Here is a 47,016-nt window from a genome sequence, read left to right on the forward strand (position 1 = left end):
AAATTCTCGCGGACGACTATGAAACCCGCGGAAGAAACCCTTCCCCTAGATTTTGCGGGCAGGACGCTGGCTCATTTCCGCAGGTCAACGAGGGCGGCGGAACCGACAACTACGGCCGCGACATCCGATCCTTCAAATCGTCGTCCATCTGGCTCTTGTGGACGTGATCGGCGAAGTGTTCGCGGGCGTTGATGGCCACGAACATCGCCTTCCCGTACGCGACGGGACGGTCGGGGTCACCGAGGTGCGCGATGCCCTCGGCGTACACCTTGCGGCGCTGACGGCCGAGCAGTGTTGCCTCGACGGTCAGCGTCGACCCCACCGGGATCGGTGCGCGGAAGTTCACCTCGAGGTGCGCGGTCACCGTCGCAGGGTCCACCAGCATCGGCACCTTCACCATCACCTCGTCGAATGCACTGCTCACCAGTCCGCCGTGCATGATGCCGGGACCGCCTTCCATCCACGGCTCGACGTGCATCGACGCCGACGCCGTGAAACCCTCGCCGGCACGGACGTCGAGGTGCAGTCCCCGCGGCGAATCCGGTCCGCAGCCGAAGCACGCGGGGTTGTGGCGGCCGATCGATTCGCCCGGCGAAACGGCCTTCGGGTGGCGCTCGAGGGGTTCCAGGTCGGCAGGCACCACGAATGGAGTGTTCACGTCCCGATACCCTAGTGCGGTAACTCGCATCGACACACGGCGGTTCGCCGACGAGTAGACAGGGACGACGCATGCCGGAGTTCGCCAAATCCGAGCTGGCCCGGGAGACACTGGCCCGGGTGGCGCCGGGCACCGGCCTGCGCGACGGCCTCGAACGCATCCTGCGTGGCGGTACCGGCGCGCTGATCGTGCTCGGCCACGATTCCGACGTCGAGAAGATCTGCGACGGCGGATTCCACCTCGACGTGGAGTTCGCCCCCACCCGGCTGCGCGAGCTCGCGAAAATGGATGGCGCCGTTGTGCTCTCGACCGACGGCAAGCGCATCGTCCGGGCCAACGTGCAGCTGGTCCCCGACCCGTCGATCCCGACCGAGGAGTCCGGAACGCGGCATCGGGCGGCCGAGCGCACCGCGATCCAGACCGGGCATCCGGTGATCTCGGTGAGCGCGTCGATGTCGATCGTGTCGGTGTACGTCGACGGCGCTCGACGCGTGGTGGAGAGCCCGGACCCCATCCTGTCCCGCGCGAATGTCGCACTGGCCACCCTCGAGCGGTACAAGACCCGCCTCGACGAGGTGATCTCGGCGTTGTCGCGCGCGGAGATCGAAGACTACGTGCTGCTGCGCGACGCCATGTCGACCGCCCAGCGCATGGAGATGGTGCGTCGGGTGTCGGTGGAGATCGACGAGTACGTCCTCGAACTGGGCGTCAACGGGCGGCAGGTAAGCCTGCAGCTCGAGGAACTGATCTCCGACAACGACACCATGCGCGAACTGCTGGTCCGCGACTATTACGCGAGCCCCGAGCCGGCGACCACCGAGGAGGTGCGACAGTCCCTGGAGATCGTGGAGAACCTCAGCGACACCGATCTGCTGGACCTCACGCTGCTGGCGGGCGCGTTCGGCTATCCGACCACGATCGACGCGCAGGACACCGCGATGAGCCCGCGCGGCTACCGGATGCTCGCGCGCATCTCGCGACTGCAGTTCGCCCACATCGACCGTCTGGTCCGGAGCTTCGGCACCCTGCAGACGCTACTGGCATCGAGTGCGGCCGACCTGCAGGCGGTGGAAGGCATCGGCAGCATCTGGGCCCGCCACATCCGCGAGGGACTGTCGCGTCTGGCCGAGACCAGCATCGAACGCTACGACTAGATCAGGCGCCGGGAGCGTAGCGAGCGGGCCGGATGAATCAGGGCTGCTGCGCCGGCGCGACCACGTTGAAGGTCTGCGGGAAGGACTCCCGTTCACCGATCTTGCCGACCGCCTTGTACGCGCCGACCGGGATCTGCACCCGGGGCTTGTCACATCCGGGGTTGCTGGTGGTGCCCGACCACACGATGGTGTCGCGGACCTGCTGGCCCGGCTGAAGCAGCTGGTTGTTCACCGTCTGCAGCGGCGAGCAATCGCGAGCGGTCCAGAGCGTGCGCGTGCCGTCGAGTGTCCGGACGACGACGTTCTGCGATGCCTTGCCGACGTCTCGCGTGCATGCCGCCACACCGGCGTTGGTGGTCACCAGCGTGAACACCGGACGCTGCCCGACGGTGTAGGTGGGCTTGTCCATCAGCAGCACCACCGAGATGCTCTCGTCGGGGCACAGGCCACCGACGGGCGCCGGTCCTGCCGGACCGGTGGTGGGCACCGCGGCGGTCGACGAGCCAGGTGTCGGCGGTGTTGTCGTCGTGCCCGCGGGATTCCCGCCGTTCGGAGCCGGGCCGCCCGGCCCACCGGGGTTCTGCGAACTGGGTTCCGAGGGAACGACCGGCGGTGTGGTGGCGGCCGCAGACGACAGCGGCGCGTTTGCGGCGGTGTTCTTCGCCGCGTCGTTGCCGGACGTCATCCAGACGATGAGACCGACCACCACGGCGAGCACCACGAGACCACCACCGGCAGCGACGACACGTCGGCGCCAGTAGATCTCCGGTGGCAGTGGGCCCTGGGGTTCGATCACGAAAACAACGCTAACGGCCGATTCGGACGTTTCGGCCGATCAAGGTCGGCGTGTCGCTCACAGAAAGCGTCACCGATGGCGCAAAGTCTAGAGTTCAGGTCCAGACATGCGTCGGTATCGGCCTTCGATCAGGCCGACTCCACCTGGCGCAGGACACCTACGGTGGTCTCGCCGATGTCGCCGTAGGCGCCGCGCAGTTGCACCTGGCCATCACTCAGCTGATAGGTGAGCCCGACGATCGCCAGCTTGCCCGTCGCAACGCGGTCCGCGATGATCCGGCTGCGCTGCATCAGCAGTTGCCCGGTCTCCACCACGTGCCGCGCTTCGAACTCGTCGACCCGGGTCAGACCTTCGCTGCGACCGGCGAGGATGCTCGGCGTCACTCGCTCGACGACGTCCCGGATGTAGCCGCCGGGAATCTGCAGTTCGTCGAGAGCGTCGAGGGTCGCCTTGACCGCACCGCAGCTGTCGTGGCCGAGGATCACGATGAGCGGCACCTCGAGCACTTCGGCGGCGTATTCGATGGACCCGAGCACGGCCGAGTCCATCACGTGACCGGCGGTACGTACGACGAACATGTCGCCGAGACCCTGGTCGAAGATGATCTCCGCGGCGAGCCGGGAGTCGGCGCAGCCGAACAGCACCGATTTGGGGTGCTGGCCCGCCGCGAGTCGGGCGCGGTCCTCGATACCCTGGCTGGGATGCTGAGAATCCCCCGCCACAAAACGGTCATTACCTTCGCGCAAGATGCGCCACGCCTGTCGCGGTGTAACTCCAGCCATGAGCAATAGTCTGCCATCTGCCGCGGTTCTCGGCTGGTTCGACCTCAACGAACGTGATCTGCCGTGGCGCGACCCCGACTGCACGGCGTGGCACATCCTGATCAGCGAGATCATGCTGCAACAGACCCCGGTGTCGCGGGTGATCGAGCCGTGGCGCGATTGGGTACGCCGCTGGCCGGTCCCGTCGGCCATGGCGGCCGCGCCCGCCGGCGAAGTCCTGCGCGCGTGGGGCAAACTCGGCTACCCACGACGCGCACTGCGCCTCCACGAGTGCTCGAAAGTGCTTGCCCGCGAACACGACGACCGGGTTCCGGCCGACGTCGAGACGATGCTGACGCTGCCCGGGATCGGTGACTACACCGCCCGTGCGGTGGCCTGCTTCGCGTTCGGGCAGGCAGTTCCGGTGGTGGACACCAATGTCCGTCGGGTGATCGCCCGCGCCGAGCACGGCCGTGAGCATCCGGGCAATCCTGCCCGCGCCGATCTCGCCGACGCCGACGCGCTCCTCCCGCGAGCCGACGACGGGTCGTATGCACAGTCGGCGCCGCGCTTCTCGGCCGCGCTGATGGAACTTGGGGCGCTCGTGTGCACGGCGCGCAACCCCCGATGCGATCGGTGCCCGATCCCCGACTGCCTCTGGGTGCGCCGCGGACGCCCCGCCCACACCGGGCCGCCGCGCAAGACGCAGAAGTTCGCCGGGACCGATCGTCAGGTGCGCGGGCTGCTCCTCGACGTCTTGCGCGGCACCGAGGATCCCGTCGAACGTGCGCGACTGGACCTGGCGTGGACGTCGGACACAGCGCAGCGCGATCGCGCGCTCGACTCCCTCCTCGTCGACGGTCTCGTCGAACTCACCGACGACGGGCGCTACTGCCTGGCAGGCGAATCCGGCACCCTCTGACCCCCCGTTCTGTGCCTCGGTACCTACACGACACGCGGGCTTACATGTGTCGTCCGTTTGATACCTCCCGCATCGGCGCAAACGTTGCTAATGTCCCGAGCCATGACGCAGCCGCCTTACCCACCTGAACCCAATCCCGCGTCCGGTGGGCAGCAGCCCGGCCAGACTCCGCCGCCCGACTACGGTCAGACACCGCAGTACGGTCAAACACCGCCACCGCCCCCACCACCCGGACCCCAGTACGGGCAGACACCCCCGCCGCAACCGCAATACGGCCAGGCTCCGCCGCCTCCGCCGCCGCCCGGACCCCAGTACGGTCAGCCGCAGGGTGGTTACCCCGGCGGGCCGCCGCCGGCCGGCCAGTTCGGCACCGACCCCACCAAGGTCGACGTCGGCGAGGCCTTCAGCTGGGCGTGGGGGAAATTCAAGAACAATGTCGGCGCCATGATCCTGCCGGGTGTCATCGCGTTCGCGCTCATCCTGATCGTCACCCTGCTCGCAGTGTTCGCCACGGCGATCTTCGGAACCACCGAGACCCACACATCGGACTACGGCAGCGGCTACACCTACAGCTACGAGACCACCACCATCGGCGGCGGCGGCCTGTTCCTGATGTTCCTGCTGTATCTGGTGCTGCTCGTCGGCATCTTCTACATCCAGATCAGCATCATCTCGGGAGCACTGCGCGTCGCGAACGGTGAACCCGTCACGTCCGCGTCGTTCCTGAAGCCGACGCGCTTCGGGCCGACGATCCTCACCGCGATCCTGGTCGGCATCATCACCTCGATCGGCCTGGTGCTGTGCGTCATCCCGGGCCTGATCGCCATCTTCCTGCTGCAGTTCTCGATCGTCGCGACGATCGACAAGCAGCTCTCGCCGGTCGATGCGATGAAGACGTCGTTCGAACTGGCGAAGACGAAGGTCGGTGACTCGCTGATCGCACTTCTCGTCGCCTACGCGATCAACCTGGTCGGCGCGATCGTCTGCTACATCGGCCTCATCGTCTCGGCTCCGTTGGCACAGTTGTTCTACGTGCACTGCTGGCGTCGACTCAACGGTGCGCCCATCGCGCCCCCAGATCCCGCCTGAGATTCCCTGTCCACTCGAGGCCGGCCCGCATCAGCGGGTCGGCCTCTCTGTTATCTGACCTCTGCTTATCTGCTGAGGTCCAGCCCGGACAGAAACGCCTCCACCGCACCGCGATACACCTCTGGGGCGTCGTCGTGGACCAGGTGACCGGCACCGGGTACCCGCAGATACGACGCCCGGTCGCGGACCGCGCACATCTTGCGCATCTGCCCGGGCGGCGTGACGGTGTGTTCGGCTTCGATCACCAACGCAGGCACCGACGAGGCCGACCACTGCGCCCAGAAGTCGCGGCCGCCCCACTCCTCGGCGATCGCCGCCCACACCGGGATCTGGCCGTGCAGCCGACCGTCGTCGAACGCCTCGTAGAAGTAGCGGCCCGCCACCGGCCCGAACATCTCCTGCGCCGCATCGACGGAAGCGAAACGGTCGGGCCAACTCTCGAACCACGGCGTCCAGCTGGTGGTTGTGCGACCGCGGAAATCGGGTGCCATGTCCTCGACCACCAGCGCCGACACCAGCTCCGGGTAGGCAGCGGCGGCACACCAGGCGTGCAGTGCACCCATCGAGTGCCCGACGAGCACCGCCGGACCGAGGTCGATCCAGGTGAGGATCTCGGCGAGATCGGCGACAAACCGTTCGGTGGCGAGTTCGGCGGGGTCGTCCGGGATTTCGACGTCGGCACCGGTATGGAACGCGGCGTCGAAGGTGAATACCCGCCCGTATCGGCGCAGCCACGGGACCTGCCGGCGCCACGTCCGACCGCGCCCCATCAGGCCGTGCAGCAACACGATCGGCCCGACCCCGGTGTCGATGACGGCGCCGCTCGCGTCGTGGATCGGCAGCGGTCCGCCATGATCTCGCAGGCCGAGGTCGACGAACTCCGACGCCCGACGAATTGTCACGGGCAGAACCCTATTGCAACCGGTCGACATCAGTAAGCTGGACCCATGGCTGTTGTGAAAATCAATGCGATCTCCGTCCCCGAGGGTGCGGGCCCTGAACTCGAGAAGCGTTTCGCCCATCGCGCGCATGCGGTGGACGGCTCCAAGGGCTTCCTGGGCTTTCAGCTGCTCCGTCCGGTCAAGGGCGATGAGCGCTACTTCGTTGTGACGCAATGGGAATCCGAGGAGGACTTCCAGGCGTGGGCGTCGGGCCCGGCCCGTGAAGCGCATGCGGGCGAACGCGCAAAGCCGGTCGCGTCGGGGGCCGACCTCCTCGAGTTCGAGGTCGTGCTCGACGCCCGTCCGAGCTCCTGACAGACCAATCCGATTCGGCGCTCATCGCGCCGATGTTCCCGCTCGGCACCGCATTGTTGCCGGGCGAACCACTGCCGCTGCGCATCTTCGAGCCGCGATACCGAACGATGCTCGGCGACTGCCTGGCGGCCGGCGATCCCGCCCGATTCGGCGTCGTGCTGATTGCGCGGGGGTCGGAGGTCGGCGGCGGTGATGTACGCCACGATGTCGGCACGTTCGCCGAGATCGATTCCGTCGATCGGCTTCCGGACGGCCGGGCGACGCTCGTGGCCTTCGGCGCACGACGCTTTCGGGTACTGGAGTGGCTGTCCGACGACCCCTACCCGCGCGCCCGTGTGGAGGTTCTCCCCGATTTCGTCTTCGACGCGGGGCAGCGGGCGCGTCTCTCCATGCTGGGCATGCGCATCCGTGACCTCGTCGGTGACTTCGCGCGCGCCCGCGGCGTCGATCCGACCCAACTGCAAGACGTGTTCGGGGGGAACGACGCAGACACCGAACCGGTTGCCACCCTTTACCGCTGGGTCGCCAGTCTGCCGACCGGACCGCTCGACCGTCAGCGGCTGCTCGAAGCGCGCGACGTGGACGCCGGTCTCGACATACTCGCCGACGCCGCAGACGGTTTCGAGGCGCGCATGGCGTTCGGGTCCTAGGCCGACCGCCTCACGCACGCTCGGGTGCCATCGACACGCGTCCGACGGGCGACCACGTCGACGTCGCTCGACGCGCTCGGGCCGGCTCCACCGGGATGACAAGACCTGATGCGCTGTCGATGACGACAACATCGACCCCGCTTTGCTTTCCGAGCCGGCGCGCGAGGCGCGACGGGCCGCCGTTTCCACCGAGCACCAGCTGATCTGCGCGCATCTCGTCGCAGACATCACGGAGAACGGTGAAGGGGTCGCCCTCCCGGATCACTTCATGGGTGGATACCGGGCCGTGCGCCTGCGCGGCTTCGCGGGCCTCACGCTGAATCTCCGTGATCTGCCATGCGTCCGCCAGTTGATGGGCGTCGGCGCCCAAGGCGTCGGCCCACGCGTGTTCCTCGCGTCGGGACCAGGCGCTGCGCCGGGTGCGTCGCACAGCGCTGACCAGCATCATCTCACCGCGCACACCGGTGACCATCGAGGCATATGCCACCGCATTCGCCGACGCATCGGTACCGCTGACACCGAGGACGACCCGCGGCACTCGCTCGTTGTTCATGGCCGGAACTCCTATCTGACCGGACGGAAAACCACTGCTCATCCATAGGAACATAAGATTTAGAAGTACTCAAGCATTTTTCTGAAGCAATGTGTTCAGAAATCGATGAATTGGTAGACTCCGAGGCATGACGCGGCGACAGTATGGACAGTTCTGCGGCTTGGCGATGGGCCTGGACGTCGTGGGCGAACGGTGGACCCTCCTGATCGTTCGCGAATTGATGGCCGGACCGAAGCGCTACTCGGACCTGCTCGAGGCCCTCGACGGCATCGGCACCAGCCTGCTGGCGTCGAGGCTCCGCCAACTCGAGGACGCCGAGGTGGTCCTCAAACGCCGACTCCCGAAGCCGTCGGCGTCGCTGGTCTATCAACTGACCGAATCGGGCCGCGAGCTCTCTCGGGCGCTGCTGCCGTTGGCGCTGTGGGGAGTTCGCCACCAGACGCACGCACCCAAGCAGCCTGACGACATGTTTCGGGCCGAATGGCCACTCGTCTTCATCGCGCAACTGATCGACGGGGATGTGACACGGGATGCCCGGTACACCTACCGATTCCACATCGATGGCTCCAGCGCCACGATTCGCCTGCGAGATGGCGAGGTCAGCGTCACCGAGTCCGACGCCGACGACCCGGATGGCGATGTCGACGTCGACATCACCATGGATGCGGCGACCATCGTCGACGTGAGTGCCGGACGACTGTCGCTCACCGAAGCCGTCACCGACGGCCGCATCGTCTTCGACGGCAACGCTTCGGCCGCCGCACTGCTGGTCGAGGCGCTGCCCGAGCGCATCACGATCGACTCCGGACTGATCGATCAGACGTGAGCCACTGGCCCCAGAGTTAGAACGTGTTCTAGTATCGGAGTGTGCGGTGGTTCACACCGCGAGCCGCAACCAGGCCCACCCGACATGATCCGCGACCAAACAGGAGCACTCAACTCATGACCGAAACCGTCGAGTCCCGCGTCGACACTCTCGCCGGTGGCGGCGACCATGCTCAGCTCTACATCGGCGGCACCTGGGCCGACCCACACTCCACCGAGACGCTCGAGGTGTTCTCCCCCGCAACCGGTGAGCGCGTGGGCTCGGTGCCTCTGGCCGACGAGGTCGATGTCGACACCGCGGTCCGCACCGCCCGTGCCGCGTTCGACTCGGGCGTGTGGCGCAGCAAGTCGCCCGCCGAACGGGCCGACATCGTCGCCAAGGTCGCCGACCTGCTCGACGAACGCAACGACGAGGTCGCGGCATTGGTGTCGTCGGAGATGGGTGCGCCGCCGAGTGCGGTCAGCATGCTGCAGCAACTGCCGGGTACCGGGGTGCTGCGCGCCTACGCCGACGCGGCCCGCAACTACGACTGGGTGGAGTATCGCAACGGAGTGTTCGGCACCACCCGCGTGACCCGCGAACCGGTTGGTGTGGTCGGCGCGATCTGCGCGTGGAATGTGCCGCTCTTCCTCACCTGCAACAAGCTCGGCGCCGCTCTCGCCGCAGGCTGCTCTGTGGTGGTCAAGCCCGCACCCGAAACCCCGCTCACCGCAAACTATGTCGCCGCACTCTTCGTGGAAGCCGGTGTGCCCGAAGGGGTCATCTCGGTGGTCCCGGGCGGAACCGAGACCGGGCAGGCCTTGGTGGCGCATCCGCTGGTGGACAAGATCACCTTCACCGGGTCCACCGCGGCCGGCAAGGCGATCGGCGCAGCCTGTGCCGAGTCGCTCAAACGCTGCTCACTGGAGCTCGGTGGCAAGTCGGCGGCCATCGTGCTCGACGACGTCGACCTGGCCGCCAACGCCTTCATGCTGACCTTCCTCGGTCTGTTCAACACCGGCCAGGCCTGTGTCGCCCAGACCCGCGTGCTGGTCCCCCGGAGTCGCCAGGACGAGATCGTCACCGCGATGGTCGAATCGGCCAAGCTGATGAAGGTCGGACTGCCCTCTGATCCGGAAGCCCAACTGGGACCGCTGATCTCCGACCGACAGCGCGCCCGCGTCGAGGGCTACATCGAGGCGGGCAAGAAGGCCGGAGCCACCGCGGCGCTGGAGAGCGAACGTCCGGAAGGTCTTGACGCAGGCTACTTCCTGACGCCGACGATCTTCACCGGCGTCACCAACGACATGACCATCGCCCAGGAAGAGATCTTCGGGCCGGTCCTTTCCGTCATCGCCTACGACGACCTCGACGAGGCCATCGCCATCGCCAACGACTCCGAGTACGGGCTCGCCGGAACCGTCTGGACGAGCGACGTGGAGCGCGGCATCGAGGTCTCGGAGAAGATCCGCACCGGCACATTCGGAATCAACTTCTACGCCATCGATCCCGGGTCACCGTTCGGCGGATTCAAGAACTCCGGCATCGGCCGCGAATGCGGACCCGAAGGACTCGAGGCCTTCCTCGAACACAAGTCGACGATGCTTCCGGCTGGCTACGAACCCAAGTAGTCTCCAGCCGGCTGCGATGTGAGCCTGCTGGCCTCGGCACCTCAGGGAGCGGATAGAACTCTTCGAGGCAGCGACCCACCCGCCGCCTGCGGCGGCGATCGTGGAGGCGGGAAGAGGGCTATGGAGCGCGACGCGGCGACGATGATCCACGAAAAATAGGGGAAGAAACTCGTCCCCTACCCCTGGAGTCCTCCCCGCGAATTTTCTCGCGGACGACTCAACAAGCAGGGGCAGAAAGTAGGGGAAGAACCTTCCCCTACTTTCAGTGGTCCGGTGGCTCGCTGACGTGGCCCGTTCGCCTGCCCTTCGAGGCATCCCTCGGCCGGCGCCTCGGGCACCTCAGAGAGCGGTGGGGTGGTGGACGCTTATGTGCAGGTCAGAGCGCTAGTCACCGAAGTCTTCGGATCAGCCACCCGTCACACACCGACCGCCGCGAGGTCCACGACATCGGCGCCGGTTCCGTCCGGAAGTTGGTGTGTCACAACGACGACGGTCCGGTCGGGGCCGAACAGCCCGTCCGCCGGGTCGAGGATCTGCCGCATCAGCGGATCGGCGTCGTCGGCGTCGAGGTGTTCGGTCGGCTCGTCGAGGAGCACCACCGGCGCCCGCTGCAACAGCGCACGGGCGAGCAGCAACCTGCGGCGCTGACCACCGCTGATCGCGTCGGAACCGCCGGCCAGCACGGTGTCGAGCCCGTCGGGAAGTCCCGTCACCCACGCCCACAGACCGACCCGGTCCAGCGCCGAAGTCATCTCGCCCTCCGACGCGTCGCCCCGCGCCACACGAAGATTCTCCCGGATCGACGTCGAGAAGATGTGCGCATCTTCGGCGAAGTAGGTTGCCGCCGAACGAGGTTCGACAGACTCGGCGCCCGAACCCGAGTACGACACAGAACCCGACTGCGGAGCCAGCAGACCGGCGAGCGTCAACAACAGCGTGGACTTACCCGATCCGCTCGGCCCGACCACGGCCAGGCGCGACCCCGCAGGCAGGGTGCGATCGAGTCCGCTCACCGGGCCAAGCGCCTCGGAACCCGACCAGCCCCAACGCATCCGATCGAGGTCGAGAGCAACCGGGCCGAAATGCACCGACGCGTCACCGCCGGCATCGGGGTCGGTGCCGGCCGCGTCGACGAGTGCCATCACCCGTGCCGCGCTCTGCCGCGAGGTCTCGATCTGAATCCCCGCCTCCGTCAACGGTGCGGTCGATTCGAATGCCGAGAGCGGCAACAAGATCAGCACACCTAGGATCATCGGCGTGAGTCCGTGGCCCGAGGACACATCGGCGAGGGACCCCGACACCTGCGAGGCCAGGTGGATACCGATCATGCAGGCGGCCAGCAACGACGCCCCGAGCGAGAGCGGTGTCGCCGCGGCCGCAGCCGCCTGCCACCTCAGCCCGCGGTCGGCGGCGGCAAGCGCATCACGGTCGGCGTCGGACGCCGCATCCAGCACAACTGGCCGACGACGCGCGACGACGAGTTCCGGTGCGTGCCACAGCGCCGTCGTGGTCGCCTCCGCCGATTGGGTGGTCGCACTCGACGCGTCGGCGATCGAGCGTGACGCCCCACGAGCGGCCAGCCACGGCGCGACGACGCCGCTGACGATCAGTGCGGCACCGAGCACCAACGCCGCCCACACCGATACCAGCGCCATGATGACCACCGCCGCAACCGATGTCGTGAGCCCGACGCCGATCGGGATGATGCCGCGAATCAGCGCGTTGCCGATCTCATCGATGTCGTCGCCGGTGCGGGTCAACAAGTCACCACGGCGCAACGTCACCGAGTAGGCCGGCGAACCCGACGCCAGGGCGATATAGACCCGCTCACGAGCCGACGCCATCGCACCGAGGGCCAAGTCGTGGGTGGCAAGACGCTCGAGATACCGGAACAGTCCGCGCGAGATTCCGAGCGCACGAACGGCGGTGATCGCCACCGACAAGAACAGCACGGGCGGCATCTGCCAGGCCCGGGTGATCAACCACGCCGACAAGGCGGCCAATCCCAACGCCGACAACGCTCCGCCGACACCCAACAGCAACGATCGCACCACCGGCCGGCCCTTCAGACCGAGAAAGCCGAGCGCCCGGATCAGCGGGTCTTGTCGCACGAGATCACCTCCGGATCGTCCCCCGTCGCTTCGCTCGCCCCGACATCCCCCGTCGCTTCGCTCGCCCCGACATCCCCCGTCGCTTCGCTCGCCCCTGGAAAAGTGACCACACAGTCGGCGACATCACGCGCGATGTCACGATGTGCGACGACGAGCACGGTGTCACCGGCCCGGGCCCGCGCCGCAAGTGCGGCAAGCACCGACGCCTCAGCGGCAGCGTCAAGGTGGGCGGTCGGTTCGTCGAGCAACAGCAGTGGCGCCGGCGAGGCGAGCACACGCGTCAAGGCGAGTCGTTGCCGCTGCCCGGCCGACAGGCCGACTCCCCCGGCGCCCAGCCTGGTGTCGGAGCCCTCGGCGAGACCAGCCAGGACATCGTCGAAACCCGTTGCCGCTGTGGCCTTTGCGAGACCGTCGGGATCGAGTGCACCGAACAGCGCGAGATTGTCGGCGACGCTGCCCGGTACGATCACCGGTTGCTGCGGTAGCCAGGCGACCTGCTCATGAAATGCGGCGGGCTCGAGTTCGGCAACCGGAACCGAACCCACGAGGACCGATCCTTCGTCCGGCGCGGCAAGTCCCAGGATCGTGGCCAGCGCGGTCGACTTGCCGGAACCGTTAGGGCCGGTGAACAGCGTGATCACACCGGGGTCGACCACCGCGTCCAATCCATAGGGCGCCCAACCGTCGCGGCCGTGCACGCCCACGTCGAGCAGCGTGATCTTCGCTCCCGCAACGGCGACCGTGCGCGTGGCGGTGCCCGGGCGCGGCACGGCACTCTCCATGAGTTCGAACACCTCGCGCGCGGCGGTCATGCCGTCGGTCGAGTTGTGGAACTGCATGCCCACCCGCCGTAACGGCAGATACGCCTCCGGAGCCAGGATCAGCGCGAAAAGACCGGCGTACAAACTCATCTCGCCGTACACGAGCCGCAGACCGATACCGACGGCCACCAGTGCCACACACAGGGTGGCCAGCAGTTCCAGCACACCGCCGGACAGGAAGGCGACCCGCAGCGACGACATCGTGCTGCGCCGGTGTGCCGCACCGAGTTCGGCGACCTGCTTGGCCGGTGCCTGCGCGCGGCCCAGTGCACGCAGGGTCGGCAAGCCGGTGATCAGATCGAGCAACTGCGCCGAAAGTCGGCTCATGGTCGCCAGTTTGCGTTCGGTCCGGTCTCGCGTCATGAGGCCGACGAGCACCATGAACACCGGGATGAGTGGCAGCGTGACGATGATGATCAGCGCCGACGGGAGGTCGGCGATCGCGATCACCACGATCACGATCGGCGTCACGACCACCGAGATGATCAGTGCGGGAAGGTATCCGGACAGGTACGGCCCGACGGCATCGAGACCGCGGAGCAGCACCGTGCTCGCGTGTTCGCGCTTGCCCAGCAGATCCCGCGGCGTCGTCCGATCCGGATCGGTCAGGGCGTCAAGTGCTCTGCACCGCAACTCGGTGATCGTGCGGGCCGACGCCCGGTGTGCGTACCGATCGTGACCGAAGGTCATCGCGGCCCGGGCCAGCAGTGCGACGGCGAGCACCGTCAGATGGCCGGCCTGCGCCGACAGCGCCCGTGCATCGGGGTCGACGATCAGTTCCGACGCGATCGAGGCGACCATCGCCGCCACCACGATCACGGCGATCACCTCGGCGATCGCGAAAGCCGCGGTCAATGCGACGTAGGTCCGTGCAGTCGGCGAATAGCGCAACAACCGTGGATCCAGCGGCGGTCGCGAGGCGCGTCTGGTCACCCGAGGAACCTCACTCGCCGCCCACACGCAGCGACGGAAGGCCGGTGGGCGACGGGATCTGCTCGACCGAGATGCGCTTGCGGAACACCCAGTAACTCCACGCCTGGTATCCGATCACCACCGGTGTGATGAGCACCGCGGCCCACGTCATCACGGTCAGGGTGTAGTGGCTCGACGAGGTGTTGTCGATGGTGAGGTTCCAGGCCTCGTTGGTGGAGGACGGCAGGACGTTCGGGTACAGGACCGAGAACAGAGTGGCGACCGTGCCGGCGATCGCGATCGACGTGGCCAGGAAGGCGATGCCTTCGCGTCGTACCTGCGTCGCCAGCACCATGACCACTGCGGCGACCGCGGCGATGAGCACCGGAATCCAGGTCCAGCCGTTGCCGTAGGCGAACTGTGTCCAGAGCAGGAAGGCCGCCGCCACCACCAGCGTCGGGATCGCCAGGCGCGACGCGTAGCGCATCGAATCCTCCTGCAGCACACCGCTGGTCTTCAGCGCGAGGAACACGGCTCCGTGGGTCAGGAAGGCCAGCAACGTGGTCGCGCCACCGAGCAGCGCATACGGGTTGAGCAGATTGAAGAAGCCGCCGGTGTACTGGGCGTTCTCGTCGATGGGGATGCCGCGGATCACGTTGGCGAAGGCCACTCCCCAGAGCAGAGCCGGGATCCACGATCCCAGCCCGATCCCGACGTCGGCCCATTTGCGCCAGCGCGGATCGTTGATCTTGCCGCGCCACTCGATGGCGCACACCCGGGTGATGAGGCCCACCAGGATGAGGAACAGCGGCAGGTAGAAGGCGGTGAACATCGTTGCGTACCAACCGCCGAACGCCGCGAACAACGCACCGCCGGCGGTGAGCAGCCACACCTCGTTGCCGTCCCACACCGGCCCGATCGTGTTGAGCAGCGCGCGACGCCGCTTGTCGGGGTCGGCGATGTCCTCCAATGGATCGACCTTGTCGTCGCCACCGGTGTGGCTGCGGCCGAGGAACGGCATCAGCATGCCGACCCCGAAGTCGAAGCCCTCCAGGACGAAATAGCCGATGAACAGTACCGCGATGATCAGAAACCAGAACTCAGGCAGTCCCATCGTGATGCTCCTCAGTACGCGAACGAGAGTTGTTTGGGCTCATCGGAATCCGATGGTTCATCGGGCGGCACCGCGTCGTAGGTGGCCGGCCCCTCGATGATGTATCGGCGCTGGAGCATGAACCACACCACACCGAGTGCGCCATAGAGCAGGGTGAAGCCGATCAGGGTGACCCAGACGGTGGCCGCGACGTGATTGGACACGCCGTCCTGGACGAGCATGTTGATCTGCGTCGGGTCCAGATCGTCGGCCCAGTTGGGTGCGACCACCCAGGGCTGACGGCCCATCTCGGTGAAGATCCAGCCCGATGCGTTGGCCAAGAAGGGCGTCGGCATCATCAGCAGCGCGATGAAGCCGAACTTTCGTGAGGTCACCACTCTCTTGCGTCGGGTCAGCCACAACCCGCCGAGTGCCACCACCACCGAACCCAGCGCCCAGGTGATCATCGCGCGGAAACTCCAGTAGGTGACGAAGAGATTCGGCGCAAAGTTCTGGCCCGGCATGTTCAGCGCCTGCTGATACTGCGCCTGAAGTTCGTTGACGCCCTTGAGGGGGGTGTCGAAATGGTGATCGGCCAGGAACGAGAGCATGCCCGGGATCTCGATGACGTGCTCGATGTTGTCGCAGTTGTTCTGCCGGCCGATGGAGAGCACCGAGAACGGCGCGCCGCCGGTCGTCGAGTCGCACAACGATTCGGCCGCAGCCATTTTCATGGGCTGCTGCTTGAACATGATCTGCGCCTGGATGTCGCCGGTGATGAACAACGCCACACCGGACACGATGGTGATCCACAATGCCAATCTCGCGACCGGACGCCACAATTCGCGTGCGTCGCGTTCCAGGTCCTCGGGCGTCGCGTCGATCTGGCTGGGCGAGGTGGTCTTCGGCATTCCCGAGGTGTCGCCGGTCTCGATGGCCTCACGGAGCTTCTTGGCCCGCCACGAGTTCCGCGCCATCCACCAGATGCCGATCGCGGCGACGAAGGTGCCGGCCGTCAACAGCGCGCCCGCGATGACATGCGGGAACGCCGCAAGGGTCGTGTTGTTGGTGATGACCGCGAAGAAGTCGTTCATCCTGGGCCGGTTGCGGGTCTCGTCCCACACCACACCCACCGGATGCTGCATCCACGAGTTGGCCGCGATGATGAAGTAGGCCGACGCGTTGACGCCGATCGCGGCCAGCCAGATGCACATGAGGTGAATCCGGCGGGGCAGCCGGCCCCAGCCGAAGATCCACAACCCGATGAAGGTGGACTCCAGGAAGAACGCGATGAGCCCTTCGAGCGCGAGCGGCGCACCGAAGACGTCGGCGACGTAGCGGCTGTACTCGCTCCAGTTCATGCCGAACTGGAACTCCTGCACGATGCCGGTGGCGACGCCGAGCGCGAAGTTGATCAGGAACAGCTTCCCGAAGAACTTGGTGGCGCGCAGCCACTGCTCGTTGCCGGTCACGTGCCACACCGTCTGCATCACCGCGATCATCGGCGCAAGACCGATCGTCAGGGGAACCAGGATGAAGTGATAGACCGTTGTGATCCCGAATTGCCAACGGGAGACATCCAGTGCGTCCATTTCGCCTCTAATCGAGTCGCTCCGCACCCGGGCTGGGGCGCGGAGAACCGGCAGGATCATGCGCACCTACTACTTCGAGTAGTAGGTATGCGGGCGACGTTACGCCTGGTCGCAGTGGGCTACAAGCGACAAAGGTCCCATCGCCGTGCGTCGTCCTGTGGGCTCCGTCTCAGCTGCCCGACTTGATTGTCAATCAACACAGATAGCGCGATCTACCAAATCGATGAATTTCTTGTGACCATCGGAAACCGGCATGAGATAGCGATTCAGCGCGGTCACCCGGGCCGCCAGCGTCACACTGCTCACCATCCAGACCGAATCCGCCGCAATCAGGTCCGCGGCGCGCAGTGCGCGGGTCGATGTTCGCCAGCCCTCCTGCTCTGCCAATTCGAAGACCGCGCGAGCCGTGGTGCCGGGCAGGATCCCGATCTCGGTGGGCGGGGTGATCAGCTCGTCGCCCCGGACCGCGACCACCGTCGAACGCGGACCCTCCAGGATCAGGCCCTCGCTGCTGGTGAAGATGACGTCGTCGAACCCCTGGTCGGCCGCGTGCCGCAACGCGGCCATGTTGGTTGCGTAGCTGAGGGTCTTGGCGCCGAGAAGCTGCCACGGCGCTCTCGCACCGAGATCCACCGAGAATCCCCGTTCGAGGGTCAGGACCGAAACCCCTTGATCGCGTGCCTGTTTCACTCGTTCCGGGACCGGCGCGACGGTGAGGTAGGCGGTGGGAGTTCCCGGATCGCTCTCCCGGCCACGGGAATAGACAAGTCGCAGCAGCCCCTCGGCATCATGGGAGTTCGGGTGCCCGTCGTTCCAGAGGCCGACGGCCGTGTCGATCGCTGCACGCCAGGCGTCGAGATCGGGTTCGGGCAATCCGATCGCGGCCGAACTGGTCACCAGCCGGTCCAGGTGCAGCCGGACTCCGCGCGCACGCCCGGCCCGCACCAGCAGCGTCTCGAACACCCCGTCGCCGCGGACCGCCGCGAGATCGTCGGCGGCGAGGAACGGGGCGTCGAAATCGTGCGCGGTGCCGTCCAGGGAAACCAAGACCGATGTCGTCATGGGCTCGAGGCTGCCACGGCGGCACACCGGGTGTCACATGCAGGCTCGTCCGTAGAATCGACGATGTGACTGCATCGCCCATTCTGACCAGGTATTCCGACGCGGTCCCCGGACCCGAGACGGGCGCGGAGGGCAGCTCGCCGGAAACCGCGTGGCATTACGGCGACCCGCTCGGCGAGCAACGAGCCGCCGCCGACGGCGCGATCATCGTCGACCGATCCGATCGTGCGGTGATCGAGATCGCCGGCGACGAGCGCCTGACGTGGCTGCACACGATCTCCAGCCAGCACATCAGCGGCCTGACCGACCGGTCGAGCGCCGAGAATCTGTCCCTCGACGCCAACGGCCGCGTCGAGGAGCATTTCGTCCTCACCGATGTCGACGGGGTTACCTGGCTCGACACCGAGGGCGCACGCGGTGCGGGCCTGCACGGGTTCCTCGCGCGGATGGTCTTCTGGGCCAAGGCCGAGCCCGCCGTGCGAGCGGACATGAAGGTCATCACACTCGTCGGACCGGACGCCCGACGAGGACCGATCGCCGAGTTGCTGGAGATCGATCCCGACGCGGCGGTGTACGCGGCCGGCGACCTGCCCGAGACCCATCACGAGGACGAACCGCTCGGCTTCTGGCGGGTGATGCCCCCGATCGGCGAGAACGCGGCGCTGCCCGTCGTCGACGTCGTGCTCCCGGAGTATCTGCTGGACCGGTGGTGGACCGCGCTGGTCGATGCGGGTGCGCGCATGGCCGGGAGCTGGGCGTTCGACGCCCTGCGAGTGGCAGGGCTACGCCCGCGGCTCGGCGTCGACACCGATGATCGGACGATTCCCCACGAGGTCGGCTGGATCGGCGGCCCGGAGCTCTTCGGCGCGGTGCACCTGGACAAGGGTTGCTATCGCGGGCAAGAGACCGTCGCGCGTGTCCACAACCTCGGGAAATCGCCACGCCGACTGGTGCTCCTCCACCTCGACGGCAGCGCCGACGCTCGTCCGGTGACCGGCGATCCGGTGACCGCAGGGGGCCGCACGGTGGGCCGCGTCGGCACCGTCGTCGACCACTACGAACTCGGTCCGATCGCCCTGGCCCTGGTCAAACGCAACGTGCCGGCCGACACCGACCTGCTGGTCGGGTCCGATCATCCGGTCAGCGCTCGCATCGATCCCGATTCGGTGGACACCGACGACCACGTCCAGGCCGGGCGTGCAGCGGTCGAGCGCCTGCGTCGGGGCCCTGCGGAGAGCGGATCGTGAGCGTGCCCGTCGCGGGCGCCGTGCTGGCGGTCTGCTCGGCCTCCGACGACGTCGTGTTGGACAGAGTCGGCGCCTCGGCCATCGACAAGCGGCCGCATGCCGATCGTGTGCACGTCGGATCGCTCGGACTCGGCACCGACCACGTCTGCGACACCAAACACCACGGCGGCGTCGATCAGGCGGTGTACGCCTACGACGACGCCGAGGCCCGCAGGTGGGCCGACGAATTGGGACGTGAGCTTCCTTACGGTTGGTTCGGGGAGAACCTCCGCGTGAACGGCCTGCCCGTCACCGACGCCGTCGTCGGCGAACGGTGGCAGATCGGCGACGACGGACTGATCCTGGAAACCACCATCCCCCGCATCCCGTGCCGGACCTTCGCCGCCTGGGCCGAGGAACCACGCTGGGTCAAACGCTTCTTGGACCGTGGCGACACCGGCACCTACCTGCGGGTTCACTCACCGGGCAGCGTCGGTGCGGGCGATACGATCACCGTGATCCATCGACCCGACCACGGCGTCCTCGTCCGCCACCTGCTCCCCACCGGCACCACCGCCGACGCGGACGCCCTGCACGCACTTCTCTCGACCGACGACCTGGCACCCAAGGTCCGACGCGACGCCGAGAAACGCCTGGCCTCCTCCTGAGGCCGGTTTCCGGCACGAACGCCATGCCGCGCCAGGGCAGTCCACAGAATTCCGATCGGCGCGCTAGACTGTTGAGCACGACAGAATTACTTCAAGAGAACGGGGCCGCCAAGTGTTTGGCCGCCCCGTCATTGTGCGAGGGGGTCCCGTATGGGCCGCGGCCGGGCGAAGGCAAAGCAGACGAAAGTTGCTCGTCAGCTGAAGTACTCCACTCCGAACACCGACTTCGACAGCCTGCAACGCGAGCTGTCGGGTTCCAGCGATCCGGTGGATCGTCCGGATCCGGTGGACGAGTGGGCTGAAGAAGAGGAGTGGCGGCACGCCTGAGGCGCCGCCTGCCCTCACCCCCTGACCGTTCGATCTGACGGTCAATCCTGTTTCGACAACGACGCCACATGTGGCGCGCTTCGTCGTACCGAGATCATTCATCTCGGTTCTTCCACCGCACCCTGAGCAGTCTGGAGGCGCTAGTGGTGTGTCTGTCTCCGAAATAGGTGACCAGTCTCCGGTGGAGGGGTCTCTTGCTTGGGTCAGCGACCCACCCGCAGAACGGGACGCCAGGCACGCGCGCCCAAAAGTAGGGGAAGAAACTTCGTCCCCTACCCTTGGAGTCCTCCCCCAGAAAGTTCTCGCGGACGACTACGAACCCCGGGGAAGAAGTTCTTCCCCTAGATTTTGCGGGCACGGCACTACCGCATGTGCCCAGTTCAGCGCGGTGGTAACCGAACTCGTCGAGTCACGGGCGGCACCGCAGTCGCAGACGGGTGTTCCTCCGCCATCGGAGCTTCAGAAGCGCGGGTGCTCTCCCACCAGCGTCACGCGGGCAGCGTCGGAGTTCCGGGGTTCGGCGGATCGCTTGATGGTGCCGAGTACCCAGTTGTCGACGTGCCGGGCGGTCAGCACGGCTTGAGCGCGATCGGTGTCCTCGGGGGCAACCACGGCGACCATGCCGACGCCCATGTTGAAGGTGCGTTCCATCTCCGACTGGGCGACGCGACCGCGCTGGGCGATCATCGAGAAGATCGGTGCGGGCGTCCAGGTGCCGCGTTCGAGTTCGGCGACCAGCCCGGTCGGGATGACGCGGGCCAGGTTCTCGGCCAGGCCACCACCGGTGACGTGAGCGTAGGTACGCACGTCGGCCTCGGCGGTCAGGGCCAGGCAGTCGCGGGCGTAGATGCGCGTCGGTTCGAGGAGTTCCTCGCCCAGCGTGCGTCCGAACTCCTCGACCTCGCCGAACAGGTCCATGTGCCCCCATTCGAGCAGCACCTTGCGGGCCAGCGAGTAGCCGTTGGAGTGCAGGCCCGACGATCCCATCGCGATCACGACGTCGCCCGCGCGCACCTTGTCCGGCGAGAGGATCGCGTCGGCCTCGACCACGCCGACCGCGGTGGCCGACAGATCGTAATGGTTGTCCTGCATCAGGCCGGGATGCTCTGCGGTCTCGCCGCCCAGCAGGGCGCATCCGGCGTCCACACAGCCGTCGGCGATACCCGCAACGATCTGGGCGACCGTCTCCGGAACGACCTTGCCGACGGCGATGTAGTCCTGCAGGAACAGCGGTTCGGCGCCGCAGACGACCAAGTCGTCGACGCACATGGCGACCAGGTCCCGGCCGACGGTGTCGTGTTTGTCGATGGCCTGCGCGATGGCCAGTTTGGTCCCGACACCGTCGCTGGCAGCGGCCAGCACCGGCTCGCGATAGTTGCCCTTGAGGGCGAACAGGCCGGAGAATCCACCGAGCCCACCGAGTACCTCGGGACGCGATGCGCGTTTGGCGTGCGGGGCAAACAGTTCCACCGCTCGCTCACCGGCGTCGATGTCCACTCCGGCGGCCGCGTACGACGCATGTTCGGGTGCGTCCGTCGATCCGTCGGCAGCACCATCACGCTCGGTCATCAGCGCAGTCCCCTGTTCTCTTGTACGCCTCGTACGGACGGCTCACACGCTACCCGAGCGCATCCTGGTGAGTGTCAGGGGCGCATGACGGCGCTGACGTTGTCGTTCTGCGCCGTCAGCGGATCGATTCGAGCGTCGCCGGCCGCGTTGGCCAGCATGTGTTCGAGCACGGCCTTGCCCATCGACGTCTCCTCGGGGAGGTCGATGGGATAGTCGCCGTCGAAGCAGGCCGCGCACAGTGCCGACGCGGGCTGGTTGGTCGCGGCGATCATCTCGTCGATGCTGATGTAACCCAACGAGTCGGCGCCGATCGCCTGACGCACACCCTCGACCATGTGCTCCTCGGAGTCCATGCCGTTGGCGATCAGCTCGGCGGGCGACGCGAAGTCGATGCCGTAGAAGCAGGGCCAACGCACCGGCGACGACGCGATTCGCACGTGAATCTCGGCCGCCCCGGCCTCGCGCAGCATCCGGATCAGAGCGCGCTGGGTGTTGCCACGCACGATCGAGTCGTCGACGACGACGAGCCGCTTACCGCGGATGACCTCTTTGAGTGGGTTGAGCTTGAGCCGGATACCGAGTTGCCGAATGGTCTGCGACGGCTGGATGAAGGTGCGGCCCACATAGGCGTTCTTCATCAGACCCTGGCCGTAGGGAATGCCGGATTCCTGCGCGAACCCGACCGCGGCGGGCGTGCCGGACTCGGGAACCGGGATCACGAGATCACCCTCGGCGGGATGTTCGCGGGCCAGGCGTCGGCCGATGTCGACTCGCGCCGAATGCACCGACCGACCATGGATGACGCTGTCGGGACGTGCCAGGTAGACGTACTCGAAGACGCAGCCGCGCGGGGTCGCGTCGGCGAAGCGGGTGCTGCGCACGCCGTCGGCGTCGATGGCGAGCAGCTCACCGGGTTCGATGTCGCGGACAAACGAGGCGCCGACGATGTCGAAGGCCGCAGTCTCGGATGCCACGACCCAGCCGCGGTCGAGGCGGCCCAGCGACAGCGGACGCACGCCGTGCGGGTCACGGGCCGCGTAGAGGGTGTGCTCGTCCATGAAGGTGAGGCAGAACGCGCCGCGCAGCGTGGGCAGCAGCTCCATCGCGGCCTGCTCGATGGTGCTGTCGGCGGCACCGTGCGCGAGCAGGGCGCCGACGATGTCGGAGTCCGACGTCGCGGCCGAACTCATCACGCCGGCGGCGCGGGCGCGGCTGGCCAGTTCCGCGGTGTTGACGAGGTTGCCGTTGTGTCCGAGGGCGACGCCGGTACCTGCGTCGGTGGTGCGGAAGATCGGTTGGGAGTTCTCCCAGGTGGTCGAGCCGGTGGTCGAGTATCGGCAGTGCCCGATGGCGACGTGGCCGACCATCGCACCAAGGTTCTGCTCGTCGAACACCTGGCTGACGAGGCCAAGATCCTTGAACACCAGCACCTGCGAGCCGTCGCCGACGGCAATACCCGCGGCTTCCTGACCACGATGCTGCAACGCATAGAGGCCGTAGTAGCTGAGTTTGGCCACATCCTCGCCCGGCGCCCACACCCCGAAGACGCCGCACTCCTCGCGCGGCTCGTTCTCCGGTTCGTCCATCGAAGCGCCCGACGGGCACTTGTGGGTAGGGGCCATCAAGTTTCGGCTGTGGATCGACAAGTCGGTCATCAACGAGCTCCCTGGGCTGCGAGATCGGGGCCAACACATCGGTGGGCTGGGAGACGTCTTGAAGTTTACGTGCCGGTAGCCATCGATTGCGAATCATGCAGCGGCGTGGGGTACTCAGTTATTCCGATCACGTCCCGCGGGGTGAGGAAACGCACCCTGGCGATGCACGATGACGCCCATCGCAGTCCGTTCGACCAGCGCGGTCCCGGGATCGGCGAACCGGTCGATGGCCCACGCGAGACGGTCGGCCGAGAACTTCGACCGCGGGACCCGCACCCGCAACGGTAGATCGGTGAGCACCTCACCCTCACGCACCGGCATGGGCGTCGACCAGGGAGGATTCGCGCCGGGCTTGACCAGGACGCCCACTTCGAAGCTGCGCGGATCGTCGCCACGCGTGAACACAATCGCCGCGATCTCGTTCCACTTGGCGAATCGCCGACGTGTCGTGACCCCTACCGCCGTCGCCGCGAGGAGTGTGCAGAAGTTCAACCCGACGAGAATCCCGATGATCGTCGGAAGAGCGAGGAGATACGCGACGCGACGGATGGGTGCGTCGCTGGGCAGCGGACCGACCAGCGTAAGCAATCCGAACAGGATCGCGTACCCGATCGGGGGCACGACCACCACACACACGACGCTCCAGCGCGAAGCGACCCGGTAGCGCGTCGCCGCGGTGGCGCGCCGACTCAGCATCGAGAATCCGACACACACCGCGACGAGCACCACGCAGCGACTTCTGATGCGCGTTCTCGCGATCGGCGCCGACGGGACTCCCAGTTCGTTGAACCACGGACCGAGTATCGGACGACGAATCCGAATCCCGCACATCGCGGTCATTCGGCCGGACGGCGACGATCGTGGAGGCGGGAAGGTCGCCTCGCGACAACCGGTGCCGAATCGGAAGACGCGAGTGCTACAGCACTCGCGTTCTCCAAATCAACTCCAGTTCTCGCCCGATCAGCTCGACAACGGCACGATCGGAAGCCAGTCGACGATGTCGCCCGCGCGATGTCCCGACACGTCGAGGAGACCCTCGGCGACGGCAAGGTCGAAGTCCAGCAGCCCGGTGGCCAGCAGCAGCCAGGTGCGTGGCGTGGTCTCGACGACGTTCGGCGGCGTCCCGCGTGTGTGGCGCGGACCCTCGATGCACTGCACCGCCACGAACGGCGGCACTCGAACCTCGACGGAATTGCCCGGAGCCACCTGCGCCAGGGTCCGCGCGGTCGTCCGCACCGCAGCGGCGATCTCCGGTCGCGACGGCTCGGGCGCATCGTCGTCGGTCAGCCACGCGCGGATCGCGAGCACCGCAGCGCGAACCTCGGCGGGGTCGACCTTCTTATGCGGTGGCACCGGGCCATCTTGCATCACCGCATCGCAAAGCCCGGTCGGAGCCTCGGTGATCGGGCAGTATTGAGCCATGGGCACCGATGTGACCTCCCAACAGTTCACCGGCGCCGACCGCGTGCGGTTTCGCCGTCAAGTTGGGCGCGGAACCGAGGCCATCGCGCGGATGCTGTCCGACGGACTTTTCACCGATCACGGCCAACCACCCGAGCCGCTGCTCGGCATGGAAGTAGAGCTCAATCTCGTCGACGAACAGATGCAGCCGGCGATGGCCAACGCCACCGTCCTCGACGCGATCGCCGACCCCGACTATCAAACAGAGTTGGGCCAGTTCAACATCGAGATCAACGTCTCGCCGCGGCCGTTCTTCGCCGACGACACGATCTCGCTCGAACAGGCCTTGCGCACGTCGCTGAACCGTGCCGAGGAACGCGCAGCACAAACCCACAACCACCTCGTGATGGTCGGCACCCTGCCCACCCTTCAGACCGAACACTTTGCCCACCAATGGATTTCGGCAAATCCACGATACGACCTGCTCAATCAGCAGATCTTCGCCGCACGCGGCGAGGACATCGAGATCGACATCGCCGGTGTGCCCCTCGGTGACCACTCCAACAGCGAACGCCTGCACACCTCCACCGATTCGATCCTTCCCGAAGCGGCCTGCACCTCTCTCCAGCTTCACTTGCGCGTGGCCCCGGAAGACTTTGCCGCGCACTGGAACGCAGCGCAGAGCATCGCCGGAATCCAGGTGGCGCTGGCCGGCAATTCACCCTTCCTGGCCGGTACCGCACTGTGGCACGAAAGCCGAATTCCGGTCTTCGAGCAGGCCACCGACACCCGGCCGCTGGAGTTGAAGAATCAGGGCGTGCGGCCGCGGGTGTGGTTCGGCGAACGCTGGATCAACACCATCTTCGACCTGTTCGAGGAGAACACCCGCTACTTCCCCGCACTGTTGCCCGTCTCCACCGACGTCGACCCACTGGCACAACTCGACAACGGCGAGATCCCGGCCCTCGACGAGCTGCGTCTGCACAACGGCACCGTCTACCGCTGGAATCGGCCCGTCTACGACGTCGTCGACGGGCAGGCGCACCTGCGCGTCGAGAACCGGGTGCTGCCCGCCGGCCCCACCGTCGTCGACATCCTCGCCAATGCCGCGTTCTACTACGGCGTCGTCCGCGGACTCGTCGAGGCCGACCGTCCCCTCTGGTCGCAGATGTCGTTCAACGCGGCGGCCGAGAACTTGCAGGCCGGGGCGAGAGCGGGCTTCGAATCACAGATCTACTGGCCCAACGTCGGATGGGTGCGCCCCGACGAGCTGACCCTGCGCCGCCTGCTGCCCCTCGCCGACGAGGGACTGCGTTCCTTCGGGGTGTCGGGTAAGGCTCGCACCCGGTACCTGTCGGTGATCGAGGGCCGATGCATCACGCGGCAGACCGGGTCGGTGTGGCAGCGCGCGGCGGTGGCCGCACGGGAGTCGGCGGGCGAGTCGCGCCATCAGGCGCTCACCGGGATGCTGCGCGACTACGTGACGCAGATGCACGAGGGCGAGCCCGTTCACACCTGGACTTCGTGACAATGTGATCTGTGCCATATTGCCGACTGCTCTGTGACCAGCACGTCAACCGATTGACCGTAACTCTTGGTAACGGTTAACGTCGCTCCACTTCGCTATGCCAACCGGCATACATAGTAGGGGTGGGGGGAATCGACGTGGCGCACGGGCAAAGCCGCACATTCACAGCTCTGGGAACGTGGACACACCGCCACGCAGGACTGATCATGTTGGGCTGGATCGCGGTCGCGGCCATCCTCAACATCGCTGTGCCACAACTCGAACGGACCGTGGCCAACAACTCCGCCGACTTCGTGCCCGACGACCTGCCGGCCAACATCAGTCTCGAACGCATGGCGTCGGACTTCGAAGTGTCCGCCTCGAACGCGGTGAGCAGCGTTGTTCTCGTCAACGAGAACGGTTTCGGCCCCGCAGACGAGCGCTACTACCGAGAACTCGTGCGCAGGCTCGTCGCCGACCACGAGGACGTCGCCTATGTTCTCGACACCTACGGGAACCCGGTCACCCGTGGCGTCGCGCTGAGCCCGGACGGAAAGGCCGTCCAGATGACCGTCGCAGCGCAGGGTTCGGTCGGCTCAACCCGCGCCCACCACAGCACGGTCGGCATCCGAGCGGTGATCGACGGCATGGCGAAGCCCGACGGCCTCGCGGTGCACTACAGCGGTCCGGCCGCGACCTTGTCCGACCTCTTCTCGGCCATCGACGTCTCCCTGCTGATCATCACCGCGGTGTCCGTCGTACTGATCACGCTGCTACTGCTGCTCGCCTATCGCGACCTCGTCACCGCACTCATCCCGCTCGCGACGATCGGCCTGTCGCTGGCGGTCGTGCGCCCGATCATCTCCGTGTTCGGCGCCGCCGGATGGATATCCATCTCGAACTTCACCGTCGCGATCATGACGGCGCTGGTGCTCGGCGCCGGCACCGATTACGCGATCTTCGCCATCTCGAGCTATCACGAGGGCCGCCGGCGCGGGTCGTCGGTCGGCGACGCCACGGCGCGCGCGGTCGGCCGCACCGCACCGATCCTCGTCGCGTCGGCCTGCACGATCGCGGCGGCGTGCACGGCGATGGCGTTCACCAAGATCGGCATGTTCACGACGGCCGGCCCACCCACGGCACTAGCGGTCGTCATCACCCTGCTGGTGTCGCTGACAGCCCCTTTCGCGTTGCTCTCACTCGCCGGGCGACGAGGATTGGCCGAGCCGCGCCGCTCGACCGAGCGCGCGTGGCGGCGGCGCGGCGCTCGCGTGATCCGCCACGCCGGCGTGTACACCACCGTCGCGTTGATCTTTCTGGCAGGCACCGCGCTGATCACCGTCACATTCCGCACCAACTGGGACGAGGCGGCCATGGCGATCTACGCCACGGACTCCAAGGATGGGTACGAGGCCGTGCGTAAGCATTTCGGCCACAACGAGATTGCACCCGAATATGTGACCGTGCGAAGCGCGCACGACCTGCGCAACACCGGCGATCTGGCGGCGCTCGAGCTGGCCGGCATCGCACTGTCCAACGTTCCACAGGTGGCCGTGGTCCGTTCCATCACCCGGCCCGACGGGCGGCCGCTCCCCGAGGCCGCCACCGGTTACCAGGCGGGTGTCATCGGCCGGCAGCTCGGCGACGCCCACCGACAGATGGTCACCGCGACGCCAGAACTACGGCGTCTGGCCGAGGGCGTGACAGCACTGTCGGCCGGGGCCGATGGCGCGACAGCACGAATGCCCGAACTCGTCGCGGGCACCACCGAGGTCGCGACGATGGCGGGCACTGTCCTCACCGGACTCGAGCACGCCGAGCACATCGTGAGCATCGCCACCGGCGGGCAGACCGTGGCCGGGTCACTTCCCGCCCTACGGACCGCACTGCGCACCGTGACCGAAGTGGTGTCCACCCTGAACACCCGCGACGCCGCCGCCGTTGCCGCACTGCGACGCCTCGGTGTGGTGTTCGATCCCGTGCTGACATCAAGACCGACGGCGCGGTGTGCGACCGATCCTCGTTGTCTGGCCGCACGATTCGCCTTCGAACAGCTCGATCGCGCGCTCGGCGGACGGGCGCGTGCCGCGTTGCAGGCGGCGGACGCGATTGCCGCGGCTCCGCCCGAAGCGCTGAATCGTGTAGCCGCCGCGCTCCCCGACCTGCGAGCCGCACTCACCACCGTCGACATTCTGATCAGACAGCTCGCTGGTCGCACACCGGCGCAGGTGCGGTCGGATCTGACCCGCCTCACCGATGGAGTGGGCGAGTTGTCGTCTGGGCTGACAGAACTCGCGGCCGGATTGCGACAGGTGAAGGCCGGAACCGACAAGACAGTGGCGTTGACCGGCCGGCTCACCGATGGACTGCGACGCGCCTCGCAGTATCTGAACACGATGGGGGCAGCCACCCACACCGGCCCCGGTGCCGGCTTCTATCTGCCGGCTGAAGCGATGCGCGATCCGCGTTTCGTCGCGGGCAGCCGACTCCTGATCTCGCCCGACGGACGCACCGCCCGATTGCTCGTGACGTGGAATGTCAACCCGTACGGCCAGGAAGCGATGCGCGCAAGTCGAGAACTCCCCGACGTGGCCCATCAGGCGTTGGCCGGCACGTCCCTGGCCGACGCTCAAGTGTCGACCACCGGTCTGGCATCGCTCTCGATGGACATGCGCGATCAGGTGATCCGGGATTTCCTGTTGTTCGCGACGGTCGCGGTCATCGCGGTGCTGCTCATCTTGATGGTGTTGCTGCGCAGCGTCCTCGCCCCGGTGCTGCTCGTCGCCACCGTGGTGCTGTCCTTCGCGTCGGCGGCCGGCATCAGCGTCCTGGTGTGGCAGCACCTGATCGGCTTCGACCTCGACTGGTCGGTGATTCCGGTGTCGTTCATGGCCGTGATCGCCGTCGGCGCGGACTACTCGATGCTGTTCGCCGCGCGGATCCGGGAGGAGTCCGCGAGAGGTGGCATGGTCCGCGGGATCATCCGCGGCTTCGGGAGCACCGGCGGGGTGATCACCACAGCCGGAATCGTGTTCGCGCTGACCATGTTTGCACTCATGAGCGGGACGGTGCTCAATCTGGTGCAGATCGGGTTCACCGTCGGCGTCGGCCTGCTCCTCGACATCGCCATCGTGCGCACTGTCCTCGTCCCGGCCGCGATGACGGTCATCGGGGAGCGCATCTGGTGGCCCGCGCTCCCACCACGAAGTACGCGCCCATCGCCTGCGCGAGCACCCGCGCACCGAGATGCAGCGACGCAGCCGTGTACACGCGCCGCCCCTCGCGGTGGGAGACCCACGCGCTCAAGGTGATCCGCTCGTGAAGGGGCACCGGGGCCAGGAAGTCCACCTCGATCCGACTCGATCTCACGTCGAGCGCATGCGGCGCCAGTGCCACCAGCAGCAACTCATCGAACAGATTCGCCACGACGCCACCCGAGGCCCACCCCGGCCGGCCGGCATGACTGTCGTTCAGCGACACCGAACCATGCAGCACGCCGTCGACCAGCTGCATCGCGATCCCGTTGTACGTCCAGTAGCCCAAGATCTTCGGAGGCTCCGCGACGGGGACGCCCTCGTCCCCGTCGGCATCGATGACGTCCAACTCGCCGGTCGTCGCAACCTCGCCGACAGCAGCTTCGTCGACGGCAGCATCATCAACGACCGCATCATCAACGACCGCGACGTCGCTGCCGGCTCCTTCGCGGCTGTCGCCACCCTTTTCTTCCGCCCCCCGGCTCTCGATCACTTCATCCCCGACAACGTCGATCAACATGAGGCGGTTCCTCCTGGCGGCAACTCTTTCCGTGGTTGACAGTGTGGATCACGGATGCAGAATTCAACCGATGATCAAACACACTGTAGAAGGAGACCACCGTCGCGAGTTTGCGAATTGAATCAATTCACAAAGCGGAACCCGCCGGCTCGACCGACGGCGCCGATACGAGTCCCCGACCCCACACCTGCGGCAGGTCGAGTGCCGTGATCAGTCCCGGCTCCGCATTCACCACGGCGGCAACCGAATTGACGAGCCGCATGGCCGTCACGATCATCCCGGACACGTTGTGGTCACCGTTTTCACCGTGGTGGGAGAACTCCACCTTCATCTGCGGTTCGCCGGAGACAATTATCCGGTAACTACCGTCGCCCTCGACCGGTTTCGGCCACTGCGGGCACTGATCGGGATGTGTGCGGGTGATGTGCTCGAGCACGACGCGGTCCACGCCGTCAACCTGCCCGACGACCTCGAAGCGCACCGCGGCCATCGTGCCCTCGGGAATCTCGACCGACACCGTCGAATAGTCACGGTCGGCTGCGGCCCGTTCGACGCGTTCGACGAGCGGCTCGTCGAGGGTCAGGTCGAGTCCGGCCGCGAGTTGCCGCACCACCGGACCCCACGCCATCGACAGCACGCCCGGCGTGAACAGCATCGGCGTCGAGTCCATCGGTTGGCCGAAACCGAAGATCGACGACATCACCACGGGCTGGTAGTAGGTCGAGTAGTCGGCGATCTCGAGACAGCGGATCTCGTCGATGCGTTGCGACAGACTCGTCATCGACAGCGGTAGAACGTCATTGGCGAAGCCGGGATCGATGCCGTTGACGTGCAGGCTGGCCCCGCCCCGGCGACCTGCGTCGTCGATCCGCAACACCATCTCCGCAGGCAGGATGCCGTGCGGGAACTGCAGGACCACCGGCCCACTCGACACGACGTTGATCCCCGACTCCAGGAAGAAGATCAGGTCCTCGATGGCCTCGAAGATCCGATCGTCGGTCATCGCGGTGTGCACGATGCAATCCGGCGCCAACGCGACCAGCGCGTCCCGGTCGTTGGTGGCGATCACCCCGAGTTCGCGACCCAACCCCGCCAACTCGCCGGCGTCGCATCCCACCTTCGCCGGGTCGGACACCCACACCCCGACGAGTTCGAGATCCGGCCGGGTGTCGATCCCGGCGATCGCATGCCTGCCCACGGTTCCGGTCGACCACTCGACCACACGAAGTGTCATGACCCCAAACTAGAACATGTTTCACTTTCTGTCTGCGTGTTGGGGACACACCACTAATGTCGACGATGATGTCCAAGACTCCCGATTCCACCCCAGCACCGCTGTTCCTCGAACGCGACGGCCACCGGACCTGGATCAAGTGGCATCGCGCCCGCAGGCGGCCCGGCGACCCGCCGTTCACCGCGTCGCGGATCGTCGAGGGCATGCGGCTCGGCGCGAGCGTCGAAGTCGACCTCGTCCTGCACGCCGACCGCGGGTACGCAATCCTGCACGATCGGACCGTCGATCACGCGACGACCGGTCGCGGCCGGGTAGCCGATCTGTCGTCCGACGAGTTGCGAGCGCTGTGCCTGCGGTCCAATCGTGGCCGTCGACTGTCGCAGCGCGTCCTGCTCCTCGAGGATCTCGCCGACCTGCTCGCCGACGTCGAGGTCGCGCCGGACGCCCTGCTGCAGCTCGATTTCAAGGAGGACGATGAAGCCTTGGATGCCGACGCCGTGCAGACCTTCGCTCGAGCGGTGGAACCCTTTGCGCGACACATGATCCTGTCCTGTGGCGATGCAGCCGCGGTGACCCGACTGACCGACGCCGCACCCGACGTTCGGGTCGGCTACGACCCGTGCCATCACGGCGCCGTCGATGCGGTGTTGGGCTCACAGGATTTCGACGGCTTCGTCGGACGCGCGGTCGCCGCGTCGCCGCGAGCCGAGATGGTGTACCTGGAGAACCGGCTCATCATCGCGGCCGACCACCTCGGCGTCGACCTGATCGGCGCGTTCCACGCGGCGGACCGAATGGTGGACGGGTACACGGTCAACCGGGTCGACCGACGATCGATCGCGTTGATCCGACGCCTCCTCGAGCTGCGCGTCGACCAGATCACCACCGACGACCCGGAGGGCGTCGTGGCGCGAGTGGGCCGCGGCTGAGGACGTTGCTCAGCCCGACTCGATCCACCGCCCGGTGTTCGGCACCATCGCCAGGATCGCGCAGGCGATGGGAAAGACCAGGCCTCCCCGCCGGCTGAGGAGCGAGGAGCCCTGGCGACGAGCCTCGAAGCCCTGGCGAGAAACCTGTGTCCGCGACCCGGCCCCGAACTCCTCGGATCAGCTGAACAGCTTCGGCAACGTACCTTCGTGAACGCCGCGCAACTCGTCGAGCGTCACCGACAAGTGATCCTGCACCTCCACCGAGTCGCTGCCCTGATCGACGACGCCGATCCGCGTCCACGGCATCCCGCGAGCATCGAGCATCCCGACGAACCGCGACTCCTCGGTGCGCGGCACGGCCACCAGCACACGGCCGGCCGATTCGGAGAACAGCCAGACGAATGGGTCAGCACCCTCGGGAAGCAGTACGCGGCAACCGGTTTCGCCAGCCAGCGCAGCCTCGACGACGGTCTGGATGAGCCCGCCCTCACTGAGGTCGTGCGCCGCGGAGATGAGACCGTCGCGCGACCCGGCGACCAGGATCTCGCTCAGCAGGCGTTCGCGCGCGAGGTCCACTTGAGGAGGCACGCCACCGAGGTGGTCGTGGGCGACCTGAGCCCAGATCGAGCCGTCGAACTCGTCTCGGGTGTCGCCGAGCAGGATCAGGGTCTCGCCCGGCTCGGTACCGATGCCGGTCGGGATGCGCCTGCGGACGTCGTCGATGATGCCGAGGACGCCGACCACCGGGGTCGGCAGGATCGCGGTCGAGCCGGTTTGGTTGTAGAAGCTCACGTTGCCGCCGGTCACCGGGATGCCGAGCGCGGCACAGCCATCGGCCAACCCGCGCACGGCCTGCTGGAACTGCCACATGACGGCGGGGTCCTCTGGCGACCCGAAGTTGAGGCAGTTGGTGACCGCCTTGGGCACCGCGCCAGACACCGCGACATTGCGATACGCCTCGGCGAGCGCGAGCTGCGCCCCGCGATACGGGTCGAGGTACGTGTAGCGGCCCGACGCGTCGGTGGCCAAAGCGATTCCACGGCCGCTGGTCTCGTCGATGCGGATCATGCCGGAGTCGGCGTGCTCGGCGAGGACCGTGTTGCCGCGAACGTAGCGGTCGTACTGCTCGGTGATGAACTTGCGGCTGCACAGCGCCGGCGAGGCCAGCATCCTCAGCAGCGTGTCCCGCAACTCGTCCGACGTGCTCGGCCGCGTCAACGACGCCGAACTCGACGCGATCACGGCGTCCTGCCACTCCGGCCGTTCGACCGGCCGCTCGTACACCGGGCCGTCGTGCGCGATGGTGCGCGGCGGGGCGTCGACGACGGTCTCGCCGTTCCAGGTGATGACGAGATGGTCGCCGTCGGTGACCTCACCGATCACCGTGGCCAGCACATCCCACTTGCGGCAGACGTCGAGGAAAGCGTCCACGTTCTCGGGCGTCACCACCGCGCACATGCGTTCCTGCGACTCGCTGGAAAGCACCTCGGCAGGCGTCATCCCGACCGCCCGCATCGGCACCTTCTCCAGGTCGATGTGCATGCCACCATCGCCCGCAGCGGCGAGTTCCGAAGTGGCACAGGACAATCCGGCACCGCCGAGATCCTGGATGCCGACCACCAGACCGGCGTGGTAGAGCTCGAGACAGCACTCGATGAGCACCTTCTCGGTGAACGGGTCGCCCACCTGCACCGACGGGAGCTTCTTGCGGTTCGGTCCGGAGGATTCCCCGTCGTCGTCGAAGGTCTCCGACGCCAGCACCGACACCCCACCGATGCCGTCGAGGCCGGTGCGCGCGCCGAACAGGATGATCTTGTTGCCGGCACCGGAGGCGAACGCCAGATGCAGATCCTCGGTCCGCAGCACCCCGGCACACAGCGCGTTCACGAGCGGGTTGCCCGCGTAGCTGGCGTCGAAGACGGTCTCGCCACCCACGTTGGGCAGGCCGAGCGAGTTGCCGTAGCCGCCCACGCCGCGCACCACACCGTCGAGCACTCGCCGCGTGTCGGGGGCGTCGGCAGGGCCGAAGCGCAGCTGATCCATCACCGCGATCGGACGTGCGCCCATCGCCATGATGTCGCGCACGATGCCGCCGACACCGGTCGCCGCCCCCTGGTACGGCTCGACGTAGCTGGGGTGGTTGTGCGACTCGACCTTGAAGGTGACCGCCCACCCGTCACCCACGTCGACGACACCGGCGTTCTCGCCGATGCCGGCGAGCATGCTCGCTTTCATCTCGTCGGTGGTGGTCTCGCCGAAGTAGCGCAGATGCACCTTGGACGACTTGTAGCTGCAGTGCTCCGACCACATCACCGAGTACATGGCCAGCTCGGCGTCGGTCGGCCGGCGGCCCAGGATCTCGCGAATCCGGGCGTACTCGTCGTCCTTCAGACCGAGTTCGCGGAAGGGCTGCGGTTGGTCCGGGGTTTGGGCTGCGGTCGCGACGGTGTCCACTGTGTGGTGGGAACTGGAGCTCACGAACCAAGTCTATGTGGGCATGCCAAATCGGACCCATTTGGCGCGAGGCGAGCGGGCGGTGCACTACATCACCGTCGTGTGCGTTCCAGGCGATAATCTGTTGCGCGGGCAGGTAGGAGTCGCGTCACCGCGACGGCAGGCAGGGGGGGCCGATGGCCGACATCCGTAAGGCGAGGGCGCTGTTCGAACTCGGTGTGCTCTCGCTCGACATCCCCCTCGAAGGTCAGGAGTCGGTGCACAACCCGGCGCAGGCGGCCAAGGCGTTCACCCGTGCCAGCGAGTGGGATCCCGAGCAGGGAGACGCCTGGATAGGCCGTCTGGCCTGCGGGGATGCCAGTGACGAGGTGCTGTTGGGGCTCTACCGGTCCCGCCATTCGATCGGCGCCGAGCAGCGTCGGCTCGGACTACCACCCCGCACCCTGGTCGGCCGCTTCTACACCGGGATGTTCATCGACTACCCGGTGTCCGACCCGATCGAGGCCGCCGCCGCCTACGCGAGCAGCCTCATCCGCGGACGCGACCACACCGGCGCCGAGCAGGTGCTCGACGAGGTCGCGGCCCAACCCGTCGCGATCGTCGAGTTCATCCGAGGAGTACTCCACTTCAGCACTCAGCGGTGGCCCGACGTGCTCGCCGCTCTGACGGGTGCGCCGCGGTGGGGCGACACCTACATGCAAGCGGTGGCCGATTACCTCGCCGGCAGCGCGTGCATCCAGCTGGGCATGCTCGGCGAAGGCATGCGTCGGCTCAAGAACGCGATCGACGGTCCGATCCCGGCGTGCACCACCCGCGCGATGTACGCCTACGGGCTCGCGTTGCGCGAGCAGGGCCACGAGGACGAGGCCCGCGCGACCTTCGAGCAGGTCTTCGCCCGCGACCCCTCGCTGACCGCGGCCGGCGAGGCACTTCGCTCGCCGAGCATCCGCCTGCGCGTCACCACTCCGGAATCCATCGCCGAGCGCACCGACCGCTGGGACCCGTCGTCGGCGCCGGGCAGCGAGTCCACGGGCGCCGACGGTTCGCCCACGCCCGACGCGATGGTCACCGACGCGCAGCGCGAACTGTCCGAGCAGATCGGGCTCGAGTCGGTCAAGCAGCAGGTCGCCAAACTGCAGTCGGCGTCGATGCTGGCTCGCGTCCGCGCCGACCGCGGGCTGTCGACGTCCGCGCGGAGCCTGCACCTCGCCTTCACCGGGCCGCCCGGAACCGGCAAGACCACCATCGCGCGCATCGTCGCCAAGATCTATTGCGGCCTCGGTTTCATCAAGTCCGACCGGGTCGTCGAGGCGACGCGGCGCGACATGGTCGGTGAGCACCTGGGTAGCACGGCGATCAAGACGTCGGCGCTGATCGATTCGGCGATGGACGGTGTGCTGTTCATCGACGAGGCATACACACTGATCCAGCAGGGACTGTCGGGTGGCGACGCGTTCGGCCGGGAGGCGGTCGACACCCTGCTCGCGCGGATGGAGGACGACCGCGACCGTCTCGTCGTGATCATCGCGGGCTACGACGCGGAGATCGACCGCTTCCTGGCGGCCAACGACGGTCTGTCGTCCCGGTTCGCGCGGCGCGTCCGGTTCGACTCCTACACGCCCGACGAACTGGCCCGGATCGGTGAGTTCATCGCCACGCGACGCGACTCGGCGCTCACCCCGGAAGCGGTCGTGGAGATCGAAAAGGCCTGCACCCCTCTGTATCACGACATCCGAACCGAGGGCGGCACCATACGGCGAGCCAGCGACCTGGCCGGCAACGGGCGATTCATCCGCAACATCATCGAAGCCGCCGAGGAGGAGCGCGAGTACCGACTCTCGACTGCACCGGACATCAATTCGTTGTCACAGGACGACCTCATGCGCATCGAGTCCTGCGACGTGCAGGCCGCGCTGTCGGGCGTATTGTCGGGACTCAACCGTTGACGAGAGACGAGGTGTGGATGTTCGAGCGCACGGTTCGACGACGATTGATCTTCGTGGTCGCGTTGTTCGCATCGCTCGGCCTGGTTCTCACGTCGTGCTCGTCGGACTCCGACGACACCGCCGGCACATCGCAGTCGGTACCGGCGTCGTCGATCCCCGGACTGCCGATCACCACCGGTGACCTGCCGACGGTTGATGCCCCCGCGAACTCGAAGTCGATGACGTGCCGCGAGTACCGCGGTCTCGACGAGGCCACGCGGGTCGCCGTCGTCAAAGAACTCGGGGTCAAGCAGAATCAACGCCTGGTCGCCGGCGTCGTGGCCACTATGTGTTTGAACCTGCCCGACGACACGGTCGCCGGCATCATCGAACGACTGCCCGAAGTCGCGCGGTGACGGAGGGATTCGATCGTGTCCCAAGATGATTCACAGGCTCCACGCAAGACACTTCTGCACGGTCCGCTGTTCTCACGCAACAACCCGCTGGACCGCGAGAGCGCCGCTGCCCGGATCAGCGCCTACATCTACGGCAACATCCTGATCCTCGCCGCGATCATCCCTATCGATCCAGAACGCGAGAAGTTCGGTGTGCTTGTGCTTCTCGGCACGGCGGCGTCGACCTTCCTGGCCCACGTCTTCGCCGAGACACTCGGCCGGCAGGTGTTGGACGGGTCCGAACACACCACACCCCGGTCCGTCCTCCACCATCTGCGCAACTCGGTGCCGATCCTCACCTCGGCGGTGCTCCCCTGCCTGATACTGGTTGCGGGACTGCTGGATTGGCTCGAACCCCGCACCGCGCAACTCGTTGCCGAGGTGGTGATCCTGGCCCGTATCGCCGGCACGGTGTTCGTCATCGACCGCCTCAACGGCGAACGTCCGTCGCGCGCAACCCTCGGAGGCGCGATCGCCGTCCTGATTCTGGCCACCGCCGTGGTCGGCATCAAGGTGATCCTCACCCACTGACGCGCACCCGTTGACCGTTCAGACGCAACAATCTTCGAACGCACCGACTCGGAGACCGCCCTCCGCTCCCCGAGCCAGGGTGAAGATTTCGGCGCGCGGACTCGAATAGTTCCCTCCGCTCCCTGAGGTGCTCGAGGCGCTAGCCGAGAGCCTCTAAGGGCAGGTGAGACACAGCAATTGGGCGACCACGCACAAACAGTCACCAGGCCTTCGAGGCTCCTCGCACGGGCTCGTCGCACCTCAGGCAGCGGAGGTTGGCTTCGTTTCCACGGAACCAGGCTCAGGCGTGGGCGGAGGTCACCTTGATGATCGTCTCGGTCAGCTCCGGTCGGCAGATGACGAGATCCGGTAGGTAGGTGTCGTCGCGGTTGTAGACCAGCTCGGAGCCGTCGATCCGACCGCACCACAGACCTTTTGCGCGCGCGACCGCGACCGGCGCCGCCGAGTCCCACTCGTACTGCCCGCCCGCGTGTACGTAGGCGTCGGCCTCGCCGCGCACCACCGCCATCGCCTTGGCTCCGGCCGATCCCATCGAGAGCACCTCGCCGCCCAGCGCATCGGCGACATCCTGGGAGAACACCGGCGGCCGCGATCCGCTCACCACAACCCGCACGCGCTCGCCCTTCGGCTCTGCGGCCAACCCGGCCACAGGGGCGATCGGGGACGCATCGTCGACGTAGGTCACGCCCAGCGCGGGCAAGGCAACCGCGCCGACGATCAGCCCCGTGTCCGACGACCACAGCGCCACGTGGACAGCCCAGTCCGACCGGCCTTCGGTGCCGTACTCGCGGGTGCCGTCCACGGGGTCGACGATCCAGACCCGGGGCGCCGACAATCGCGACTTGTCGTCGGCCGACTCCTCGGACAGCACTGCATCATCCGGCCGCTCGGCGCGTAGGCGGTCGAGCAGATAGTCGTTGGAACGCAGGTCACCCGCGCGGCCGAGCTCTTTGCCGCTCAGTCCGCTGTTGGCCCGGACGTCGATCAGCAACTCACCGGCAGCGGTGGCCAGATCACCGGCGAGGGAACGGTCGTCGGTCACGTGTCGCCTTCCTTACTCATCATGTGGAGATCTACAGCCCCAGGCTACGGAGCACGGCGTCGGCGGCCTCGGTCGGCTGACCGTCGTCCGGCGTCACGACGATGTCGGCGTGTTCGGGACGCTCGTAAGGCGAGTCGATCCCGGTGAACTGGCTGATCTCACCACGACGCGCCTTGGCGTACAAGCCTTTCGGATCACGCTGCTCACAAACCTCGAGCGGGGTGTCGACGAAGACCTCGAAGAACGGCAGTCCCCTCTCGGCGTGGATCTCCCGGGCACGTTCGCGTTCGTCGGTGAACGGCGAGATGAGCGAGACGATCGCCACCGCACCCGAATCGGCGAACAGCGCGGCAACCTCGCTGGTCCGACGGATGTTCTCACGGCGATCGTCGTCGGAGAAGCCCAGATCCGAATTCAGGCCGTGCCGCAGGTTGTCGCCGTCCATCAGGTAGGCGTGCCGACCCTCCGCGACAAACCGACGCTCGAGTTCGACAGCGAGCGACGACTTCCCCGACCCCGACAGGCCGGTCAGCCAGATGGTCGCACCGCGATGTGTCCGTTGCTCGCGAGATACCTTGCTGGACTGCCACACCACGTGACTGTCGCGTCGGACCGGCGCGGTGATCATGCCTGCGCCCACCGTCTTGTTGGAGGCCTCGTCGATCAGGATGAAGCTACCGGTCTCCCGGTTGCGGCCGTAGGCATCGAACATCACCGGTTCCTGCGTGTGCACCGACAGTCGAGCGATCTCGTTGAGCTGCAACGACTCCGCGCTCTCGTCCCGATGCAGCGTGTTCACGTCCAGCCGGTAGTTGAACCCGGAGATCTGGGCACGGGTCAGACGAGTGCCGCACATGAGCTGGTACCGGTTGCCGACACGCAGTTCGGTGTCGTCGGCGAACCAGCAGACCATCGCGTCTAGATCCCGGCCGACGTAGGGACGGTTGTTGGGCCGGGCCAGCATGTCACCGCGGACGATGTCGATCTCGTCGGCGAGTTCGACAGACACGGCCATGGACGCGAACGCCTCGTCCACCCGTGCTCCGCCGGGGGCCCAGAGGTCGGTGATGGTGGTGGAGAATCCACCCGGCAGCACCACGACTTCGTCTCCGCGAGAGAAGATTCCACCGGCGACGGTCCCCGCGTAGGCACGATGGTCGGTGCCGTCGGCGGTTTGCGGGCGAATCACATACTGCACCGACAGCCGCGCATCGATGAGATTGCGGTCCGACGCGATGTACACGTTCTCCAGATGGCTCAGCAGCGGCCGGCCCTCGTACCAGCCCATGTTCACCGACGCCTCGACCACGTTGTCGCCGCGCAGCGCCGACAGCGGGATGAAGGTCAGGTCCGACACATTCAACTTGGCGGCGAAATCGACGAATTCTGTGCAGATCTCGTCGAACCGTTGCTGCGACCAGTCCACCAGGTCCATCTTGTTGACGCAGACCGTCAGGTGCGGGATACCCAACAGGGACGAGAGAAACGCATGCCGCTTGGTCTGTTCGAGCACACCCTTGCGGGCGTCGATGAGGATCATCGCGAGGTCGGCGGTCGACGCACCGGTCACCATGTTGCGCGTGTACTGCACATGCCCCGGCGTGTCGGCGATGATGAACTTCCGCTTGGGCGTGGAGAAGTACCGATACGCGACATCGATGGTGATGCCTTGCTCGCGCTCTGCGCGAAGACCGTCAGTGAGCAGCGCGAGGTTGGCGTATTCGTCGCCGCGTTCCGCGCTCGTACGTTCGATGGACTCGAGCTGATCGGTGAAAATCGACTTGGAGTCGAACAGAAGCCGGCCGATCAGCGTCGACTTGCCGTCGTCGACCGAGCCGGCGGTTGCCAGCCGCAGCATCTCTGTGATGGGCGGCATCAGAAGTAGCCTTCCTTCTTGCGATCCTCCATGCCGGACTCCGAGATTCGATCGTCGGCGCGGGTGGCACCGCGCTCGGTCAGGCGGGTCGCCTCCACCTCGGCGATGACGGCCTCGACGGTGTCGGCGGTCGAGAGCACACACCCGGTGCAGGTGGCGTCGCCGACGGTGCGGAAACGGACCGTCTCCACGTGACTTGTCTCGTCTGGAAACTGTTCGAGGAAGCGGGTTTTCGCCAGCAACATGCCGTCGCGCGGAATCACTTCACGCTGATGTGCGTAGTAAATCGGTGGCAGTTCGATGGATTCGTCGGCGATGTAGCTCCAGATGTCGAGCTCGGTCCAGTTGGACAGCGGGAAGACCCGGATGTGTTCGCCGCGATTGTGCCTGCCGTTGTACAGATTCCAGAGTTCGGGCCGCTGCGCGCGCGGATTCCACGCACCGAACTCGTCGCGAAAGCTGAACACCCGCTCCTTGGCCCGCGCCTTCTCCTCGTCGCGGCGCGCGCCCCCGAACACCGCGTCGAATCTGTTCTCGGTGATGCCCCGCAGCAACGCGGTGGTCTGCAGTCTGTTTCGGCTGGCGCCCGGGCCGGTGGCCTCGACCACTCGCCCGGCGTCGATGTCGTCCTGCACCGAACTGACGATGAGGCGCACCCCGGTGTCGGCGACGACGCGGTCGCGGTACTCGATCACCTCGTCGAAGTTGTGCCCGGTGTCGACATGCATCAGCGGGAACGGGATCGGCGCCGGCCAGAACGCCTTGCGCGCCAGGTGGAACATCACCACCGAGTCCTTGCCGCCGGAGAAGAGCAGCACCGGACGCTCAAACGTGGCGGCCACCTCGCGAAAGATGTGCACCGACTCGGCCTCGAGCGCCTCGAGATGGGAGAGCTCGTAACCATGCGGGTGCGACGCGGAAGACGTCGAGTCCTCGCCCACCGAGGGTCCCATCGGCGCAACCCCTTCCCTTGACTGTCGAATATTCGACGGTCAGTATTGACTATGTGACACACACAGTAGGCGACCCCGCCGAGCAGGGTCAACAGCCCCGCTCGCCGTCGCCTCCGACCGCTCGCGTGATGCGTGTCGTCGAACTACTCGTGCGATCCGCGCCCGACACACTCACGCTGGCACAGATTGTCCGCCTCACCGGCCAATCCCGCGCGACCGCGCACGCCGTCGCGTCGGAGATGGTCGATCGCGGTTGGGCGACCCGACATCCCAGGACCGGCGAGTTCGGACTCGGCCCCGCGTTCGTGGCCCTCGCCCGCACCGCACAGAGCACCGACCTCCTCGGCCAGTGGGCAGGCCCGGCCGTCCGGAACTTCGCCGACGAACACGGGATGCCATGCTTCTTGGCCCGGCGCATCGACGCCGAGACGATCTCCGTCGTCGAACACGCTCTGCCCGACGATGGGTCGTCGCGCCTCGACCCGGCCGCCTCCTGGTTCCGCCCCGGTCGTCGAATCCGGTTACGTCCACCCATCTGTCGCGAGTTCATCGCGTGGTCGAGTCCGACCGACCGGACACAATGGATCGAACAGGCCCCGGCGTCGGTGCGTACCCGTCTGGCCATCGTGCTCGACGAGATCCGCGAACGCGGCTATTCCATCGAGCGCCTGACCCCCGACCACATCGCAATGATCGACGCACTGAGTTCGCTCGACGGCGTCTCGGATTCGCTGCGCTCCCGCGTCGGCGATCTGCTCAGCGAACTCGGCGACATCGACTACCTCGACACCGAGTTGTCCGACGACACCGAGCACGGCGTCGTCACCCTCGGCACACCGGTCTTCGACGCCGGCGGCACGGTCGTGGCATCCCTCGTCGCCTGTCCCGGCGGTGTGAAAACTGGGTATGAACTGCGCGAACTCGCCGAATCGGCCGTGCGGGCCGCCAAATGGGTCAGCACGCACCTGTGATCGACGCCGCGTTCGACTCCGACCAGACCCTACCAACCAAGCACTTGCTAGGTTACGCTCGGAGGCATGAGCGACGCGGTGATTCCCCCTGCCCTGCGCCCCGACGAACTCGGGCCGGACACCACCCCGGTGGCCTATGAGACCGGCGGACCCGATGGTGCCGTCGCGTACGTGACGCTCAACCGGCCCGAGTACCGCAACGCCCAGAACTCGGTGATGACCTATTCGTTGGACTCCGCGTTCCGCCGGGCGGTCGACGACAAGGCCGTCAAGGTCATCGTGCTTCGCGCCAACGGCAAGCACTTCTCGGCGGGCCACGACATCGGCACACCGGAACGCGACTTCGACACCTACTACGACAACGTCGCCACCCTGTACTGGGACCACACCGACCGATCGGGCGCCGACCAGCGGCTCGCGCGTGAGATGGAGGTGTACATGGGTATGTGCCGTAGGTGGCGGGAGATGCCCAAGCCGGTCATCGCGCAGGTGCACGGCGCCTGCATCGCGGGCGGACTCATGCTCGCCTGGATCTGCGACTTCATCGTCGCCTCCGACGACGCCTTCTTCTCCGACCCGGTCGCCCGCATGGGCATTCCCGGCGTCGAGTATTTCGCGCACGCCTACGCGCTCGGTACCCGACGCGCCAAAGAGATCCTGTTCACCGGCGAACGCTTCACCGCGGCACAGGCCGCCGAGTGGGGCATGGTCAATCACGTTGTGCCGCGCGACGAACTCGCCACCAAGGTCGACGCCATCGCCGAGCAGATCGCGGCGATGCCGATCCAGGGCCTCATGCTCAGCAAGAAGGCGGTCAACATCTGCGAGGACCAGATGGGGCTGCGCAACGCGATGGATTCGGTGTTCGGCTGGCACCACTTCGCGCATGCCGCCAACGCCGAGGACGGTGGGGATTCGCTGGGCGGCATGGACGCCAAGTCGATGAAGGCGTCAAGCGCCAATGGGACGGGCCGCTGACATGGATCTGCTGTTCGACGCGGCGGCCGAGAAGTTCCGCCACGAGGTACGCACCTGGCTGGCCGAACATGTTCCGGCTCAGCCCCTTCCATCGATGGACACCGCCGACGGATTCGAGGCGCACCGCGAATGGGAGCGGACCATGGCCGCCGACCGAATGTCGGTGGTGAGTTGGCCGGAAGAGTACGGCGGGCGCGACGTCCCGCTGCTGCACTGGGTCATCTTCGAGGAGGAGTACTACCGGTCCGGCGCGCCGGGCCGCGTCAGCCAGAACGGAATCTTCCTCTTGGCACCAACACTTTTCGAACACGCTCATCCCGACCAGCTGGCCCGGATCATGCCGCGGATGGCCCGTGCGGACGACATCTGGGGTCAGGCGTGGAGCGAGCCGGAGGCGGGCAGCGACCTCGCGTCGCTCCGGTCGACGGCCACCCGCACCGACGGCGGCTGGCTGCTCAACGGCCAGAAAACGTGGAGTTCGCGGTCGAGCTTCGCCGACTGGGCCTTCGGCCTGTTCCGCACCGACAGGGCCGCACAACGGCATAAAGGGTTGACCTACTTCATGTTCGACCTGCGGGCTCCCGGGGTGACGGTGCGCCCCATCGCGCAGCTCGACGGCGAGGCGGGTTTCGCGGAACTGTTCCTCGAAGACGTCTTCGTCCCCGACGACCCGGCCGACCCCGGCGCGTCGGGCGTGATCGGTACGGTCGACAACGGCTGGCGGGTGGCGATGAGCACGGCGGCCAACGAGCGTGGCCTGTCGCTACGCTCCCCCGGCCGGTTCCTGGCCACCACCGACCGACTCGTGAAGCTGTGGAAGGAAGCACGCGACGACGTCCCCACGACCGCGAATGTCGATGCCCACGTAGCCGACGCCTGGATCGGTTCGCGCGCTTACGAATTGTCCACCTATCAGACGGTGAGCCGCCTCGCCGCCGGTGGCCAGTTGGGCATGGAGTCGTCGATCAACAAGGTCTTCTGGTCCCAGTGGGACATCGCCGCGCACGAGACCGCGTTGGATCTGCAGGGTGCGACCGCCGAACTCGACGACCCCTGGATGGACGGCTACCTGTTCTCGCTATCCGGACCGATCTATGCCGGCACCAACGAGATTCAGCGCAATGTGATCGCGGAACGGCTGCTCGGACTGCCCCGCGGAGATCGGTGAGACGATGGAATTCCTGCTCTCGGACATACACGACGACCTCGCGTCGACCATCGACGCAATCCTCACCAAGGCCGACATGCCCGCGGCGGCCCGCGCCTGGGCGGCCGGTGATCGGGGCGCCGCGTCGGCGGTCTACGCTCAACTCGCCGACACCGGCATCTGTGGCCTCCTCATCGACGAGTCACACGGCGGATCGAGCGCCGGCGCGATCGAGATGGTCGTCGCCGTCGAACAACTCGGCAAACACTGCGTCCCCGGACCAATCGCGGAAAGTATTGCAGTACTTCCCGTTCTACTCCGGGATGCCGGTCACACCGAGCGTCTGACCGCCCTGGCGGCGGGCCGCGGCGCCACGTGCGCGATCGCACCCCTGGCACTGCTGGCCGCCGATGCCGATGCCGTGGACGATCGGTACGTGGTCACCGACGGCGTGCTGGCGATCGGACACATCGAGGAGACCCTACGGTCGGTCGACCCCACCCGGACCCTCTCTCGAGTGACCGCCGGTGAGGTTCTCGCCGAGAGCGTCGATGCCACCGATGCGGTCGACGCCGGCGTCCTGGCGACCGCGGCCCAACTCCTCGGCCTCGGACAGGCCATGCTCGCGATTGCCGCCGAGTATGCGCAGGCGCGCAAGCAATTCGGCCGGCCGATCGGATCGTTCCAGGCCGTCAAGCATCACCTTGCCGACGTCGCGATCGCGCTCGAGATGGCCCGTCCGCTGGTGCATGCGGCGGCTCTCGGCATCGACGGTCAGGTGCCCGAGGACACCGACGTACGACGCGACATCGCGGCTGCCAAGGTTGCCACGGCCGACGCGGCCCATCTCGCTGCACGCCGGTCGCTGCAGGTCCTCGGCGCGATCGGCTACACCGCGGAGCATGATCTGTCGTTGTACATCACCAAGACTCGCGCATTGCTGAGTTCGTGGGGCACACCGGCTGTCCATCGGAACGCGATCCTGGAGACGCTGCGATGACCATCGAGGCGGTTTCGGCCGAAGAGCGCGATGCCCTGGCCACCGCGGTCCGTGACCTGTGCAAGCGGCGTGGGGACTCGGCCTCGGTGCGTGCTGCGATGGGTTCGACACCTCGCTCCGACCGCGACCTGTGGCGCACCCTGTGCAGCGAGATCGGTGTGGCCGCGTTGCCCGTTCCGGAGGAATTCGGCGGAGCTGGAGCGACTTTCGTCGAGAGCGCCGCGGTACTGGAAGAACTGGGCGCCGCACTGAGTCCCGTTCCCGTGTTCGGGTCCGCCGTTCTCGCCACCGCGGCCATTCTGATCGCGGACGACGACGACACCTCCAAACGCCTGCTGCCCGACCTGGCCTCCGGCGAGCGGGTGGCCGCATTGTGCTGGGCAGGCGAAACAGGCTGGGACCGGCCCAGCGTGCGGGCGGATGCCGGTTTGCTGACCGGGACAGCCCACTTCGTGATCGACGGCGAAGTCGCCGACACGCTGGTGGTGCTTGCCTCCAGCGGGGAGGGCGTGACGCTCCACGAAGTGGACGCCACCTCCGACGGAGTCACGGTGACGCCGCTGCCCACCATGGACCCCACCAGGCCGTTGAGTTCGGTGCACTTCGACGAGGTTTCGGCGACGACCATCCCGGCACCCGCCGATCTCGCACACCGATTGCGGTCGCTTGCCTGGGCCCTCCTGTCGGCCGAACAGGTCGGCGGCGCGCAGGCGGCCCTGGATCTGACCGTCGAATACACCAAGTCCCGCAAGCAATTCGGACGCACCATCGGTTCCTTCCAGGCCCTCAAACACCGCATGGCCGACATGTACGTGCTGGTCGAGACCACACGGTCGATCTCCCGTGCCGCAGTGTCCGCTCTGGTGGCCGGCGATCCGGATGGCGATGAGCTTGCCCTCGCCGCACATGTCTACTGCTCCGAGGCCTTCCGTACCGTGACCGGGGACGCGATCCAATTGCACGGTGGCATCGGCATCACCTGGGAACACGACATCCAGCTGTATTTCAAACGCGCACACGGCAGTGCGCAGTTGTTCGGGGCGCCCCATCGCGCCGTGGGAGAAGCAGTGGCAGCGTTGCGCGGTTGATCCTGGCGAGTCACCACCCCCGCTGCTCGAGCGACTCCGAGCCGCCAGGCTAGGCGTCATGTCGAGACCACCGACAAAGTGCACATTGCACGTGGCTTCGCTGCCACGTACAGATTTCGACACAAAGGGCGGGCCCTGTTGACGTCGTGAAGTCCGTCACCGAAACCGCACATGTGGTCAGAAACCGCGGCCATGGCCGGAACCCGTATACGCGCATACGGTTTCTGACCGGACACGCGGTTTCTGCGTTCGCTTCACGCCGACGCGCACCGGGTGACCACCCATCCGTCGGCCACGACACTCCCGCGGCCTACCGCAACGGCCCTTGGAGGTGGACGAGGTAGTTGTGCCGTCTGGACCGAAAGAATCTAGGGGAAGAAGATTCGTCCCCTACCTTTGGTGTCTTCCCCGCGAAATTGCTGAGGGACGACTCCAGACCT

General features: G+C 66.8%; 40 protein-coding genes and 1 pseudogene. 21 read left to right on the top strand and 20 right to left on the bottom strand.

Annotation, left to right across the window (positions count from 1 at the left end):
• Positions 1-109 precede the first annotated feature (109 nt).
• On the bottom strand, positions 110-658 hold the full coding sequence (locus tag MKW15_RS21810) for a PaaI family thioesterase (protein ID WP_240862045.1): 549 nt from the start codon (positions 656-658) through the stop codon (positions 110-112).
• A 71-nt stretch (positions 659-729) separates the two neighbouring features.
• Here MKW15_RS21810 and disA point away from each other — a divergent pair, with 71 nt between their 5' ends.
• Positions 730-1,812, top strand: coding sequence for a DNA integrity scanning diadenylate cyclase DisA (gene disA / locus MKW15_RS21815; protein ID WP_240862046.1), 1,083 nt, complete (start codon positions 730-732; stop codon positions 1,810-1,812).
• A gap of 37 nt (positions 1,813-1,849) precedes the next feature.
• Here disA and MKW15_RS21820 read toward each other — a convergent pair whose 3' ends face one another.
• Both MKW15_RS21820 and MKW15_RS21825 read right to left on the bottom strand, forming a co-directional pair.
• A complete protein-coding gene (locus MKW15_RS21820; RefSeq protein ID WP_240862048.1) occupies positions 1,850-2,608 on the bottom strand; it encodes a hypothetical protein in 759 nt (252 codons plus the stop codon).
• Positions 2,609-2,736: 128 nt separating this feature from the next.
• Complete coding sequence (locus MKW15_RS21825) at positions 2,737-3,390, bottom strand: carbonic anhydrase (protein ID WP_240862050.1); 654 nt, start codon at positions 3,388-3,390, stop codon at positions 2,737-2,739.
• Between MKW15_RS21825 and MKW15_RS21830 the strand changes: the two genes are divergently transcribed.
• Both MKW15_RS21830 and MKW15_RS21835 read left to right on the top strand, forming a co-directional pair.
• Complete coding sequence (locus MKW15_RS21830) at positions 3,389-4,291, top strand: A/G-specific adenine glycosylase (RefSeq protein WP_240862052.1); 903 nt, start codon at positions 3,389-3,391, stop codon at positions 4,289-4,291. The genes MKW15_RS21825 and MKW15_RS21830 overlap by 2 nt on opposite strands.
• 102 nt (positions 4,292-4,393) lie before the next feature.
• The gene (locus MKW15_RS21835; protein ID WP_240862054.1) at positions 4,394-5,380 is read left to right on the top strand and encodes a hypothetical protein; all 987 of its coding nucleotides are present in this window, start codon (positions 4,394-4,396) and stop codon (positions 5,378-5,380) included.
• Between the two features lie 65 nt (positions 5,381-5,445).
• Here MKW15_RS21835 and MKW15_RS21840 read toward each other — a convergent pair whose 3' ends face one another.
• Positions 5,446-6,312, bottom strand: coding sequence for an alpha/beta fold hydrolase (locus MKW15_RS21840; protein ID WP_374247876.1), 867 nt, complete (start codon positions 6,310-6,312; stop codon positions 5,446-5,448).
• Between the two features lie 15 nt (positions 6,313-6,327).
• On the opposite strand from MKW15_RS21840, the gene mhuD reads away from it, so the two are divergent.
• Both mhuD and MKW15_RS21850 read left to right on the top strand, forming a co-directional pair.
• Positions 6,328-6,636 (top strand): mycobilin-forming heme oxygenase MhuD, encoded by a 309-nt coding sequence (gene mhuD / locus MKW15_RS21845; RefSeq protein WP_240862058.1) that lies wholly within the window; start codon positions 6,328-6,330, stop codon positions 6,634-6,636.
• Positions 6,637-6,668: 32 nt separating this feature from the next.
• Entirely contained in the window at positions 6,669-7,286 is a 618-nt protein-coding gene (locus MKW15_RS21850) for an LON peptidase substrate-binding domain-containing protein (RefSeq protein ID WP_240862060.1), read from the top strand.
• A gap of 10 nt (positions 7,287-7,296) precedes the next feature.
• Here the strand turns inward: MKW15_RS21850 and MKW15_RS21855 are convergent, their stop codons facing one another.
• Positions 7,297-7,839: a universal stress protein gene (locus MKW15_RS21855; protein WP_240862062.1), complete on the bottom strand. Its 543-nt coding sequence runs from the start codon at positions 7,837-7,839 to the stop codon at positions 7,297-7,299.
• 127 nt (positions 7,840-7,966) lie between these two features.
• On the opposite strand from MKW15_RS21855, the gene MKW15_RS21860 reads away from it, so the two are divergent.
• Both MKW15_RS21860 and MKW15_RS21865 read left to right on the top strand, forming a co-directional pair.
• A complete protein-coding gene (locus tag MKW15_RS21860; RefSeq protein WP_240862063.1) occupies positions 7,967-8,665 on the top strand; it encodes a winged helix-turn-helix transcriptional regulator in 699 nt (232 codons plus the stop codon).
• A gap of 116 nt (positions 8,666-8,781) precedes the next feature.
• A complete protein-coding gene (locus tag MKW15_RS21865) occupies positions 8,782-10,275 on the top strand; it encodes an aldehyde dehydrogenase (RefSeq protein WP_240862065.1) in 1,494 nt (497 codons plus the stop codon).
• Between the two features lie 416 nt (positions 10,276-10,691).
• On the opposite strand, the gene cydC is transcribed toward MKW15_RS21865, so the two are convergent.
• The 5 genes from cydC to MKW15_RS21890 form a co-directional block, all read right to left on the bottom strand.
• Positions 10,692-12,386 (bottom strand): thiol reductant ABC exporter subunit CydC, encoded by a 1,695-nt coding sequence (cydC, locus tag MKW15_RS21870; RefSeq protein ID WP_240862067.1) that lies wholly within the window; start codon positions 12,384-12,386, stop codon positions 10,692-10,694.
• Entirely contained in the window at positions 12,368-14,140 is a 1,773-nt protein-coding gene (cydD, locus tag MKW15_RS21875) for a thiol reductant ABC exporter subunit CydD (protein ID WP_240862069.1), read from the bottom strand. The genes cydC and cydD overlap by 19 nt, the downstream gene beginning before the upstream one ends.
• Before the next feature lie 10 nt (positions 14,141-14,150).
• Positions 14,151-15,233 (bottom strand): cytochrome d ubiquinol oxidase subunit II, encoded by a 1,083-nt coding sequence (gene cydB, locus MKW15_RS21880; RefSeq protein WP_240862072.1) that lies wholly within the window; start codon positions 15,231-15,233, stop codon positions 14,151-14,153.
• Positions 15,234-15,244: 11 nt separating this feature from the next.
• Positions 15,245-16,804 carry a cytochrome ubiquinol oxidase subunit I gene (locus MKW15_RS21885; protein ID WP_240862073.1) on the bottom strand — a complete coding sequence of 520 codons (1,560 nt, stop codon included), beginning with the start codon at positions 16,802-16,804 and terminating at the stop codon, positions 15,245-15,247.
• Between the two features lie 189 nt (positions 16,805-16,993).
• A complete protein-coding gene (locus tag MKW15_RS21890; protein ID WP_240862075.1) occupies positions 16,994-17,866 on the bottom strand; it encodes an aminodeoxychorismate lyase in 873 nt (290 codons plus the stop codon).
• A 65-nt stretch (positions 17,867-17,931) separates the two neighbouring features.
• Between MKW15_RS21890 and ygfZ the strand changes: the two genes are divergently transcribed.
• From ygfZ to MKW15_RS21905, 3 genes are all read left to right on the top strand, one after another.
• Complete coding sequence (gene ygfZ, locus MKW15_RS21895; protein ID WP_240862077.1) at positions 17,932-19,113, top strand: CAF17-like 4Fe-4S cluster assembly/insertion protein YgfZ; 1,182 nt, start codon at positions 17,932-17,934, stop codon at positions 19,111-19,113.
• On the top strand, positions 19,110-19,760 hold the full coding sequence (locus MKW15_RS21900; protein WP_240862078.1) for an MOSC domain-containing protein: 651 nt from the start codon (positions 19,110-19,112) through the stop codon (positions 19,758-19,760). Before ygfZ ends, MKW15_RS21900 begins: the two co-directional genes overlap by 4 nt.
• 150 nt (positions 19,761-19,910) lie before the next feature.
• Entirely contained in the window at positions 19,911-20,087 is a 177-nt protein-coding gene (locus MKW15_RS21905) for a DUF3073 domain-containing protein (protein WP_240862080.1), read from the top strand.
• A 459-nt stretch (positions 20,088-20,546) separates the two neighbouring features.
• Here the strand turns inward: MKW15_RS21905 and purM are convergent, their stop codons facing one another.
• The 4 genes from purM to MKW15_RS21925 form a co-directional block, all read right to left on the bottom strand.
• A complete protein-coding gene (gene purM, locus MKW15_RS21910) occupies positions 20,547-21,656 on the bottom strand; it encodes a phosphoribosylformylglycinamidine cyclo-ligase (protein ID WP_240862083.1) in 1,110 nt (369 codons plus the stop codon).
• 74 nt (positions 21,657-21,730) lie between these two features.
• On the bottom strand, positions 21,731-23,311 hold the full coding sequence (gene purF, locus MKW15_RS21915) for an amidophosphoribosyltransferase (RefSeq protein WP_240862086.1): 1,581 nt from the start codon (positions 23,309-23,311) through the stop codon (positions 21,731-21,733).
• 114 nt (positions 23,312-23,425) lie between these two features.
• Positions 23,426-24,151 (bottom strand): hypothetical protein, encoded by a 726-nt coding sequence (locus MKW15_RS21920; protein WP_240862088.1) that lies wholly within the window; start codon positions 24,149-24,151, stop codon positions 23,426-23,428.
• Positions 24,152-24,271: 120 nt separating this feature from the next.
• Positions 24,272-24,664, bottom strand: a complete 393-nt coding sequence (locus tag MKW15_RS21925; protein WP_240862090.1) for a sterol carrier family protein — start codon at positions 24,662-24,664, stop codon at positions 24,272-24,274.
• A 67-nt stretch (positions 24,665-24,731) separates the two neighbouring features.
• Here MKW15_RS21925 and MKW15_RS21930 point away from each other — a divergent pair, with 67 nt between their 5' ends.
• Positions 24,732-26,240, top strand: a complete 1,509-nt coding sequence (locus MKW15_RS21930) for a glutamate--cysteine ligase (protein WP_240862091.1) — start codon at positions 24,732-24,734, stop codon at positions 26,238-26,240.
• Positions 26,241-26,377: 137 nt separating this feature from the next.
• Positions 26,378-29,530: an MMPL family transporter gene (locus MKW15_RS21935; RefSeq protein ID WP_374247891.1), complete on the top strand. Its 3,153-nt coding sequence runs from the start codon at positions 26,378-26,380 to the stop codon at positions 29,528-29,530.
• Here the strand turns inward: MKW15_RS21935 and MKW15_RS24610 are convergent.
• Both MKW15_RS24610 and MKW15_RS21945 read right to left on the bottom strand, forming a co-directional pair.
• Positions 29,526-29,993: pseudogene (locus MKW15_RS24610) on the bottom strand (hypothetical protein); the annotation flags it as partial. The gene MKW15_RS21935 and the pseudogene MKW15_RS24610 overlap by 5 nt on opposite strands.
• Positions 29,994-30,120: 127 nt before the next feature.
• Positions 30,121-31,227, bottom strand: coding sequence for an NAD(P)H-dependent amine dehydrogenase family protein (locus MKW15_RS21945; protein WP_240862095.1), 1,107 nt, complete (start codon positions 31,225-31,227; stop codon positions 30,121-30,123).
• Positions 31,228-31,295: 68 nt separating this feature from the next.
• Here MKW15_RS21945 and MKW15_RS21950 point away from each other — a divergent pair, with 68 nt between their 5' ends.
• Complete coding sequence (locus tag MKW15_RS21950) at positions 31,296-32,156, top strand: glycerophosphodiester phosphodiesterase (RefSeq protein WP_240862096.1); 861 nt, start codon at positions 31,296-31,298, stop codon at positions 32,154-32,156.
• A 177-nt stretch (positions 32,157-32,333) separates the two neighbouring features.
• On the opposite strand, the gene purL is transcribed toward MKW15_RS21950, so the two are convergent.
• Positions 32,334-34,610 carry a phosphoribosylformylglycinamidine synthase subunit PurL gene (gene purL, locus MKW15_RS21955; RefSeq protein ID WP_374247901.1) on the bottom strand — a complete coding sequence of 759 codons (2,277 nt, stop codon included), beginning with the start codon at positions 34,608-34,610 and terminating at the stop codon, positions 32,334-32,336.
• A 176-nt stretch (positions 34,611-34,786) separates the two neighbouring features.
• On the opposite strand from purL, the gene eccA reads away from it, so the two are divergent.
• Genes eccA through MKW15_RS21970 form a run of 3 tightly spaced genes read left to right on the top strand, consistent with a single transcriptional unit; the run spans position 34,787 to position 37,521 of the window.
• The gene (eccA, locus tag MKW15_RS21960) at positions 34,787-36,556 is read left to right on the top strand and encodes a type VII secretion AAA-ATPase EccA (protein ID WP_240862100.1); all 1,770 of its coding nucleotides are present in this window, start codon (positions 34,787-34,789) and stop codon (positions 36,554-36,556) included.
• Between the two features lie 17 nt (positions 36,557-36,573).
• Positions 36,574-36,951 carry a hypothetical protein gene (locus tag MKW15_RS21965; RefSeq protein ID WP_240862102.1) on the top strand — a complete coding sequence of 126 codons (378 nt, stop codon included), beginning with the start codon at positions 36,574-36,576 and terminating at the stop codon, positions 36,949-36,951.
• Between the two features lie 15 nt (positions 36,952-36,966).
• Positions 36,967-37,521 (top strand): hypothetical protein, encoded by a 555-nt coding sequence (locus MKW15_RS21970; protein ID WP_240862104.1) that lies wholly within the window; start codon positions 36,967-36,969, stop codon positions 37,519-37,521.
• Positions 37,522-37,801: 280 nt separating this feature from the next.
• Here the strand turns inward: MKW15_RS21970 and MKW15_RS21975 are convergent, their stop codons facing one another.
• The 3 genes from MKW15_RS21975 to cysD are packed head-to-tail and all read right to left on the bottom strand — an operon-like array spanning position 37,802 to position 41,392.
• Positions 37,802-38,563 carry a 3'(2'),5'-bisphosphate nucleotidase CysQ gene (locus tag MKW15_RS21975; RefSeq protein WP_240862105.1) on the bottom strand — a complete coding sequence of 254 codons (762 nt, stop codon included), beginning with the start codon at positions 38,561-38,563 and terminating at the stop codon, positions 37,802-37,804.
• A 31-nt stretch (positions 38,564-38,594) separates the two neighbouring features.
• Complete coding sequence (gene cysC, locus MKW15_RS21980; protein ID WP_240862108.1) at positions 38,595-40,439, bottom strand: adenylyl-sulfate kinase; 1,845 nt, start codon at positions 40,437-40,439, stop codon at positions 38,595-38,597.
• Positions 40,439-41,392 carry a sulfate adenylyltransferase subunit CysD gene (cysD, locus tag MKW15_RS21985; protein WP_240862110.1) on the bottom strand — a complete coding sequence of 318 codons (954 nt, stop codon included), beginning with the start codon at positions 41,390-41,392 and terminating at the stop codon, positions 40,439-40,441. Before cysD ends, cysC begins: the two co-directional genes overlap by 1 nt.
• 53 nt (positions 41,393-41,445) lie before the next feature.
• Here cysD and MKW15_RS21990 point away from each other — a divergent pair, with 53 nt between their 5' ends.
• The 5 genes from MKW15_RS21990 to MKW15_RS22010 all read left to right on the top strand — a co-directional run bounded on the left by MKW15_RS21990 (position 41,446) and on the right by MKW15_RS22010 (position 46,576).
• Positions 41,446-42,363: an IclR family transcriptional regulator gene (locus MKW15_RS21990; protein WP_240862112.1), complete on the top strand. Its 918-nt coding sequence runs from the start codon at positions 41,446-41,448 to the stop codon at positions 42,361-42,363.
• 66 nt (positions 42,364-42,429) lie between these two features.
• The gene (locus MKW15_RS21995; protein WP_240862113.1) at positions 42,430-43,341 is read left to right on the top strand and encodes an enoyl-CoA hydratase; all 912 of its coding nucleotides are present in this window, start codon (positions 42,430-42,432) and stop codon (positions 43,339-43,341) included.
• Between the two features lies 1 nt (position 43,342).
• Complete coding sequence (locus MKW15_RS22000) at positions 43,343-44,509, top strand: acyl-CoA dehydrogenase family protein (RefSeq protein ID WP_240862119.1); 1,167 nt, start codon at positions 43,343-43,345, stop codon at positions 44,507-44,509.
• Positions 44,510-44,513: 4 nt separating this feature from the next.
• Positions 44,514-45,488, top strand: a complete 975-nt coding sequence (locus MKW15_RS22005) for an acyl-CoA dehydrogenase (protein WP_240862115.1) — start codon at positions 44,514-44,516, stop codon at positions 45,486-45,488.
• Entirely contained in the window at positions 45,485-46,576 is a 1,092-nt protein-coding gene (locus MKW15_RS22010) for an acyl-CoA dehydrogenase family protein (RefSeq protein WP_240862117.1), read from the top strand. The genes MKW15_RS22005 and MKW15_RS22010 overlap by 4 nt, the downstream gene beginning before the upstream one ends.
• Positions 46,577-47,016 lie beyond the last annotated feature (440 nt).

This window comes from Gordonia gummivorans (assembly GCF_022513585.1).
Lineage (GTDB): Bacteria > Actinomycetota > Actinomycetes > Mycobacteriales > Mycobacteriaceae > Gordonia.

What these genes read in the sequence shown, in the direction of transcription:
- MKW15_RS22005 (WP_240862115.1), top strand. Translation starts at nt 44,514, where the DNA reads ATGGAATTCCTGCTCTCGGACATACACGACGACCTCGCGTCGACCATC.
- MKW15_RS21995 (WP_240862113.1), top strand. Translation starts at nt 42,430, where the DNA reads ATGAGCGACGCGGTGATTCCCCCTGCCCTGCGCCCCGACGAACTCGGG.
- MKW15_RS21835 (WP_240862054.1), top strand. Translation starts at nt 4,394, where the DNA reads ATGACGCAGCCGCCTTACCCACCTGAACCCAATCCCGCGTCCGGTGGG.
- MKW15_RS21965 (WP_240862102.1), top strand. Translation starts at nt 36,574, where the DNA reads ATGTTCGAGCGCACGGTTCGACGACGATTGATCTTCGTGGTCGCGTTG.
- MKW15_RS22010 (WP_240862117.1), top strand. Translation starts at nt 45,485, where the DNA reads ATGACCATCGAGGCGGTTTCGGCCGAAGAGCGCGATGCCCTGGCCACC.
- cysD (WP_240862110.1), bottom strand. Translation starts at nt 41,392, where the DNA reads ATGGGACCCTCGGTGGGCGAGGACTCGACGTCTTCCGCGTCGCACCCG.
- mhuD (WP_240862058.1), top strand. Translation starts at nt 6,328, where the DNA reads ATGGCTGTTGTGAAAATCAATGCGATCTCCGTCCCCGAGGGTGCGGGC.
- MKW15_RS21865 (WP_240862065.1), top strand. Translation starts at nt 8,782, where the DNA reads ATGACCGAAACCGTCGAGTCCCGCGTCGACACTCTCGCCGGTGGCGGC.
- MKW15_RS21860 (WP_240862063.1), top strand. Translation starts at nt 7,967, where the DNA reads ATGACGCGGCGACAGTATGGACAGTTCTGCGGCTTGGCGATGGGCCTG.
- cydB (WP_240862072.1), bottom strand. Translation starts at nt 15,233, where the DNA reads ATGGGACTGCCTGAGTTCTGGTTTCTGATCATCGCGGTACTGTTCATC.
- MKW15_RS21850 (WP_240862060.1), top strand. Translation starts at nt 6,669, where the DNA reads ATGTTCCCGCTCGGCACCGCATTGTTGCCGGGCGAACCACTGCCGCTG.
- MKW15_RS21825 (WP_240862050.1), bottom strand. Translation starts at nt 3,390, where the DNA reads ATGGCTGGAGTTACACCGCGACAGGCGTGGCGCATCTTGCGCGAAGGT.
- purF (WP_240862086.1), bottom strand. Translation starts at nt 23,311, where the DNA reads ATGACCGACTTGTCGATCCACAGCCGAAACTTGATGGCCCCTACCCAC.
- MKW15_RS21885 (WP_240862073.1), bottom strand. Translation starts at nt 16,804, where the DNA reads ATGGACGCACTGGATGTCTCCCGTTGGCAATTCGGGATCACAACGGTC.
- disA (WP_240862046.1), top strand. Translation starts at nt 730, where the DNA reads ATGCCGGAGTTCGCCAAATCCGAGCTGGCCCGGGAGACACTGGCCCGG.
- purM (WP_240862083.1), bottom strand. Translation starts at nt 21,656, where the DNA reads ATGACCGAGCGTGATGGTGCTGCCGACGGATCGACGGACGCACCCGAA.
- MKW15_RS21950 (WP_240862096.1), top strand. Translation starts at nt 31,296, where the DNA reads ATGTCCAAGACTCCCGATTCCACCCCAGCACCGCTGTTCCTCGAACGC.
- MKW15_RS21890 (WP_240862075.1), bottom strand. Translation starts at nt 17,866, where the DNA reads ATGACGACATCGGTCTTGGTTTCCCTGGACGGCACCGCGCACGATTTC.
- eccA (WP_240862100.1), top strand. Translation starts at nt 34,787, where the DNA reads ATGGCCGACATCCGTAAGGCGAGGGCGCTGTTCGAACTCGGTGTGCTC.
- MKW15_RS21930 (WP_240862091.1), top strand. Translation starts at nt 24,732, where the DNA reads ATGGGCACCGATGTGACCTCCCAACAGTTCACCGGCGCCGACCGCGTG.
- MKW15_RS21945 (WP_240862095.1), bottom strand. Translation starts at nt 31,227, where the DNA reads ATGACACTTCGTGTGGTCGAGTGGTCGACCGGAACCGTGGGCAGGCAT.
- cysC (WP_240862108.1), bottom strand. Translation starts at nt 40,439, where the DNA reads ATGCCGCCCATCACAGAGATGCTGCGGCTGGCAACCGCCGGCTCGGTC.
- MKW15_RS21905 (WP_240862080.1), top strand. Translation starts at nt 19,911, where the DNA reads ATGGGCCGCGGCCGGGCGAAGGCAAAGCAGACGAAAGTTGCTCGTCAG.
- MKW15_RS21920 (WP_240862088.1), bottom strand. Translation starts at nt 24,151, where the DNA reads ATGACCGCGATGTGCGGGATTCGGATTCGTCGTCCGATACTCGGTCCG.
- MKW15_RS21840 (WP_374247876.1), bottom strand. Translation starts at nt 6,312, where the DNA reads ATGTCGACCGGTTGCAATAGGGTTCTGCCCGTGACAATTCGTCGGGCG.
- MKW15_RS21855 (WP_240862062.1), bottom strand. Translation starts at nt 7,839, where the DNA reads ATGAACAACGAGCGAGTGCCGCGGGTCGTCCTCGGTGTCAGCGGTACC.
- MKW15_RS22000 (WP_240862119.1), top strand. Translation starts at nt 43,343, where the DNA reads ATGGATCTGCTGTTCGACGCGGCGGCCGAGAAGTTCCGCCACGAGGTA.
- MKW15_RS21830 (WP_240862052.1), top strand. Translation starts at nt 3,389, where the DNA reads ATGAGCAATAGTCTGCCATCTGCCGCGGTTCTCGGCTGGTTCGACCTC.